Genomic DNA, 56,313 nt, shown 5'->3' with positions numbered 1-56,313 from the left:
ACGCGCCCGCCGAAATCCGGGACATGGCCGACGAAGTCGCCGACGATGTGCTCGACGACGGCGCGGCCAAGGTCCTGGAACGCTGGTTTCCGCGCTGAGCGGCTACACCGCGCCGGTCTTCGCGACCACCTCGAGGTAGTGCGGATTGGTCATGATGCCGAGGATGTTGCCGAACGGGTCGATCACCGACGCCGTGACGAATCCCTCGCCGTCACCGTGGGCGGTGATGGGCTGATATTCGGTCGCGCCCATGGCCAGCAGGCGCGCGAAGGTGGCGTCGAGATCATCGACGTGCCAGTACACGATGCCACCCGCGCCCGGTGCGTTGCGGGCCGACGGCGGCGCGTAGGCGCGGTTGACGATGCCGAGTTCGTCGAGGTGGTCCCCGATACGGAATTCGATGTACCCGCCCGGCACGCGGTAGTAGGGCTCGATACCGAGCAGGTCGCCGTACCAGTTCTCGGCCGCCGCCAGGTCGTCGGCGTAATAGGTCGTGGTGGCCATGCCGCGCAACATGTGGTTCTCCCTTTGTCGAATGCGGTGCCGGGTCGTTCCGGCCGCGTCTCCGGATTCGCAGTCGAAGTGCTCACCTTATGAGCACTTTTACGGGCGGGCGGGCGAACACAGCGAGCGCCTGGTCGATCCGTGGGGCCTGGTCGACAAGGACGGCATCTGGTATCTCGTCGCGGGCACCGAGCGCGGCGAACGCACCTTCCGGGTCGACCGCATCACCGAGGCCACCGACACCGACGAGACCGCGCACCGCCCGGCCGATTTCGATCTCTCCTCGGCGTGGGACCAGGTGGTCGACGCGATGGAACAACGCAGATCCATGACCGCCGCAACGGTTCTCATAGCTCCCGAGCTTCTCCCCGTCCTGCGCGACCAGCAGGGCAGACACTGCGAAGTCGAAGGTCCCGTCCCCGACGGCCGCACCCGAGTCCGCGTCACTGCCCCCACGCCGCGCATGATCGCCCAGCAACTGGCGGGCTGGGGCGCCGAAATCGAGGTCGTGGCGCCGCGCTCCGTCCGCGACGAACTCACCCGTATAGGCGCCGAACTCGTCGACCGGTACGCCCGCGACCCGGCTCGGCTTCGCGAGCGCGGCCACCGTCCGGCCGATGCCGTACCCGTCGCTGATCCCGGTGCTCTCGAGCGACGAGAACCGTGACCGCGCCGCGGTGTTCATTCTCGGCGCGGTCACGGCGAGCGTGCGTCAGCCTGCGGGCAACAGACCGCTGAGGGCGCGCACGACCTCGGTGGTGACCACCGCGTGTCCGCTGGTGGTGAAGTGGATGAGGTCCTCGCTCATGAGATCCGGGCGCAGCCGCAGCGGATGGTTCCAGAATTCCACCAGCAGAACGCCGTAGCGTGCGGAGAGTTCGCCGACGATGCCGTTGAGAATGGCCATGCGATCGCGCAGCGAGCGCATGGGCGCCATGCGCTCGGTCTCCCACACATCGGCGATGGTGAAGGCGAATATCTGTGCGCCGCAGGCGTGTACGGCGGCGAACAGGGTGTCGAGCCGTTCGGCGAGCGAGTCGAGTCCGTCGGGCAGGAACAGGTCGTTGCCGCCGCAGCCGATGTGCACCAGGTCGGGGCGGAACTCGAGTACGGCCTCGAGTTGCCGGTCGATCACCTGCTCGACGGTCGCGCCTACGCGGCCGGTGTTCAGGTAGGCCAGATCGGGGCGCACCGAGGTGAGGATTTCCGCGAGTCGGTCCGACCAGCCCACGGCGCGATAGCCGGGACTCGGGTCGCCGACGCCGAGGGCGAGGGAATCGCCGATGACCGCGAATCGCCGCCAGGGGGCGCCCTCGAGGAGTTCTCGCGCCGTGTCATCGGCGATCAGCATCGGATCGTCGGCCTCGGTGCGAATTGCGATGTCGGACATGGTCACTCCTGACCGGACGCGGGCGGCCCGGCGGGCACGGCGACGACGATCGCGGCCAGTACCGCGACGACGCCGCAGAGGGCGAATACGGTGTGGAACGCGGTGAGCGGTGCGGCCGGATGCGCGGCGAACACGGCCGCGAACGCCGCGACGCCCAGTGCGCCACCGACCTGACGCGCGGTCAGGTTCATGCCGACACCCGCGGCGAACTGCGCGGGCGGGACCGCGTCGGCCGCCGCCGCGCCGAGGACGGTCACCACGATGCCCGCGCCGCCGCCGCCGAGCAGCCCGCACGGCACCCATACGGTCCACAGGGCCGGATCGGCTCCGAGCGCGTCGGTGCTCATCCACAGCACCGAGGCCGCGAACATCGCCGCGCCGAGCACCCCGACCAGACGCCTGCGCACCGGGTCGGTGACCCGCCCCGCCGCGATGGCGGTGATCATCGAGGCGACCGCGCCCACGGTGAGCGCGGCGGCCGAACCGAGCACCGAATAGCCCCAGACGGCGTCGAGGAACAGCGGTCCCGACAGCAGCCACGCGAACATGGCCGCGCCGAACACGAAGGAGGCCGCGTTCGCCAGCGCGTACGGCCTGCTCCGCCAGAGCGTCACGGCGATGGCGGGGTCGCGGTGGCGGGCCGATCGCGCCAGGGCGGCGGCCACAAGGACCGCGCCGCCGATGAGTGCCGTCAGCGTGATCGGCGCGTCCCAGCCCCAGCGCTGACCTTCGGTCACGCCCGCGACCAGTCCGCCCAGGCCGAGCGCCACCGCGACCGTGCCGAGCGGATCGGGCAGCGCGCCGCGCGATCCGTGCGCCGCACCGGTCGGCAGCCGCAGACCGGGCAGGATGAGCGCGAGCGCGATGGGCACATTGATGACGAAGACCGAGCGCCAGCCGAATGCCTCGACCAGCGCGCCGCCGATGGCGGGACCGACCACGGCGGCGAATCCGCCCGCGGCCGACCAGGCACCGAAGGCCGCGGCGATCCGTTCGCGCGGCGTTGTCCCGAGGACGAGTCCGAGGGCGGCGGGCACCATGAGGGCCGCGGTCGCGCCTTGCAGGATGCGGCCCGCGATGAGCCAGCCCGCGGTGGGAGCCAGCGCGCACAGCAGCGAAGTCGACGCGAATCCGGCCAGGGCGGAAAGGAATACGCGGCGGCGGCCGAGGGTGTCGGCGAGTCTGCCCGCGGGGGTGAGAAAGGCCGCGAAGGCGACGGCATAGCCGCTGACGACCCAGGTGAGCGTCGCGGGCGGGGTGCCGGGATAGTCGCGGGCCATCGAGGGGAAGGCGATATTGACCACCGACAGGTCGAGGAAGGCGATGAAGGCGGCGCCGCAGGCGATGAGCAGGGTTTTGCGCGCCGCGGCCGCCGTCGGCGGTGCGGGCGCGCGGGTGGACAGTTCGGTCATGGGAGTTGCCCTTCGTGAAAAACAAGTACGACCGTTCGTTCAATAACGTACGACCGGTCGTTCGTATTATCAAGAAGTCGGTGGCAGAATGTGGCCATGAGTGAGACGACTACCCCGGCGGAATCACCCATCCCCGATCAGCGGTTGGTCAAGGGCGCGCGGGCGCGGGCTTCCATCGCGCGGCACGCCGCCGACGTGGCCTCGGTGGAGGGTCTCAACGGCGTCAGTATCGGACGGCTCGCCGCCGATCTCGGCCTCAGCAAGAGCGGTATCGCCACCCTCTTCGGCAGCAAGCAGGCACTGCAACTGGCCGCGATCCGTGCCGCACGCGAGGTCTTCGTGGAAAAGGTGATCGCCCCGAGCCTCGCCGTCCCCCGCGGTCGCGCCCGGCTGCGCGCCCTGGTCGACCGCTGGTTCGCCCACGTCACCGCGCCGACGTTCCCCGGCGGCTGCTTCCGCGTCGCCACCTTGGCCGAATTCGCCAGTCGACCCGGCCCCGTCCGCGACGCCATAGCCGCCGACCACGACGACTGGCTGCGCTTCCTCGCCGAGGAGATCCGCAAGGCCCAAGACCTCGGCGAACTACCCCCGGGCGACCCCGCGGTCACGGCCTTCGAACTCGAAGCCGTGGTCAGCGCCGCGAACACGGCCCATCAACTCGACTCGGCCGCCAAGGTCGCCACCGCCCGCGCCATTGCCTACCGACTGCTCGGCGGTGACGAGGAATAGGCTGCGGCGAGGAGCGGGCTGCGGCGAGAGGTGGGCTGCGGCGAGGAGCGGGCTGCGGCGAGGAGCGGGCTGCGGCGAGGAGCGGGCTGCGGCGAGAGGTGGGCTGCGATAAAAGGCGTAAGGCGGGGCGGTGGATCAGGCCGTGCGGGTGACGATGTCGGTGCGGGCGGCGTCGTAACGGTCCAAGACGATGTCGGTGAGGGCCGGATGCGGACCGATGACCTCGGCGTGGGGCAGTGCGGGTGCGACCGTGTGGAGCCGGTCGGTGAGCAGGCCGGGGGCGAGGAACCAGGTGCCGACCACGACACGGTCGATTCCCCGTGCGCGGAGCCGGTCGTGCGCCCGGTCGACAGTGGGTTCGGCCGTGGCGAAACAGATTTCGGTATTCCACCCGGTGAGTTCGGCCAACCGATCGGCGACCGCGGCGGTGCGGGCGTTGGCCTCGGAGCGCGACGAGCCGACCGCGGCGACGATCACGCCCAGCCGGTCGGCGGATGCGCGAAGATGGCGCGCCGACGTGTGTTCATCGGGCACGCGGGCCGCGACCCTGTCGCGCAGCGCGGCGATGAGGCGCGGATCGGGACCGAGGATTTCGGCCTGGGTCAGGCGCAGCCGGGGGTGGCGGGCACGGGCCGCGTCCAGCAGACCCGGCAGATCGATACGGGCGTGGAATGCGCTGCCCAGCAGCAGCGGCACGACGACGGCGTGCCGGTGACCGCGCGCCGCTACGACATCGACGACCCGCTCGACCGAGGGCGCGCACAGATCGAGGAAGGCCAGGTGGACGTCGAGATCGGGCCGGGCGGCGGCGATCTCGGCCACGACCGCCGTCATCGTCGCCGCCGATCTCGGGTCGCGGCTGCCGTGCGCCACCGCGATCAGGGCGGCGCGCCCCGTCGCGGGGGTCGACAGCGGCGCGCGGCCGATCCGAGTCGGCATCCGATCAGGCTCCGGTGCCGACCTCGACCGCGCTGAGCGCGTCGCCGACCAGACCCGCGGCCAGGGTGTTACCGCCCGCCGGATCGATGAGCAGGAAGCTGCCGGTGTGCCGGTTGACCCGGTAGTCGTCGGCCGCGACCGGTTCGGCGACCCGCACCGAGATGCGCCCGATATCGTTGAGTTCCAACGATTGCGGATTCGGCTCGGCCGCCAGGCGCTGTTCGTCGAAACGCTCGAGCAGCGCGCCGACAATGGCCTGGGTGGTCTTGGTGCCGTGTTTGAGCAGCAGCCGGGCGCCCGGCCGCAGCGGCTTGTCGCCGAGCCAGCACACGGTGGCGTCGAAGGATTCGAGGGTTTCGGGCGCGTCGGCGACCGAGGCGATGAGATCGCCGCGCGAGATGTCGACATCGTCGGCCAGTATCAGCGTGACACTGCGACCGGTCTGGGCGACCGCGAGCTCCCCGTCGGGGGTGTCGATACGTTCGATCGTGGTGCGGATACCCGAGGGCAGCACGACGACCTCGTCACCGGGCGCGACCGAACCCGCGGCGATCTGCCCGGCGTATCCGCGATAGTCCGGGTATTCGGCGGTCCGCGGCCGGATCACGTACTGCACCGGGAAACGCAGGCCGAGGGTGTGGGCGCCGGTGCTGTCTGCGTCGACCGGCACCGATTCCAGATGTTCGATCAGCGAGGGACCGTCGTAGTATGGGGTGTCGCTCGACCGCGAGGCGACATTGTCGCCGTGCAGCGCCGATACCGGAATCTCCAGCACGTCACCGGCCGACCAGCCGAGAGCGGTGGTGAGCGTGCCGAATTCGGCGGAGATGGCCGCGAACACCTCGGCCGGGTCGTCGACCAGATCGATCTTGTTCACCGCGAGCACCAGTTTGGGCACGCCGAGCAGCGCCAGCACCGCGGCGTGGCGGCGGGTCTGCTCGACGACGCCCTTGCGCGCGTCGACGAGCAGGATCACCAGCTGCGCGGTGGACGCGCCGGAGACGGTGTTGCGGGTGTACTGCACGTGCCCGGGGGTGTCCGCGAGCACGAAGGTCCGCTTGGGCGTTGCGAAGTAGCGGTAGGCGACATCGATGGTGATGCCCTGCTCGCGCTCGGCGCGCAGCCCGTCGACGAGCAACGACAGATCCGGGGTGGCCAGACCCTTGTCGACCGACGCGCGGGTCACGGCGTCGATCTGGTCGGCCAGCACGGACTTCGTGTCGTAGAGCAGCCGTCCGACCAGGGTGGACTTGCCGTCGTCGACAGAACCGGCGGTGGCCAGCCTCAATAGGTCGGACATATCAGAAATAACCCTCTCTCTTACGGTCTTCCATCGCGGCCTCCGACACCCGGTCGTCGCCGCGGGTTGCGCCGCGTTCGGTCAGCCGCGACGCGGCCACCTCGGCCAGAATCGCCTCGTTGTCGCGCGCCTCGGACAGGATCGCGCCGGTCGAGGACCCGTCGCCGACGGTGCGATAACGCACCGAACGGGTCTCGAGCGTCTCGCCCTCGGTCGGGCCGCCCCAGACGCCCGGCGTCATCCACATGCCGTCGCGCTGATAGACCGCGCGCTCGTGTGCGTAGTAGATGGTGGCCAGATCGATGTCCTCGCGCGCGATATAGCGCCAGATATCGAGTTCGGTCCAGTTGCTCAGCGGGAACACCCGCACGTGCTCGCCCGGAGCGTGCCTGCCGTTGTACAGGTTCCACAGCTCGGGACGCTGCCGCTTGGGGTCCCACTGTCCGAAGGCGTTGCGCAGCGAGAAGATTCGCTCCTTGGCGCGGGAACGCTCCTCGTCGCGGCGGCCGCCGCCGAAGACGGCGTCGAACCGGTTCTCCGAGATCGCGTCCAGCAGCGGAACAGTCTGCAACGGATTGCGGATACCGTCGGGACGCTCGGTGAGCCGCCCGTCGGCCAGGTAGTCCTCGACCTTGGCGACGTAGAGCCGCAGACCGTACTCGGCGACGACCTTGTCGCGGAACTCGAGCACCTCGGGCAGGTTGTGCCCGGTGTCGACGTGCAGCAGCGCGAAGGGCAGCGGCGCGGGCCAGAATGCCTTGAGCGCCAAGTGCAGCAGCACCGTGGAGTCCTTGCCGCCGGAGAACAGGATCACCGGACGTTCGAACTCCCCGGCCACCTCGCGGAAGACGTGGATGGATTCGGATTCGAGCGCGGCGAGGGTATCGAACTCCGAGATACCCAGCGCGCGTTCACTGATGGATTTGGTCATGATTGGTGTAACCCGCATTCGGTCTTGGCGAGGCCGGCCCAACGGCCGCTTCGCGGATCGGAACCCGGCTCCGGCTTCCGCGTGCACGGAGCGCAGCCGATGGACGGATATCCCTCCTCCACCAGAGGATTGACGAGAATGCCGTGCTGTTGGATGTAGCTGTGCATCTCGTCGTCGGACCAGGGGGCGATCGGATTGACCTTCACCAGTCCGAAGCCTTCGTCATAGGAGATCAGCGGGGCGGTGGCCCTGGTCGGGGCCTCCACCCGGCGGATACCGGTCACCCAGGCGTTGTAGCCGGCGAGCGACCGCTTCAGCGGGACCACCTTGCGCAGGCGGCAGCACTCGCCCGCGTCACGGGCGAACAGATCCTTGCCGAGCAGGCGATCCTGTTCGGCCACGGAATGTTCCGGCGCGACATCGACGACCTTCACCCCGTAGACGGCCTCCACCGCGTCGCGGGTGCCGATGGTCTCGGCGAAGTGGTAGCCGGTGTCGAGGAACAGCACCTCCACCCCGGACCGGACCTGTGCCGCCAGATGCACCAGCACCCCGTCCTGCATATTCGAGGCGACGATGTACGCGGTGCCGAAGGTCCGCTCGGTCCACTCCAGCAACTCGACGGCGGAGGCGTGCGGTCCGAGTTCGGCGGCGCCGCGTTCGGCGATGTCGCGCAGCTCGTCCTCGGACAGCTTTTCCGCGAGTTTCGTTGTCACAATTGATCTCCCGTCACGCGAGCGTATTCACCGAAGGTCGGCCTCGTCGGCGCGGACGGCCCACTGCGCGAACCGTTCGCCCTCTTCGCGGTGCTTGATGAAGTTGCGCACCACGCGTTCGATGTAGTCACCCATCTCACCGGTGGTCACCTTGTGCTGGCGCAGTTTTCGGCCGAAGGCGCTGTCGAATCCGAGGCTGCCTCCCAGGTGAACCTGGAAACCCTCCACCTGATTCCCGGAGCCGTCGTCGACGAGCTGCCCCTTGAATCCGATATCGGCGATCTGCGAGCGGGCGCACGAGTTGGGGCAGCCGTTGATGTTGATGGTGATCGGCACGTCGAGCATGGCGTTGAGATCCTCGAGGCGCTGTTCGAGTTCGGGCACCAGAGCCTGGGAGCGCTTGCGGGTCTCGGCGAAGGACAGCTTGCAGAATTCGATTCCGCTGCACGCCATGAGATTTCGCCGCCACAGTGAGGGGCGCGCTTGCAGTCCCAGCGGGGCGAGTTCGTCGATGAGCGCGTCGACCTTGTCGTCGGGCACGTCGAGCACGATCAGCTTCTGGTACGGGGTGAACCGGATGCGGTCGGAGCCGATGCGTTCCACCGCGTCGGCGACTTTCGTGAGCACCGTGCCCGACACGCGGCCCGCGATGGGGGAGAAGCCGACGGCGTTGCGGCCGTTCTTGAGCTTCTGCACACCGACGTGGTCGATGGGCTTGGTCGGCTGTTCGGGCGCGGGGCCGTCGATCAGCTTGCGCTTCAGGTACTTCTCCTCGAGTACCTCGCGGAACTTCTCGATGCCCCAGTCCTTGATCAGGAACTTCAGGCGGGCCTTCGTGCGCAGGCGGCGGTAGCCGTAGTCGCGGAAGACCGAGACCACGGCCTCCCAGACCTCGGGCACCTCCTCCAGCGGAACCCAGACCCCGACGCGCTGGGCCAGCATGGGATTGGTCGAGAGTCCGCCGCCGACCCACAGGTCGAGACCGGGACCGTGTTCGGGATGTTCGACGCCGATGAAGGCGACGTCGTTGATCTCGTGCACCACGTCCTGCTGACCGGAGATGGCGGTCTTGAACTTGCGCGGCAGGTTGGAGTATTCCTTCTTGCCGATGTAGCGCCGCACGATCTCCTCGATCGCGGGCGTGGGGTCGATGACCTCGGTGAGCGATTCACCGGCCAGCGGAGATCCGAGCACGACGCGCGGGCAGTCGCCGCATGCCTCGGTGGTACGGAGACCGACCGACTCGATGCGCCGCCAGATCTCCGGGACGTTCTCGACCTCGATCCAGTGGTACTGGACGTTCTCGCGGTCGGACAGGTCGGCGGTGTCGCGGGCGAATTCGGTGGAGATGCCGCCGAGGGTGCGCAACTGTTCGACGCTGAGCGCGCCGCCGTCGCAGCGAATGCGCATCATGAAGTAGCGGGCCTCGAGCAGATCGATGTTCTCGTCGCCGGTCCAACTGCCGTCGTAGCCCTGTTCACGCTGGGTGTAGAGACCCCACCAGCGGAACCGGCCGCGCAGATCGCCCTTGTCGATGCTGTCGAAGCCCTGCTTGGCGTAGATGTTCTCGATACGCGTCCGCACATTGAGCGGGTTGTCGTCCTTTTTGGACTGCTCGTTCGGATTGAGCGGTTCACGGTAGCCCAGCGCCCACTGGCCCTCGGCCTTGCGCCGCACCGGCTTACCGGTGCGTGCGCGCGGCCCCGCGGGCGCCTCGGCCCGGGGACGGTCGGGCCGCACGCGCCGCTCGGAGGCGGGGCGTTCGGGACGAGGCCGCGGGCCCGACGCGGATTCGGGCGTGGATTGATCGCTGGGACCGGCGTCGGTACTCGACGTCATGGGGGTCGCTCCTGCTGGGTGGGTGGTACATCTGCGCTGTGGCGCGAGGGGCTGAACTCGCGCCCGCGGTGTCAGCGGACCGATGCGGTATCGGGAGAATTCCGGGCTAACCGGGAAAGCGCGCCGCTGAGCTACCGGTGGGAACCGGGCAGACAGCAGGCACTGCAGACGCGCTTGTAGTCGACGTGGCGACGCGCCACCAGTCGTACTCCAGAACCGCGCATGGGGCCCATTGTGCCATGTACGAACCCCGGTTCCGACCGCCCTGCCAGTATTTTCCGCGGAACTGGGGGAAATCCCCTGGACCGCCGGGCTCATTTGTGACGGCTGTCATACTTCGCCGCGGCCGTACGCACTTGCGGGGCGCCCGCACTGTCGGACGAGCGCGCGGGCGCGGTCCGGCGGCAGACGCGTCGAGGCGGCGGTGAGCGCACTCGGCCGTGCCGTCACACTGGAATGGTGAGTTCATCCGCGGCAACCCCGATAGCCGCCGATTCCGAGCAGCCAGTGCTGCGGGATTTCGGCGGCGGCGCCTTCGGGATCTACGTGCACGTCCCGTTCTGCGCGACGCGGTGCGGATACTGCGATTTCAACACCTATACCGCGGGAGAACTCGGGACCTCCGCCTCGCCCGCATCCTGGCTGGCCGCGGTTCGGGGGGAACTGGCCGCCGCTGCGGCCAGGTTCGACCTGTTGCCGACCCCGACACCCGAGGTCGCCACCGTCTTCGTCGGCGGCGGCACACCCTCGCTGCTCGGCGGCGACGGTCTGGCGGAGGTCCTCGAGGCGATCCGCGCCGAATTCACCCTCGCCAGCGACGCGGAGATCACCACCGAATCCAATCCGGAATCCACCGACCCGGCCTTCTTCGCGCGTCTGCGCGCGGCAGGCTACACCAGGATCTCCCTCGGCATGCAGTCCGCGGCGAGTCACGTGCTGAAGACGCTCGACCGCACCCACACCCCCGGACGCGCCGTCGCCGCCGCGCGGGAGTCCCGGGCGGCCGGGTTCGACCACGTCAACCTCGACATCATCTACGGCACCCCCGGCGAAAGCGATGCCGATCTCGACGCCAGCCTCGACGCGGTCCTGGCCGCGGGCGTCGACCATGTCTCCGCCTACTCCCTCATCGTGGAGGACGGCACCGCCTTGGCCCGTCGCGTCCGCCGCGGCGAGTTGCCCGCACCCGACGAGGACGTCCTCGCCGCCCGCTACGAGCGTATCGACGTCCGCCTGCGCGCCGCAGGCCTCACCTGGTACGAGGTATCCAATTGGGCCGCAGGCGATTCCGCTCGTTGCTCGCACAATCTGGGCTACTGGGACGGCGGCGATTGGCTCGGCGCGGGCCCCGGCGCCCACAGCCACGTCGGTGGTGTCCGATGGTGGAACGTCAAGCACCCCGCCCGCTACGCCCACCGCGTCGCCGAGGGCGGTCTACCCGCCGCGGGCTGGGAGTCGCTCACCCCCGAGGAGCGCTACACCGAACGAGTCATGCTCGCCCTACGCCTGCGTACCGGCCTCCCACTCGCCGACCTGGCCCCCGATGCCGCCCCGGCCGTCACCCGTGCCGAACGTGACGGATTGGTCCGGCGCACCGGCACGCACCTGATCCTCACCGACGCGGGCCGACTGCTGGCCGACGGCGTTGTCCGCGACCTCCTCGCCTGACACGACTGTCGCGCCGGACCCGCACGCGTCCGTATCATCTGCATCGCAAGCTTGCTCGCCCGATCACGGGCGGCGCGATAAGGGGGCGGCGCATCACCGATGTCGTTGTCGCACAGCAGCGAAGGAACATCATGACCGAGGACGATGCCGCGCTCGCGGCGCGAATGGCCCGGATCAACGAGGCGATAGCGGGCGTGCGGGGCCGCGCGCGAGCCGCCGACGGTTCGGTATACGTGGAAACCGACGCGCGCGGTTCGATCACCGACCTGCGCCTGTCGGACTACGCGCTCGAACACGATCCGCGACGCCTGGCCGGTCTCATCGCCGACAGCCACCGCGCCGCCCACGCCGACGCCGAAGCCGAGGCCGAACGGGTACACGCCGAACTGTCCGCCGCCCGGACGCCCACCGCGCCCGTCACCTCCGTCGACGACGAACTGGCGGCGTTCACACCCGCTTACCGTCGACGTCGCGATCGCCGTGACGACGGCGACGAGTACGTCCTGTAGGCCGCGCGATGTTCGAGATGGACCCGGCGCGGGTCAGGGAGTTGGCCGGACAGGTGCGTGGACGGGGGGAGGTCATTCGGGGGAAGGTCCCGATGGCGGTTCCGGAGCGGGATCTGGCGCGAACAGGGGCACCGCAATCGGCCGCGCTGACGCGCACGCAGGAAACATTGGTCGCGCTCGATGGAGTACTCGGTTACCACGCGAGCCGATTCACCGGTATCGCCGATGGTTTGGAGCGGGCAGCCACCGAATTCGAGAATCAGGATCAGGCGCGAGCGGCCCGATTCCACGGGGAGCAGCCGCGATGAGCGAGTCGACGATGTTGCTGATATCGCAGGTGTTGGCGTGGGATCTCACACCCGCCACGCAGACGGCTGTCACCTTGACGCAAGTGGCGGCCGATATCGAGTCCGAGGTGGTCGCGGCCGAGGGGGCCGTGCGTGACTCGTACTCGTATTTCGTTGGGGCGACCGGTGACGCGCTGCGGCAGCGGGCCGAGGACGATCGTAAGGACGCACAGGTCACTGCTGATCTCTACGAGTCGATTGCCGGGCAGTTGCGGGCCGCCGTGGCGGTGTTCGAAGGGATGATTCTGCGAATACGCGCGACGATCCAGGCCATCGAGGACTCCGAATGGGATTTGTTCTACACCGACGACGGTTCGGTGTCGTCGCGTAAATCCAACTGGGAGTGGGCGAAAGAACGGTGGTGGGCTCCGCTGCGTGCTATTGCGGAGAAAGAGTTGGACGAACTTGAGTTCACTGCCACGCTCCGGGCTTCGCTGAACAGGATTCAGGAATTCGATACACGCACCGAGGGGAGGATTCAGGACTTGCTCGAGCAGTTGCCGAATTCGGTGCGTCAGGCGTTGCTCGTCGCGCCCACCGACCCGGTATTGGCGAAGATACTGCTCGATTACCAGACCGAGGCATCCACGGCGGACATGCAGATGTGGCCGAGCGGAGCGGCCCTCGACGCACTGCGCACGTTCGATCCGACCATCGAGTCCCGTGCCATGACAGCCGAAGAAGCCGTCCAGTTGGAGCGGCTGTTCGCGATGCAGGGGCCGACCAAGGTGCTCGAATTCTTCGCCATCAAGAGTGAAGCCGAGGCGGTGGCGAAGACCCAATACCCCGACATCTTCGAGGTCCAGCAGGACGGACACGGCGACGCGTTCCGGCACACCTACTGGAATGCCCGGATGACGCAGGCATTCGGCGCGGAGTGGACCGCGGACTACACGACCGCTCACGAGAAGACCGGTGGCAATCCGCCCGCACGGGAGGCGATGGATCTATACAACAACGAGCGTGGGCGTGAAATCGGTGGCCGGAATCCGAACGCGGACGCGGCTGAACTCGCGGCGCAGGTCACCGCTCAGATCAACGCGGGTAAAATGATAGTTCTGGCCGATACCGGATCTGGGAGCCCGCAGGTCTCATGGAGCAATAGCGTCGATATCGGAGCGACCAAGGTCCAGCCGGGCGTCACTGTCCCGGCTCCGAAGAAGTGAAGGCCATGCGAACCGAGATATTGGTTTGTGCCGCGTTGCTGCTGTCGGTTCTGAGTGGCTGCTCCGCTGAATCCGAAATGCCCCAGTGTGCAGGCGAGATGGTGGATATCCACAGCCACGGGGATGTGATCGGGTCGGTGACGCGGTTCAACGACGAGTTGGAGCGCGTGGTTGGGACACAGAGCCGAGCGACTCTGCTCGATATCACACGGGCTGCCGGATTCTCCGATGAGTGGGACCGGATGGTGGATGTGTATCCCGGTATCGATCCGGTCGATCTGAATCGGGCGGCCGCGGTCGATCTCGCTGCGCAGTGCTGGCGCGGACTTCCCGGTAAGTGGTCCTACGACGACAATGCGGGCATTCCGCGCGGTGACTACGTGTTCTTTCGGGCGGGGCGGCCCGTGCAGGCCGTGTTCTGGTCGGCGGATCGCAAGTTGATCGACATCGATGCGGGGGTCGGGCTGACGCCGGAGTCGTTGCTGGTCACCGATCCCCGGAAGCGGGTGCTCAGACCCGCACCGTAGCGCCGTGTCGGACGAACTCGGCGCGAGGACGGAGGACCGCCCGAAGCAGCCGATCGTCGCGCCGATTCGCGTGCGGGAGACCGCGCACGACCTGGCGGTATTCGTGGCGGCCGTGACATTTGTGTGGGTATCGGGGGAGAGTCTGTGCGTTCCTCACTATCGCCGGGGGCCTGACACGTATAGGCTCCGAACAACCCCAAGGAGTCTGCTCTATGCCCCCGGCACGAAACATCACCCTGGTCCACGAGCATAACGAGTTCGCCGAGGCGCGGGCCGCGGAGAAGGCCGAGAACGCCCGTCAGAGCGCGATCGCCGCCCGAACCGTCGCCAGTCACGCCGAGAACGCCGCCGACTGCCAGTCGCTGTTGGCCATGCTCGGCCTCGATGCCCTCGCGGGCAAGCAGGTCGGTAGCTCGTCACACTGAGCAGGGTGGCGTTCGGTCGCGCCGAAGTGGCCGACACCCTCGAATCACAGCGCGTTCCGACCGGCCGGACACTCTAGGCTCGAGCCCGTGTCCGATCGTCGGTCACGCATCGGCTCGTGCGCGCATGCCGTCGCGGCCGCGCCCTCGCACGGGCGGAGGCGGCCCGCCGAAGCACTGCTCGCCCGCATCCACCGAGGAGATTCGACATGTCGACCGGTTTCACGAAATTCGGTTCCGCGCTGGCGGCGCTGGCCCTGTCGCTGACCGCGGCCGTGGTCGCCGCGCCCGCCCAGGCCGCCGCGGCGCGGCCCACCGTCGTCCTCGTGCACGGCGCCTTCGCGGACACCACCAGCTGGGACGGTGTGGCCGCGAGGTTGCGCGCCGACGGATATTCCGTGGTCGTCCCGGAGAATCCGCTGCGCGGACCGGCCTATGACGCCGCGGCCGTGCGACAAGCCCTCGACACCATCTCCGGCCCGATCGTGCTGGTCGGTCATTCCTACGGCGGGTTCGTCATCAGCCAGATCCACGATCCCGATGTCGAATCCCTGGTCTATATCGCGGCTTTCGCGCCCGATCGGGGTGAGGTCGCGCAACTGCTGCTCGACCCGCTGCGTTTCCCGGGCAGCAGGCTGCTCCCGCCGGTGCTCCAGTTGGCGCTGGTCGACGACGCGAGCGGAACCGGTATCGCGGGTAAGAACGTCGACGGATACGTCGCACCGGATCGCTTCCACGATGTGTTCGCGCAAGACGTCTCGGCCGAGACCGCCGCCGATATGGTCACCCACCAGCATTCGATCGCACTCGCCGCCAACCTCGAGCCCTCGGTGCGTCCCGCCTGGGCCGACACCCCGAGCTGGTATCTGGTCTCGGCGGGCGACCAGGTGATCCCGCCGTCCGCGCAGCGGTTCATGGCCGGGCGCATGGGCGCGCGCACCGGCGAGGTCGATGCCTCGCACGCCTCCCTGGTCTCGCGCCCCGCCGAGGTCACCGCCGTCGTCGAGGCCGCGGCGGGCAGGTGATCGCCATGGGCCGGGGCGGGTTCAACGCGAGGCGGGGATTGGTGTATGGGCAACTAGACTGGATACTCATACGGGACCGGGAATCGACGGTTGATCGCGTCTTCCCGGGTGTGCGGGCGCAGGATCCCGCACGCCGATGAGTGAGGAGGTAGGCCCGATGTCGAGCACCGAGGATCGGCGCTTCGAGGTCCTACGTGCCATCGTCGCCGATTACGTCGCGACGAAGGAGCCGATCGGGTCGAAAACCCTTGTCGAACGCCACAATCTCGGTGTGTCCAGCGCCACAGTCCGCAACGACATGGCCGTGCTGGAAGCCGAGGGGTACATCGCGCAGCCGCACACGAGTTCCGGGCGTATCCCCACCGACAAGGGCTATCGGCAGTTCGTGGACCGGATTTCCGAGGTGAAGCCGCTCTCGCCCGCCGAGCGCCGCGCCATCATGGAGTTCCTGGAATCCGGTGTCGATCTCGATGACGTGCTGCGCCGCGGGGTGCGCCTGCTCGCCCAGTTGACCCGGCAGGTCGCGGTGGTGCAGTACCCGACGGCATCGGCCTCCACCGTGCGCCATATCGAGGTGGTCGCGCTGAATCCGGCCCGGCTGCTGCTGGTGGTGATCACCGACACCGGCCGCGTCGATCAGCGCCTGGTCGATCTCGGCGCGGTCATCGACGACGAGGATCTGGCGGCGCTGCGCGGCATGCTCGGCGGTGCGATGGACGGTAAACGCCTCGCCGCCGCGTCGGCCTCGGTCGCCGAACTGCCCGAACACGCCCCGCCGAAATTGCGCGACGTGTTGATCCGGGTGTCGACCGTGCTGGTGGAGACCCTGGTGGAACATCCCGAGGAGCGCTTGGTGCTCGGCGGCACCGCCAACCTCACCCGCAATGCCGCCGACTTCGGTCTGCCGGGATCGCTGCGGCAGGTACTCGAGGCGCTCGAGGAGCAGGTGGTGGTGCTGAAGCTGTTGGCCGCCGCGCAGCAGCCGGGCGCCATCACGGTTCGCATCGGCGAAGAGACCCAGGTCGAGCAGATGCGCGGCACGTCGGTGGTTTCCACCGGGTACGGCGTCTCCGGCGCGGTGCTCGGCGGCATGGGTGTGCTCGGTCCCACACGGATGGACTATCCGGGCACCATCGCCTCGGTGGCGGCGGTGGCTCGCTACATCGGTGAGGTACTGGCCGAGCGGTGAGGTTCGGCTCCGCTGCTACTCTCGAACCTCCGGCCGGATAAAGTTGAGTGCATGCGACTAATGTCGTCGGCGGCGGCGCTGCCGACCGACGCATGCGGTCGGAGAAGCGCAGACAAGGATGAGCCCGCGCCCGGCCTGCCGGTCGGGCGGTGGAGAGCGACCAAGGACTAGAGACTCACGTGGCACGGGATTACTACGCACTGCTCGGCGTCGCAAAGAACGCGACCGACCAGGAGATCAAGCGCGCCTACCGGAAGCTGGCGCGTGAACTGCATCCCGACGTCAACCCCGACGAGGTGGCACAGGCCAAGTTCAAAGAGGTGTCGACGGCCTACGAAGTGCTATCGGATCCGGAGAAGCGTCGCATCGTCGACATGGGCGGCGACCCGCTGGAGTCGGGCGGCGCGGGCGGCGCGGGCTTCACGAGTCAGGGTTTCGGCGGACTCGGCGACGTCTTCGAGGCGTTCTTCGGCGGGATGAACGGCGCGGGCGGCCAGCGCAAGGCCCGCGGTCGGGTGCAGCCCGGCGCGGATTCGCTGTTGCGGACCCGGCTCAGCCTGGCCGAATGCGCGGTCGGGGTCACCAAACACCTCACCGTCGACACCGCCATTCTCTGCGATATCTGCCACGGCGCGGGCACCAACGGCAACTCCAAGCCGGTGCGCTGCGAAACCTGTGGCGGCGCGGGTGAAGTCCAGTCGGTGCAGCGGTCCTTTCTCGGTCAGGTGCTGACCTCGCGGCCGTGTCCGACCTGCCGCGGCGCGGGCGAGACCATTCCCGATCCGTGCCACAAGTGCGGCGGGGACGGTCGGGTGCGCGCGCGCCGCGAGATCGCCGCGCCGATTCCGGCCGGTGTCGCCAACGGCATGCGGGTCCGGCTGGCCGCCCAAGGTGAGGTCGGTCCGGGCGGCGGTCACGCGGGCGACCTGTATGTGGAGGTCGTGGAGCAGCCGCACGACGTGTTCGTCCGCGACGGCGACGATCTGCACTGCACGATCCGGGTGCCGATGGTGGACGCCGCGCTCGGCACCACGGTCGTGATCGACACCATCCTCGACGGACCGACCGAACTCACCATCGCGCCGGGCACCCAGCCCAACGAGGTGTCGGTGCTGCGCGGCCACGGGATGCCGCGGCTGCGGTCGGGTGCGCGCGGCGATCTGCTCGCCCACCTCGACATCGTGGTGCCGACCAAACTCGACGGCAAGCAGACCGATCTGCTGCGCAAGTACAAGGGCATGCGCGAACGTGATCACGCGGAGGTCATGACGGCGCAGTCCGAGCACAACAGCGGTCTGTTCGCGCGATTGCGCGCCTCGTTCAGCGGACGCTGATCCCTTGGCCGCCACCGTCTTCTATCTCGACGACATTCCCGAGCCGGGGGCGGTCGCGGTGCTCGACGGCCCGGAGGGACGTCATGCCGCCACGGTCCGCCGCATTCGGGTCGGCGAGCCGATCACCCTCTCGGACGGCCGCGGTGTGCTCGCGGCCTCGGAAGTGGTCGCGACCGAGCGCGACCGGCTGGCTCTGCGCATTCTGGATCGCGCTGTCGCGCCGCGCGTTTCGCCGCCGGTGACGGTGGTGCAGGCGCTGCCCAAATCCGACCGCTCGGAATTGGCGGTGGAATTGATGACCGAGGCGGGCGCCGACGCCATCGTGCCGTGGCAGGCCGCGCGCTGCGTGGCGAACTGGGCGGGCAAGGCGGCCAAGGGCGTCGAGAAGTGGCGCGCCGCCGCGCGGTCGGCGGCGCGGCAGTCGCGGCGGGCCTACATTCCCGCGGTGGCCGATCCGCATGGCACCGCGGAGGTGACCGATCTGGTCCGCAAGGCGGTCGCGGGCGGCGCGGTCGTGGCCGCCTTGCACGAATCCGGCGCGGGCCGTTTCACCGAGCTGCCCTTCGCGACGAGCTCCGAGGTGGTCCTCGTCGTCGGCCCCGAGGGCGGACTCGACGAGGCCGAACTCACGGCATTGACCGAGGCGGGCGCGCACGCGGTGCTGCTCGGCCCGACGGTGCTGCGCACCTCCACCGCGGCGGCGGTGGCGCTTGGTGCGCTCGGCGCTCTCACCGCGCGCTGGTAGCCCGTCCGTTGCCGCGTCCGGCGGACCGTGACATGGCGTACGGCACGGCCCTGACCCACGCGGCCGATTCCGCGGCGCGGGCCCGACGCAGCAGTTGGGCGAAGTACTGCCGGGGAATCGGCGAGATGGACCCGCAGGTCCGGCACTCCAGCGCTTCGCCGGAACGCGGTCGCGCGAGGATGTGGCCGCCGACCGCGACGGTGGTGACCAGCTGGCGCAGACCGTGCTCAGCGGCGCGGTGACAGCGGTGGCACGGCAGTTCCAGGACGGCGCGGAACCGGACGGCGCGTCGGATCTCCCACGATGCGAACACGACGGACCTCACGATCGAATGTCGAGCTCGACCCTACCGGCCCGCGGCGACCGCGACCCGGCAATCGGGCGGTCAGGAGCCGAATCCGCACGCCGGCGGCTCGAACGGTGTTCCCGCGGTCCCCGATTATTCACTGTGCCGTGTCGGTGGGGCGCGTTAAACTTTGGGCAATGCATCAGTCGAGACCGGAAAGCAGGCTATAGCCACTTTTGAGAACACAAGGCGAGATCGGCGACCCGACCACTCCCGCGGCAGGCACAGCTGCCGGTGACAATGGTTCCGCGCAGACGGGTTCGGGCCCCGCGGCGCGCACCGTGCGATCAAGTATCGAACTCGCTCCCGAATCCGTGTTCCCGTTCCTCGGTTCTGCCGACCAGAATCTGCGTGAACTCGAGCAGTTGCTCGACGCGGACATCCATGTCCGGGGCAATTCGGTCACCCTCACCGGCAAGGCGTCCGATGTCGCCTTGGCCGAGCGGGTCATCGAGCAGCTCGTCGCGCTGACCGGTCGCAATCGGGTGGTGACCCCGGAGGCGGTGCGGCACACGGTGTCCATGCTGACCGAGGGCTCGTCGGAGTCGCCCGCGGAGGTGCTGAGCCTGGACATCCTGTCCCGGCGTGGCAAGACCATCCGACCCAAGACACTGAACCAGAAGCGCTACGTCGACGCCATCGATGCCAACACCATCGTCTTCGGCATCGGCCCGGCCGGTACCGGCAAGACCTACCTGGCGATGGCCAAGGCGGTGCAGGCGCTGCAATCCAAGCAGGCCAACCGGATCATCCTGACCCGTCCCGCGGTGGAGGCGGGTGAGCGGCTCGGCTTCCTGCCCGGCACGCTCAACGAGAAGATCGATCCGTATCTGCGCCCGCTCTACGACGCGCTGCACGACATGATGGATCCCGAGGCGATTCCCAAGCTCATGGCCGCGGGTGTCATCGAGGTCGCGCCGCTGGCGTATATGCGCGGGCGGACGCTGAACGATTCGTTCATCATTCTGGACGAGGCGCAGAACACCACGGCCGAGCAGATGAAGATGTTCCTCACCCGCCTCGGCTTCGGTTCGAAGATCGTGGTGACCGGCGATGTCACGCAGGTCGACCTGCCCACCGGGGCCCGGTCCGGTCTGCGGGCGGCCACCGAGATCCTCACCGATATCGATGACATCCACTTCGCCCAGCTGACCAGCAGCGACGTGGTCCGGCACCGGCTGGTCTCGGATATTGTCGACGCCTACGACAAGTTCGAGGCCGACACCCGGCCCGCGGTCGGGCAGCACTATCCGGGCAATCGAGCCCAGCGTCGGGCCGCGAACCGGTCCGATCGGCGGTGAGCCCGGCGCGCGGCACGACGCCGCGCGCCGTGCCGGCCCCGGGTCGATGCCGCGTCGTCGTGAGCCGATAGGAACATCGTCGGCCGAACCGAATACCCTGTTCAGGTGAGCATCGAGATCGCCAACGAGTCGGGGATCGACGTACCCGAAGAAGACCTGGTCAGTGTCGCGCGTTTCGTGATCGCACGGATGGACGTGCATCCGGCGGCCGAGCTGTCGATGGTGCTCGTCGATCTCGACACCATGGCGGATCTGCACATGCGCTGGATGGATCTGCCCGGTCCGACAGATGTCATGTCCTTCCCGATGGACGAACTCGAGCCCGGCGGGCGGCCCGACAGTCCCGAGCCCGGACCGTCCATGCTGGGCGACATCGTGCTCTGCCCGGAGTTCGCCGCGGCCCAGGCACGCAAGGCCGGACACGGGCTCGAGCACGAACTCGCGCTGCTCACCGTGCACGGCGTCCTGCACCTGCTCGGCTACGACCATGCCGAGCCGGAGGAGGAGAAGGAGATGTTCGAGTTGCAGGCCCGGCTGCTCGAGGAGTGGTACGAGAGCCTGCGTCAGGCCAGGTTGCGGGCCGAACTCGCCGAACGCGACGCCCGTCTGCTCGGTAAGGCGGGATTCACGGCGCCGGGTGACGCACTGGGCCCCGCGTGAGTCCAGCGGTCCTGATCCTCATCGCCTGTCTGTTGGTCCCGGTCGGCGGGCTGTTCGCGGGTATCGACTCCGCGCTCAACACCATCTCCCCGGCGCGTGTCGAGGATATGGCGCGGGCCGAACGCCCCGGCGCGGCGCGGCTGCGGCGCATCATCGAAGACCGGGCCCGCTACGTGAACCTCATGGTGCTGCTGCGCGTGTTGTGCGAGATCGGCGCGACCGTGCTGCTCGCGGCGGCGTTGATCACCATTTGGGACGAGCACTGGGCGCTGCTGATCACGGCCGCGGTGATGGTGCTGGTGGACTACGTGGTGATCGGCGTCGGGCCGCGCACCCTCGGCCGCCAGCACGCCTATTCCATCGCCCTCGTCGCGGCGCTGCCGCTGCAGTTCATCGGCATGGTGCTCGGGCCGATCAGTCGCCTGCTGATCCTCATCGGAAACGCGATCACCCCGGGTAAGGGTTTCCGCAACGGACCGTTCGCCTCGGAGATCGAATTGCGCGAGGTGGTCGAGATGGCGGGTGAACGCGGTGTGGTCGCCGACGAGGAACGGCGGATGATCCAGTCGGTCTTCGAACTCGGTGACACCCCGGCTCGCGCCGTCATGGTGCCGCGCACCGAGATGGTGTGGATCGAGGCGGACAAGAACGCCGCGCAGGCGATGTCGCTGGCGGTGCGCAGCGGACATTCGCGCATTCCGGTGATCGGGGAGAACGTCGATGACATCCTCGGCGTGGTGTACCTGAAAGACCTTGTGCCGTACGCGGATCGTAGCCGCAAGGTGCGGGTGCGCCAGGTCATGCGCCCGGCGGTGTTCATGCCCGACTCCAAACCGCTGGACGAGATGCTCGACGAGATGCAGCGCCGCCGCAACCACATGGCGCTGCTGGTCGACGAATACGGCGGAATCGCGGGTCTGGTCACCATCGAGGACATCCTCGAGGAGATCGTGGGCGAGATCAACGACGAGTACGACACCGGGGAGACACCGCCGATCGTGGATCTCGGCGACGGCAGGTACCGGGTCTCGGCCCGGCTGTCGGTGGAGGACCTGGGCGAACTCTACGGTCTGGAGATCGAGGACGAGGACGTCGACACCGTGGGTGGGCTGCTGGCGCACGGGCTCGGGCGCGTGCCGCTGCCGGGGTCCAAGGTCACCGCGCACGGTCTGGTTCTGCGGGGCGAGGGCGGTGCGGACGCGCGCGGCCGGATGCGGGTGAACACCGTCGTGGTGCGGCGGGAGTCGGAGAAGGCGCGTGCCGCCAGAGCGCAGAAGGCCAACGGATCGGATCCGGGCGGTCCGGACGATCGTCAGGAGGACGGAGATACCGATGACTGAATTGGATGCCGAGGACGCCAAACTGGTGACGCTGGCCCGCGGTGCGCTCGGCCGCACCGGCGGTGCGAGCGGCGCGGCGGTCCGCGATACCGACGGGCGCACCTACGCCGCGGGCGATGTCGAATTGAAGGCGCTGCGGCTGACCGCGCTGCAATGCGCGGTCGCGGCCGCGATCTCCAGCGGTGCCGAGGGATTCGAGGCGGCGGTCGTCGTCGGCGGCCGATTCTCCGACCGCGGGGTGACGGCGGTGCGCGAGGTCTCGCCCGCGGCCCGGATCGTGTTCACCGATCGCGAAGGGGCCGTATTCGATATCGTCGATGACGCGGCGGCCACCGAGGTGCAGGGTGGTTGACGGAACCGACGCGGGCGGCGCGACCGAGTTCCGTTCGGGATTCGTCTGTTTCGTCGGCAGGCCGAACACGGGCAAGTCGACCCTGACCAATGCTCTGGTCGGTGCCAAGATCGCGATCACCTCCTCGCGTCCGCAGACGACGCGCCACACCATCCGCGGCATCGTGCACCGTGAGCACACCCAGCTGATCCTGGTCGACACTCCCGGTCTGCACCGTCCGCGCACTCTGCTCGGGCAGCGACTCAACGACCTGGTGCGCGACACCTACGCCGAGGTCGACGTGATCGCACTGTGCATTCCGGCCGACGAGAAGATCGGACCGGGCGATCGCTGGATCGTTCAGCAGGTGCGCCAGATGGCCCCGAAGACCACCGTGCTCGGCGTCGTCACCAAGATCGACAAGGTCGGGCGCGAGGATGTCGCCGCCCAGTTGCTCGCGGTATCCCAACTGCTCGGTCCCGACGCCGACGTGGTGCCGGTGTCGGCGGTGCGTGGCGAACAGGTCGAGGTGCTCATCGATGTCATCGCCTCGAAGATGCCGGAGGGCCCGGCCTTCTACCCGGACGGCGAGTTGACCGACGAGCCCGAGGAAACCCTCATGGCCGAGTTGATCCGCGAGGCGGCGCTCGAGGGGGTTCGCGACGAGCTTCCCCACTCGCTTGCCGTCGTCATCGAGGAGATGCTGCCGCGGGAGGGGAACGCGGACCTGCTCGACGTGCACGCCCTGCTGTATGTCGAGCGGCCCAGTCAGAAGGCGATCATCATCGGCAAGGGCGGTGCGCGCCTCAAGGAGGTCGGCACCGCCGCGCGCAAGCAGATCGAACATATCCTCGGCGTCCGCATCTACCTGCATCTGCACGTCAAGGTGGCCAAGGACTGGCAGCGCGATCCCAAACAGCTCGGCCGACTCGGCTTCTGAGCCTCACCACCACGGTTCGGGGCGATGGCGCTCCCAGCGCAGTTCCGATTCCGCCTGCGCGGCCACCGAGACGAGCAGGGGTTCGGAATTGGCGGTTCCCATGAGCTGCGCGCCGATGGGCAGGCCGGTGTCGGTGAACCCGGCGGGAATGTTCACACTCGGCCAGCCGAGGACATTCCACGGCCAGGTGTAGGGACAGGCGGCGGTGATGAGTTCGTTGGTCGCGCCGATGCCGATGCCGTCGATGGCCTCGGCGAGCGGTGCAGGCGCCGCCGTCGTCGGGGCGAGCACGAGGTCGTAATCGCGGAAGAAGCGGCCGATGCGCCGGTGCAGCAGCGATTCCAGTCTGCGGGCCGTGAAAAGCGGTGGCCCGGAAAGGATTCGGCCGATGCGCATATTGGCCTCGGTGCGTGGGTCGACCACCGCGCCGGGCATGGCGGCGGCCGCGCGCGTGATGCCCGCCATCGATCGGGGCAGGAACGAGGCACCGACCATGAGGCCGTAGTGCAGGTCGGCGATGGTCACCGAATGCCCTAGTCGGCGCAGGGTCGCGGCCAGTCGGCGCACCGCGGCCTCGATCTGCGGATCGAGCGCGGTTCTGATGGCGGTGAATGGAATTCGCAGCGACAGCGCGATGCGGAGCCTGCCCGGATCGCGCCCGACGGCGTCGGAGACCGACAGGCGCGGCGGTGTGTGCAGGTCGCCCGGATGCGCGCCCGCGGCCACGTCGAGCAGCAGCGCCGCGTCGGCGACGGTGCGCGCCAGCGGGCCGATGACGGTGAGGCCGTAGAACGATTCGGGATGCGGCCAGGTGGAGATGCGGCCGCGCTGGGGTTTGATGCCGACCAGATTCGTCCACGACGCCGGGATGCGGATCGAGCCCGCACCGTCGGAACCCAATGCGGCGGGCAGCAATCCGGCCGAGACCGCGGCCGCGGAGCCGCCCGAGGACCCGCCCGGCGTGCGGTCGCGGGCCCACGGATTGCGGGTGTGGCCGAAGGCGTCGCCGCTGGTGAAGGGGTACTGCCCGAGTTCGCAGGTATTGGTCTTGCCGACGATCACCGCACCGGCCTCGCGCAGCCGCCGCACCGCCTCGGCGTCGGCGGTCGCGGGCGGGAAGTCGCCGCCGCAGCCGAAAGCTGTTGGCTCCCCGGCGATATCGGTGTCGTCCTTGACCGCGATGGGCACACCGAGCAGCGGCAGCCGCTCGCCGTCGGCGAGTCTGCGGTCGGCCTCGGCGGCCTCGGCCAGCGCCTGCTCGCGCCGCACGATCCGAAAGGCATTGAGCGTCGGCTGACTCGCCTCGATGCGATCGAGCGCGGAGGTGACGAGTTCGGTAGAGGTGTGCGCACCGGCGGCGAGCGCGGCCGCGCAGTCGCGCAGACCCGATTCGGCCGGGGAGCCGGGGGGCGCGGGCGGTTCGACGGGATCGGGCACCGCCGTGAGCCGTCCGCGTTTCGGCGCCGTCATATCGAGCTCCCTCTCATCGGCCTGTGTGAACGGTAGCGCTCGTCCGGGTCACCCGTCCATGTCTCGATCGAGCCGCGGCTGTCCCGCTGTCCGGCACGCGAGCCGCGCGGTCTCCCCACCTGCGGCGACTCGGGCCTGTCCTGGACATACCGATAAGTCCGCCGCTCACGACACGGTGGCCCCGGTCGCCACGCCTACCCGGGCGCGGCCGAGCCCGCCCCTCGCGCCTCGACGGCCGCCCTGATCTCCTCGTTCACCAGATCGAAGTTGATCTGGGCGCCCGCCGCCGCGCCTGCCGCCGCCGACGCCCCGACCTGTGCGCTCGGGTCGGTGACATTGCCCGCGGCCCAGATTCCGGCGACCTCGGTGCGCCCCAGTGCGTCGGTGGGCAGGTGCACGCCCGCGCCGGAGGGGTGGTCGACGGTGGTGAGGCCGACCGAGCCGAGGAAGTCCGCCCGCGCCACCATGCGGGTCGACACCACCACCGCATCGCGGTCCAGCACGGTGCCGTCGCCGAGCCGGACGCCGACGAGCCGGTCGCCCTCGGTCTCGAGCCCCTCCGCCTTGCTCTCGATGACCCGGATACCGCGCGCGGCCAGCTGTTCGGCCTGTTCCGGAGTCGGCGCGACGGTGTGGGTGACATAGACGACGTCGGGGCTCAGCTGCCGGAACAGCAATGCCTGGTGGACGGACATGGGTCCGCTGCCGAGCACGCCGATGGCCTTGTCGCGGACCTCCCAACCGTGACAGTACGGACAGTGCACCACGCCGCGGCCCCACTGTTCGCGCACACCCGGGATATCGGGCAGTTCGTCGACGAGTCCGCTGGTGACCAGCACCCGGCGCGCGTGCACCCGCGTGCCGTCGGCCAGGCTCACCCGGAATCCGCTGTCGTCGCGGTGCAGGTCGGTCACGGCGCCCTCGACGATGTGACCCCCGTATTCGCGCACCTCGGCCCGCCCCCGCGCGAGCAGTTCGGCGGGCGGGACGCCGTCGTGCCCGAGTAGGCCGTGCACCCCGCCGGCGGGCGCGTTGCGCGGCTGTCCCGCGTCGATCACCGCCACCGAACGCCGCGATCGGGCCAGCATCAGCGCGCCGTTCAACCCCGCCGCGCCGCCGCCGACGACCACCACGTCATAACTCTGTTCCAACTGCTCGGTCATCTGACCACCTCCTGGGGACAACCATGCGGGAGCCCGTCGAGAAATGGCAAACTCTTTTGCCGTTGTGGCAAAATGATGGATATGGACACCGACCTGGACCAAGCACTGGACGCGGTCGGCGCGCGCCTGCGCGCGCTGCGCAAACAGCGCGACATCACGCTCGCCGAACTATCGGCGCGCACCGGCATCTCGGTCAGCACCCTCTCGCGTCTGGAGTCGGGGGAGCGCAAACCCACCCTGGAACTGCTGTTCCCGCTCGCCCGTGCGCACGGGGTCACCCTCGACGAACTCGTGGACGCGCCGCCGACCGGCGATCCACGCGTGCACATGCGGCCGCTGACCCGTGGCGATATGACGATGGTCCCGCTCACCCGGCGCGCGGGCGGAATACAGGCGTACAAGATCGTGCTGCCCGCCGGTACCTCGCGCCGGGCCCCGGCCCGCAGACCCACGAGGGCTACGAATGGCTCTACGTCCTCAACGGTCGATTGCGCGTGGTGCTCGGGGAGCACGATCTGGTGTTGCTGCCCGGCCAAGCGGCCGAATTCGACACCCGCCAACCACACTGGTTCGGCGCGGCCGACCAGGAACCGGTCGAATTCCTGAGTCTGTTCGGCAAACAGGGCGAACGCGCCCATCTGCGCGCCCGCCCCAAGGATCGGGCGGGCTGACCCTGCCCGTGCCGCACCGCCCGCTGTCGCGCCCGCGTGGGAGGATGGGGCCGTGCGTTTGTATCGGGACGAGGCCGTGGTCGTGCGCCAGCACAAGCTGGGCGAGGCCGACCGCATCGTCACCCTGCTGACGCGCCGATACGGCCTGGTGCGCGCGGTGGCCAAGGGGGTGCGGCGCACCAAATCGCGTTTCGGGGCCCGGCTCGAACCCTTCGCCTACGTCGACGTGCAGTTGCATCCCGGTCGCAGCCTCGACGTGATCACCCAGGTGCACACGATGGAGGCGTTCGCCGCCGACATCATCGATGACTACGGCCGCTACACGACCGCCTGCGCGGTGCTCGAGACCGCCGAGAGGCTGGCGGGCGAGGAGCGCGCCCCCGCCCCGAAACTGCACGCGCTCACCGCGAGCGCCCTGCGCGCGATCGCCGCCAAACAGCGTCCGCACGAACTGATCCTGGACGCGTACCTGTTGCGCGCCATGGGTTTCGCGGGCTGGGCCCCGGCTCTGGACGAATGCGCCAAATGCGCGACCCCGGGTCCGCACCGTGCCTTCCACGTGGCCGCGGGCGGCGCGGTGTGCGTGCACTGCCGCCCGCCCGGCGCCGCCACCCCGGCTCCGGGCGTGCTCGACCTGCTCGTCGCACTGCTCGAGGGCAGGTGGGATTACGTCGCCACGGTGCCCGAGGCGGTGCGCAGACAGGCCGGCGGGCTGGTGGCCGCGCATCTGCAATGGCATCTGGAGCGGCAACTGCGCACCCTGCCGCTGGTCGAGCGCTCCGGCGCGTCCGCGGCGCGCTAGCGCGAACGGGCCGGGTGGCGTGCTCGTCGACCATGGCGCATCAGGCAGGATGGAGCCCGTGATCCTGCGCCGTGACTCCACTACGACAACGCCGAACGAGAGCGGCTCCGACGCCGGGCGAACGATCCGTCCGCCGTCACCGCATCCGTCGGGCGCGCGCCCGCCTGCCATTCCGCTGGAGTTCGTGCCGAATCACGTCGCGCTGGTCATGGACGGCAACGGCCGCTGGGCGCAGGAGCGCGGTCTGCCGCGCACCGCGGGCCACGAACGCGGCGAGGCCGTGCTCATGGACACCGTCGAGGGCTGTATCGAGGTCGGGGTGAAGTGGCTGTCGGCCTACGCCTTCTCCACCGAGAACTGGCGGCGCAGTCCCGACGAGGTGCGCTTCCTCATGGGCTTCAACCGTGACGTGATCCGCCGCCGCCGCGACGAGATGCACGAGATGGGCGTGCGGGTGCGCTGGGCCGGGCGGCGTCCGCGGCTGTGGCGCAGTGTGATCAAGGAACTCGAGATCGCCGAGGAACTGACCAAGGACAACACGGTCATGACCCTCACCATGTGCGTCAACTACGGTGGTCGCGCCGAGATCGCCGACGCGGCACGGGAGATCGCGCGCCGGGTGGCGGCGGGGGAGATCGATCCCGAACGGGTGAACGAGGCCACGGTCGCGGCGTATCTGGACGAGCCCGATATGCCGGATGTGGATCTGTTCCTGCGGCCGTCCGGGGAATTCCGCAGTTCCAATTTCCTCATCTGGCAGTCGGCGTATGCCGAATACGTGTTCCAGGAGACGCTGTTTCCCGATTTCGATCGACGCAACCTGTGGGAAGCCTGTCTCCAGTACGCTGCGCGTGACCGCCGCTTCGGCGGCACGAAGTGAACGGCGGCACGGATATGGACGCAGCGGTCACCCCGGAGCAGGAGCTCCAGGCGCGCGCGGGCGCGTGTCTGTCCCTCTACGACGTGGACGTGCGCGTCGATTCCGATGGGTCGATCGGCTTCGAGTACGAGGGTGCGCTGTGCTCGCTGCGCGCGGTGAATCTGGCGCCCGGTCTGGACGTGCTCACCCTCACTTGTGTCCTGGCCTGGGATCGTCCGTTGAAGGCGCAACTGCACAAGCGAGTCGCCGAACGCAACAATGCCCTGCAATTCGGATCGCTCACCGTGATCGGCCACGGCAAACTCGCCGACGTGATCATGCGCTACACCTTCCCGGCCGCGGGGCTGGACGATCAGGCGCTGGCCACCATGTTGCTGCTGGTGCTCTCCGGTGCGGGCCGTGCCCGCACCGGGCTGCTCGCCCCGTCCTGAGTGGCTCTCACGTCGTCGGCGCGAGCTGTTCGCCGTAGGGGAGCAGGGTGCGCACGCCGAGTGCCAGGGTTTCCGGTGTGGTGTCACCGATGATGAGGTGTTGGAGAATGAATCCTGGCAGCAGGCCGATGAGCGCGACCGATACCGCGTGGGTGTCGGCGCCCTCGGGCAGCCAGCCCGCCGCGAGCATCCGTTCGGCGTATTCGTGCCAGACCTCGCGCAGCGAGAGAATGGCCTCGCGGACGTAACCGGTGGCCGCCGGATTCACCAGCGCAAGCGCCCATGCCTGCGGCGCCAGCCGAACGGGCCCGTCCGCACCGCTGCGCGCCACGATGGTGGTGGCGAGCAGGGAGATGAGTTCGGCCGGGGTGGGCAGGGTCTCGCCGCGCACCGCCTCGACCATGACCGTGCGCACCTCGACCATCGTCCTGGTCGCCAATGCGGCGATGATGTCGTCCTTGCTCTTGAAATAGCGGTACACCGCGCCCGCGGACATGCCGGATTCGGCGAAGACGTCCTGCATCGAGGTTTCGTGGAAACCTTTGCGCGCGAAGCACAGTCGCGCCGCGTCCAGGATCTGACGTCGGCGGCGTTCCAGATGTTCTTCGCTGACTCGGGGCATGACCAAAAATAAAACGAATATCCGTTCTTGACAAGTTCGAACGCTCCGTGCGACCGTGAGGGCAACGAAAAAGAACGAACATTCGATTTTCGGGAGAGGTCATGAACTCCACCCAGCGGTCGTTCGCCGTCGGCATCGGCGCCGCCCTGCTCCAGGCCATCATGCTCATCGCGTTCGCCTGGCCCGCTGCCAATATCGCTCCGCGCGATCTGCCGCTCGCCGTCGCCGGGCCGCAGGCGAGCGCGGTCGAGGCCCGGCTGAACGGAATGCTGCCCGGCGCCTTCGAGATCAGTACCGTCGCCGACGAGAACGCCGCCCGCGGCGCCGTCATCGACCGGAAGGTGTACGGCGCGGTGCTCACCGGACAGGGCGCGCCGCGGGTGCTGGTCGCCTCGGGCGCGAGTCCCGCGGTGGCCCAGCAGCTCACCGGCATGGCGCAAGTACTGTCCGGTACGCCCGCGGCGGCGGTCGAGGACGTGGTGGCCGCCGATTCCGACGATCCGCGCGGCATGGCGTTCGGCGCGATGGTGCTACCGCTGGTGATGTCGGGTATCGCCGCGGGTGTGCTGCTGAGTCTGGTGGTTCCGACGGTCGCGGGCCGCGGGATCGGACTCGTGACCTTCGGTGTGGTCGGCGGACTGCTCAGCATGGCCGTCGTCCAGGGGTGGATGTCGGTGGTGCCCGGCTCGTATCTCGTGCTGGCGGCGGTCGCGGGCCTGGTGTCGGTCGCGGTGGCGGGTGCTGTCGCCGGTCTGGCCGCTGTCCTCGGCCGTCCCGGAATCGGTATCGCGGCGCTGACGATGCTGCTCGTCGGCAATCCGTTCTCGGCCGCGACCTCCGCGCCCGAACTGCTGCCGCGGCCGTGGGGCGCGATCGGCCAGTATCTGCCGCCGGGCGCGGCGGCCTCGCTCATGCGCTCGGTCGCGTTCTTCGATGGCGTGGGCGCGGCGAAACCGCTCACGGTGCTGACCGGCTGGGTCGCGGTGGCCGCGGTGCTGCTGACCTTCGGCGTACTGCGCGAGCGCTCGGCCGGGACCACCGCGAGTCCGGCTCGCGCGACCGCCGAACCGGTTCCCGCCGCCTGATCCGGTGAACGGCAACGGCCGGTCCATCCCCGCGCGGTGGACCGGCCGTCGTCGTCAGTTCACTGAACGGTGAAGGAGAAGGTCGGCGCGTTGCCCGCGCCATTGGTGCTGTCGTAGCTCACCACGTACGTGCCCTTCGTCGGGGAGGGCACCACGAAGACCACGAAATTGTCGGCCTTGTCGATGGTTTCGTTCTTGTGCAGCAATTCGTTGATGGTGCCGCGGAAATCGGCGACCAACGTCTGTCCGTCCGGGGTGCGCACGGAGAAGTACTGGTAATAAATATTCGTCCCGCCGTCGGGAACGCCCGAGCCACCCACGAACGCGACGTGCAGTTTCAGCTCGTCCTTACCGCGTTCGTTCTTGGTGTAGCTGGGATTCAGCGATCCGGCGGTGATTCGGACGGTGGTCTGATCCTGGGTGAGCGTTCCGTTGATCGGCAGCGACCGCGGCTGGACGCTCTCGACCCGGGCGGCGGCGGCCAGCGGAATCCTGGTCTGGTTGTCGGAGGTCTCGCCGTAGACCACGGTCATGGTGTCGAGGAGATGGTCGGCGTCCTTGAGCGACTGCACCGAGGTGGTGACCTTGCCGGTGGCCGAACTCTTGCCCGGGACGGTCGGGCTGTCGAATCCCGCACCGCCGTCGACCTCTTTGCCCACTTCCAAATGGGAGTTGTTGCTGGGCATGAGGCTCGCGCCGGTGGTGTTCTTGTAGGTGATGTCGATCAGGATCTTGCCGCCGCCGTATTCGTCGGGCACCACGGTGGCCTTGTCGACGGTGATGTCGAAGCCCTCGTACCAGCCGGTTTTGCCGACGGTGCGGATCACGGAGCGACCCGTGCCCTCCCCGCCCGACGCGCCGCCGGGCGCGTTGCCCTGCGGCGCCGCGACCACGGAGGTCGTCGAGGGCACGCCGGTATCGTCGTCCTGGCAAGCGGATATGAGCAGTAACGAGGCGCTCGCCAGTGCGATGGCCGCGACACGGGCGGCCCGATATCCCCGTGCGCTGCGCAGTGTTGTACGCACGCTTCCTCCCTGGTGTGGAATCTCCATTGTGGATCGATTCCCCAGTGAATTCGCGCTGTTGGGCCCGTTGTTAACCGATGATCGTCAGTCGTTGCGCGTCGCGTGTGTCGCGGTACACGCGCGGCAGCTGCCGAAGATCTCCATGGTGTGGCTCACCTCGGTGAAACCGTGTTCGCCCGCAATGGTTTCCGCCCACGCCTCGACGGTGGGCCCCTCGACCTCGACGGTGCGCCCGCAGTGACGGCACACCAGGTGATGGTGATGGCCGTTGGAGCACTGCCTGTACACCGACTCGCCGGAATCAGTGCGGAGCACGTCGACCATCCCGGCGTCGGCCAGCGACTGGAGGGTGCGGTAGACCGTGGTCAGGCCGATTCCCTCACCGCGGCGGCGCAATTCGTCGTGTAGTTCCTGCGCGGAGCGGAACTCCTCGATGTCGTCGAGCAGCGCCGCGATGGCGCTGCGCTGTCTGGTACTGCGGACTCCAACGGACCTGTGCGAATCCAGCGTCTTGTCAGGCACGGATCACCCTTCCTCGGCGTGCGCGACGGCGTCTACGACGATATGCGCCAAATGGTCGTCGACGAGTTCGTAGAGCACCTCGCGGCCGGATCGCTCGCCGTGCACGACGCCCGCGGACTTCAGGATGCGCAGATGCTGGCTCACCAGTGGCTGGGTCACGCCGAGGGCGTCGACCAGCTCGTGCACGCAGCGCGGCGACTCGCGCAGTTGCAGCACGATGGCGATGCGCACCGGGGCGGCGAGGGCGCGTAGCAGCTCACCGGCGTCCTCGAGCACCGCGCGCGTCGGCACCGGCGCGGGGCCGGGGGAGCGGTACGGGTTGTGCGAATGGGCGGTGGCGGCTTCGGCTGTCATCGAACCAACTCCTTAATGGAAAGCGAATCCATTTTGATATGCATGGGTGCGCATGTCAAATAGGCGTCCGCGTCCCGCGCGGCGCGCAGTGGGCCGCGGTGGAAAACCGCTCGACGGGTGCCGATACTCTGGAGGCATTCGTGTCTCCGTATGGAGACGGATTCCGACTCGCAGTGGATGGAGAATTCTCGCGTGGCACCCAAGTCGAAGGTGGACACCGTTGCCAACCTCGCCAAGCGCCGGGGTCTGGTGTACCCGTGCGGTGAGATCTACGGAGGCACCAAATCGGCGTGGGACTACGGTCCGCTCGGTGTCGAACTCAAGGAGAACATCAAGAAGCAGTGGTGGCGCTCGATGGTCACCAGCCGCGAGGACGTGGTCGGCCTCGATTCCTCGGTGATCCTGCCGCGTCAGGTGTGGGAGGCATCGGGTCACGTCGCGACCTTCACCGATCCGCTGGTCGAATCGCTGCACACGCACAAGCGCTACCGCGCCGACCACCTGCTCGAGGCGTACGAGGAGAAGCACGGCCACCCGCCCGCCAACGGCCTGGCCGATATCAACGATCCCGAGACCGGTCAGCCCGGCAAGTGGACCGAGCCCAAGAACTTCTCGGGCCTGCTCAAGACCTTCCTCGGCCCGGTGGACGACGAGGAGGGCCTGCACTACCTGCGTCCTGAGACCGCCCAGGGCATCTTCGTGAACTTCGCCAACGTGATGACCACCGCGCGCAAGAAGCCACCGTTCGGCATCGCCCAGATCGGCAAGAGTTTCCGCAACGAGATCACCCCCGGCAACTTCATCTTCCGCACCCGTGAATTCGAGCAGATGGAGATGGAATACTTCGTCAAGCCGGGCGAGGACGCCGAATGGCACAAGTACTGGATCGAGACCAGGTTCGCCTGGTACACCGACCTCGGCATCGACCCGGACAACCTACGCCTCTACGAGCACCCCGAGGAGAAGTTGTCGCACTACTCGGCGGGCACCACCGATATCGAGTACCGCTTCCGCTTCCAGGGCGGCGAATGGGGTGAGCTCGAGGGCGTCGCCAATCGCACCGACTACGACCTGAAGACGCATTCGCAGCATTCCGGCACCGAACTCAGCTTCTTCGACCAGACCACCAACGAGCGCTATATCCCCTACGTCATCGAACCGGCCGCCGGGCTGACCCGTTCGCTCATGGCCTTCCTGGTCGACTCCTACGCCGAGGACGAGGCCCCGAACACCAAGGGCGGGGTCGACATTCGCACGGTGCTTCGCCTCGACCGCAGGCTCGCGCCGGTGAAGGCGGCCGTGCTGCCGCTCTCGCGCAATGCCGACCTGACGCCCAAGGCCAAGGATCTGGCCGCGGTGCTGCGCCGGAGCTGGAATGTCGAATTCGACGACGCGGGCAATATCGGCCGTCGCTACCGCCGCCAGGACGAGATCGGCACACCGTTCTGCATCACGGTCGACTTCGACACCCTCGAGGATCAGGCCGTGACCATTCGCGAGCGCGACACCATGGCACAGGAGCGAATCGCGCTGGACCGGGTCGAGAGCTACCTGGCCCAGCATCTGATCGGCGCCTGAGCGCGGGCTGTTCAGAGCGGCACGTCCCAGAACGCGTATTCGTGCCGCATTCCCTCCAGGAAGTGCCGTCGCGCGCGTGCCGTATCGCTCGCCGCCTCGTCGAGCATCTGGGCGCAGCGGCGAGTGAGCGCGGCGAATCCGGGATCGGCGTAGGTGTCGATCCAACGCCGGTACCGGTGATCGGCGGGCGGGTTCTCGGCCAGGATCGCGCCCAGCGTCGAATATCCCCACATGCACGGATACAGCGCGGCCAGGCCGTCGGCGTAATCGGCGGCCGAGTCCAGCAGGAACGCGGTGTACTCCGCGCACGGACGACCCTTGGCCGCGCCGGTGAGGTCCGCGCCGAATTCGGCGGCCAGTTCACGGTGCAGTGCGAGTTCGTCGTGGAAGGTCGTGTGCGCCAGGTCGACGAGGTCGCCCAGGTGTGCGGCGGGCGCCTGCCAGGCGAGACGGCTGAAGACTCGGACGTAGTCGAGCAGGAACAGGTAGTCCTGTTCCAGCCAGGACCGGAAGACCGGCTCGGGCAGCTCGCCCGAGGCGATGCCCGCTACCGTCGGATGGGCCAGCTGCCGGTCCACCAGTGGGCGTCCGAGTTGTTCCAGATGTGCCGCGAGACTCATGCGTGCAGTCTGGCCCACCCACCGAATTGCGCCGCATCCGGTGGGGGCGCACGCTGTGCGGGTGGTGTGGTGGGACAACGGTGATGTGGTGCGGATTCTCATGCCCTCGGAACAGCGTTTCGTGCGGCACGCGACCTATACGGGTCGCTCGGTGCGGGTGTGCGGTGGCCTCGATACGGCGGCACTCGACGCGGCCTTCGCGGCGCTGACACGCGCCTATCCGGTACTGGTCTGCCGAATAGGCGAGGACGCCGACGGAAACGGTCATCTGCTGCGCCCGTCGGGCGAGCCGGTGCGAACGTGGGTGGCGCCGGGCGATCCCGGCTCGGTGCGGATTCCGGGCGCGGCGATCGATCCCCGGGACCGACTGGCCTATCTGGACGTGACGCCCGCCGTCGCCGGAATCGCCCGGGTGACGCTGTTCGTCCACCACGCCGTCGCCGATGCCGGGCACTGCGTGGAGTTGTTCACCCGATTGTGGTCGTACTACACCGATTACGTCGAAACCGGCGATGTATCGGTGGTGCCGCACGACTATCCGCGGTCGCTGGAGTGGTATGCCGCCGAATGCGGGGTCGCGCGCGGGCCGCTGTCCGGTCTGGAACGGGTGCACCGACCACTCGAAGCCAACGAGCGGATCGTGCCGCCCGATCCGCCGCACCCTGTGCCGCCCGCACTGGCCCATCCGGCGCGAACCGTGCTCGACGTCGAAACCACCTCGCGCGTAGTCGATCTGGGACGCACCTCGGGGATCGGGGTCAACGGTTTGGTGACCGCGGCGTTGCTGCGCGCGTGGGCCGCCGAGCGCGCGCCGGGCGAGCCGCTGCGGGTGAACTGCGTCTACCCGGTCGACCTGCGCGCCCGGTCGACACCGCCCGTTGCGGCCGCGGCGGGCACGAATATGGCCGGCCTGACCGGCTTCTCGGCGCGCATCGACCCGGCGACCGGATTCGCCGAACTCGGCGCGCGCGTCGCCGAGCACCTGCGCGACGATCTCGCCTCGGGACTCATCGCGCAGTCGGTGCTGCACTTCCCGGACTACTTCGGACCGCGGCGCGTCTACTCGCTGGCGGGCCATATCGCGATAACCAATACCGGCCGGGTGCCGATCTTCCGCTCCCCGGACGGACTGGAACTGTCCGACTACGAGATCGTCTACCTCTCCGCCCATCCCCGCCCCTCGGCGGGCGCCTCGGCCGCGGTGACCTTCCTCGTCTACACCAGCGCGGATCGCCTCACCGTCGGCGTACTCGGCGGCGGTGAGGCGGGGGCGCGGCTACCGGACGCGGTGGCGAAACAACTACACACGCTGGCCGCCGAGTCCGTCGGCGATCGGCGAACAACCAAGGGGAATTGACGAATTCGATCCATCGCGCCGGATATCGGCCGTGTCCGATGGGCTCGTTGCCGATAACGTCGGTGCACGACGGACAACGATCGAGACGAAGGCGGGATGGATCGGTGCGAACGTACGGGAACCGGCTCGACGGCGCCGCGGCGATCGGCGCCGCGGCGGTGGGGGCGGCCGAGGCGGTGGCCGCCGTCGGCGGCGGCTCGCTGATCGACACCATCGCGAGGGGGATGATCGATACCGCGCCGATCTCGGTCGTCGAGACCACCGTCGCGCTGACCGGACGGCACGACAAGACCGTCAGCCGCGCCGCCGCCGGTGCCGGCGCGGTGGCGCTCGCGGCGGCACTCGGGACGCTGCCGTCGCGGGTGCGCGGTCCGGTCATCGGGGCGGCCGGTATCGCGGCGGCGGCGCTGGCGCTGCGGCCCTCGCATCGCGCACCCGCCACGGCCGCGGGTGCGCTCGTCGCCGCCGCTGTCGTGGCCGCGGGCGCCCGAGCGCGCCCGCGGGCCCTGCTCGGCACCCTGACCTGGGCCGCCGCCGCCACGGGTCTGCTGGCGGCGGCCCGGACCGCGCAACGCGGCCACGACCGCCGACACGCCGAAGCCATTCGCAGGCTCGGTCCGGTCGGCGCGCTCGGTCTCGCCCCCGAGGACGGATTCGAGGGCCAACCCGGACTGTCCGCGCTCATCACCTCCGAACACCGGTTCTACGTCGCCGACGTGAATCCGCGCCCGCCGCGCATCGATCCGGGGCGGTGGCGGCTGTCGGTCACCGGCATGGTCGCCCATCCGCTGCGCTTGACGCTGGCCGAGTTGATCGCCGACGCCGTCGAATTCGACGCCGTCATGGTGTGCGTGCACAATCGCGCGGGCGAGGGCAGGGTCGGCAATGCCCGCTGGTTCGGTGTCCCGCTCGCCGCGCTGCTGCGCCACGCCATCCCGGAAAACGGTGCGACCCGCCTGGTCACCCGCGCCGTCGACGGCTACACCATCTCGCTGCCGGTGGCCCCGCTGCGCTCCGGTGAGCTGGCGGGCTACCTCGTCGTCGGCATGAACGGCAAACCGCTCGACCCCGCACACGGCTTCCCGGCCCGTGTCTTCGTACCGGGTCTCTACGGCCAGTACACCGGCGTCAAGTGGCTGACCGAACTCCAACTCACCGACGACAGCCACACCGACTACTGGTGGCGTCGGGGCTGGACGTCCGACCCGCTGTGGGTGCGCCCGCACGCCCGCATCGACTCCGCAAGGCCCGGCCGCGACGCCACCGTCCTCACCGGGGTCGCCTGGGCCCCGCCGCACGGCGTGGCCGCGGTGGAAGTCTCGGTGGGACAGGGGGATTGGCGACCGGCCGAACTCGCCGCCGAACTCGCCCCGGCCGCGTGGCGGCGCTGGCGCGTCACCATGACACTGCCGCCCGGCGCACACGAGGTCCGGGTGCGCGCCGTCGCCGGGACGGGGCAGATCCAGGACGGTGACCGCAGGCCGCCCTATCCGGCGGGTCCGTCGGGCTACCACACGGTCACCGTAACGGTGTCAGGGTCAATTCAGAATCGGCCGCCGCGGCTGACCCGCCGCGAACCGCTCGACCCCCCGTAACCGCCCGCGCGATAACCGCTCGATCCGGGGCGTCCCTGATTCGCCGCACCCCGCAGCAGTCCGTCGATCAGGATGCCGCCGAGGACCGCACCGGCCCGCACCGATCCCGACTGCGGTCGGCTCGCCTCGAAGGCGCGCACCCCCGCCTGCGCCTCCTGGAGCGCGCGCCCGGCGAGGTCGGCCGCCGACCGCGCGTGTGCCAGCGCCTGCGCCGGGTCGCCGTCGTGAAGCTGTTGGGCCGCATCGAGATTGCGCTGCGCCTCGGACAGGCGGGTGCGCGCGTCGGCCTCTACGCCGCCGCGGCGGGTGGTGATGAAGTCGGTGGCCGCGCCGACCCGTGACCGGGCGTCGGTGAGCGCCTGATCGAGTCGGCGGCGCAGATCCTCGGCGGCCAGTCTGCGGTCGGTGGCCGCGGCGATGGCGCGATCCAGCTCGCCGTCGGCGGCGACCGCGTCGTGATAGGAACCCAGCGGATTGGTCGCGGCGGCTGCCGTGGCCGCGTCCAGCGCACTCTGGGCCGCCGCCCGCGCCGCGCCGAGTTCCGCGCCGCCGTATTCGGACAGTTCGGACGCGGCGGCGATGTCCTTGCGCAACTCCTCGAGCACCCTGGGCAGCCCGTCCCCGGCCTGCTGGATGTCGGTGGCCGCGTGGTCCACCGCGTCCAGCAGCGTACGGGCCTGCCCCACCGCGGCCTCGGCCGCCCGGATCGCCGCCACCGCGCCGCCCTGCCGCCCGACCGGCAGCGACACCGCCGCCCGGCCCGCGTCGATATTCTGCTCCGCGAACGAGATACGCTGCTTGGCCATCTCCACGTTGTCGTGCACGGGTGCCAGCACACTGGCCGGATACGTCGAGTTCAGCCGCGCCGATTCGGCCTCCGAGCCCGGCAGCCGCCCGGTGAGTTCGACCAGATCCCGCGTGAGCGCGTCCAATCGGTTCGGCGCGTCGATGAGCAGATTGCGCATCTCGTCGAATTCGGCCACCCGCGCGTCGAGTTCCCGATCGGCGTGACCGGCCACCCCGATCAATTCCACCAGCAGGGCGCGCTGTTCGTCCGGAGTCTCCGCGATATCGTCGTCGAGCCGCTGGCGGATACGGAAAGCCTCGGTGGCGGCGGATTTCGCCGCGTCCAGCGCCGCGGTGAAGGGCGCGGTCGCGGTCACGCCGAACTCACCGGTCGCCAGGTCCAACTCCTCGGCACTTGTCCTGATGGCATTGTCGATCTCGACCAGCATCTCGCGCGAGCGCGACTGCAATGCCTCCAGCGGCAGCGCCGCGAGCGCGGTGCTGTTGTCCGGGTCGAGATTTCGCGCCGCCGCCAATTCCGCGCGCGCCCGGTCACGGCGGCGCTTGCGCGTGAACAGCACGAGTCCGCCGACCGCGACGATCACCACCACGCCGAGGATCACCAGTGTCCGTATATCCGCACCGCCGCCGCGCATGGCCGAATTCAGCCCGTCCGCCGTCGCGATCGCGGCATCGGCCCACCGCGTCTCGCGCAGGGCGGGCTCGACCCGTCCGGCGAGCAGATCGTCCAGCTCGCCGTCGCTGACACCCGCGGGCAGGTCACCGTAGAAGGCATACTCGGTCGCGTTCGTCCCCACCGCGAGCAGCAGATCCCGCGGCCCGAACAGCGACTGATCCGCGGTGCGCGCCGCCCAGGTCTGCGGATCGAGGCCGCCGAAATCGTGGACGTAGACGATCCACAGCCGCGTCCGCTGATCGGCATAGAGTTGATCCACCGCCGAACGCACCCGGTCGACCTGCCCCGCTTGCAGCGCGGTCGCCTTGTCCACGACATAGGTGTCCAGGCGCGTCGGCGCCTCCGCCGCCGCGGGCGGTCCGCCGACGAGTAGGGCGGCCGAGAGCACGACGAGGATCACTCGCGCGCATCGGCGGGCATGGTGCGACGGCGTCAGCGGCATGCCATGAATCTAATCCCGGATCAGGCTCGGTCCGTGGTTAGCATCGAAGTGTGATCACGATCGAGCGCCCCTACACCGGCCACGTGTCCCCCGGATCGAATCCGCAGCAGCGCGACATCCCCGGAGCCCGCATCGTCAAGATGTCGGTGGGCCGGATGGACAACAACTGCTATCTCGTTCAGGACGCCGCCACCGGCGCGGCCCTGCTCATCGACGCCGCCAACGAAGCCGACCGCATCGCCGAACTCGTCGCCCAGGAGTTCCCCGGCAAGATCCGCCTGATCGTCACCACCCACCAGCATGCCGACCACTGGTTCGCGCTGAAGGAAACCCAGGCCGACACCGGCGCCCCCACCGCCGCCCACGAACTCGACGCACCCCCGTTGCCCGTCGTCCCCGACCGCCTCCTCGCCGAAGGCGATACCGTCGAGATCGGCGACCTCACCTTCCACATCATCCACCTCACCGGCCACACCCCCGGTTCGGTGGCCCTCGCCCTCACCGACGAATCCGGCCGCACCCACCTGTTCACCGGTGATTCCCTGTTCCCCGGGGGTCTCGGGCGGACAACGAATCCGCAGGACTTCAACGCCCTGTTCGCCGGCGTGACCAGCAAAATCTTCGACCGATACGGCGACGACACCATCGTGTACCCGGGCCATGGTGACGACACCACCCTGGGCGCCGAGCGCCCGCAGCTGGGGGAGTGGCAGAGCCGCGGATGGTGACGGTGGCTGCCCCGGGTTGCGGCGGAAACCCCGATCATCGTCGACCGGCTGCGCGGTCTGTCCGTCCGGGTGTGGCATGCTTGGTGATGGGCACGGGTTGTTGCAGTGATCGCCCGGCTCGCAACAGGAAGTAAATAAAAGTATGTCGCAAGGCAGTGTGAAGTGGTTCAACGGCGAAAAGGGCTTCGGATTCATCGCCCAGGACGCGGGCGGCCCCGATGTGTTCGTCCACTACTCGCAGATTTCCGGCTCCGGCTTCAAGTCCCTCGATGAGGGCCAGCGTGTCGAGTTCGAGATCGGCCAAGGCCAGAAGGGCCCGCAGGCCCAAGACGTCCGCGCCATCTAGGAGCCGACGAGAACGGAAACCCGCGCGATCCGCGCGGGTTTCTTGCTGTCTGTGCTCAGTGACGATCCGTCGGGTCGAGCACTACCGCGTTCGAGGAACGCGCGGGTGGTGAAGTCCGCGGCTATCGGTCGACGATGCGGACCGTCACGGCTATGCCCTCGGCGGTCGCCTCGCGACTGAGGTCCTTCTCGAGTCCGCGAGGATTGCCCAACTGACCCTCGTGATCGATGACGATGCACACCAGGTGGCTGATATCCGGGTGTTTGGCGTATTTGTCGCGGTCGACGATCAATTCCTCACCCACCTTGCGGGCATTGAGCGTCGGCCTGCTCTTCTTGACCTCGACCGCCGTGCCGAAATCGGGGAGGGTGAAATCTATGCGGGCCGAACCGCCCGCGTAGTCGGGCACCCAGTTCTCCTCGCGGACATCGTCGAAGAACAGTACGAGCAGCGACCGCAGCAGGTCCTGGACATCGTATTCGTCCTTCACCCTGAGAGTTTCGCGCTTGTCGTGGCGGCGACACAGGCTGCGCTCGACGTAGAGCATGCGGTTGGCGATCTCGAGGACGATCTTCACCGCGTCGATCTGCGCGCCCGCGAATTCCACGGCGCCCGCGGAGTTCTCGGTGACCAGACTGCCGGAGGCGAATTCCCGGAACAGTTGCCCGATCGCCCGGGACTTCTCCGAGGAGGAGCGCTGAATGGCGGCGTAATCACCGCTCTCCGATTTCTCGGCCTCTTCCTTGCCGGGAATCCAGTAGCGGGGGAGGATCTTGTTCAGCGCGGCGAGGTTGGTGAGCTTCGGATGCGGGACATATCCGTCGCCGTAGGTCTCCGACAGCATCTGGTCAAGATCGAACAGCCGATCCGGCGACGGGCTGTAGGGCGGTTCGCCACCGGTCAGCCAGCGGTAGCGGTGCACGAGGGCGTCGAAACCGTAATCGGCCTTGTCCATGTTCCAGTGCACCAATTTGGCGTCCTGGTAGTCGTCGAGGAAATCGAAGAATCCACGCAGCAGCGCGGTTTCGCGTTCCTCGACGCTCTCGCCCTTCATATCGGCGAGACTGAATGCGCGGGTGCTGCCGTCGGAGAGGATCGTCACGCTGATACAGGTCACCGGGACCGGACTGTCCTTGGCCTTGTACAGATTCCCGGACGCGTAGTGGACGGCCATGATCGATTCGGCGCGGTCCAATGCCTGTCTGAGCATCTGAATGCGGATCTCCGACGCCATGCTCACGTGCGCACCCCATAGGTTCGGATCGTGCGTTCCGGCCACAACAGCACGGTCAGCGGTGCGTCGGGCAGTGAGCCGTGCCCGGTGTCGAGGGCCGCGAGCCGGGCGCCGACATAGGCCCTGCCGCCGCGCTGGACGTAGTGCCCGCAGACGATCGGCTTGCCGATGACGTCCGCGCCGTGCTCGGCGAACAGCGCGGGATGCGACCCCAGCGCCACGTCGCCACGGGTGCGAGAGGTGGGGTCGGCTGGATTGGGTCCGCAGTGCGAGGCGAAGATGTCGTCGCGTTCGAAATAGTCCGAAAGTCCTTCGAGGAAGGCCACGTGGCTTTCCGGAATCGCGCGTTCGAAGTCGCCGCGGATATCGTCGCCCGCGACCGAGGTGTATGACGCCACGGTGGAGAGCCCGCCGAGCGCGATGAAGGTCGACAGGTCGCCGCCGCGCAGGAAGTCGAGGACGGCCTGATCGTGATTGCCGCGCAGCATAGTCAGATGATCGGGGAAATTTCGCTGCGCGTCGAGCAATTTCTGCACCACCGCACGAGAATTCGGCCCCCGGTTGACGTAGTCCCCCAGGAAGACCAGATGCCGTTTACCGCAGAATTCCTCGAGCACCGGGTCCACGGCCACGTCCATGCCGTGCACGTCGCCCACGAAGGCGACCGGCGACGACCTCACCGGGGCGGCAGGGCGGTAGCGGTGTAGTTCATCGAACCCACGTCGGTCATTGCCTGTGCGATGAGCATGGACGCCTGCGGATCGGTGCGGGCGAGGTCGACGGCGAGCCCCGCCAACGTCTTGCCGTGCGGGCGGACCTCGAACAGTGCGATCACCTGTGCCCGGATCGCCAGCGCGTCCGCGTAGGACAGTTCCTCCGCGCGCCGCAGCCGCACCACCCGCAGCAGTTCGCCGCCGTAGCGCGCGGCGGCCACGTCGACGTCGAAATCCGGGGCGCCCGCCTCGATGGTCGTCATGTAGAGGTAGGAGCGGAGCAGGTAGATGCCGAGGCGACCCAACGATCGGAAGTGTTCGCGAAATTGATCCCGGTCCACGACCAGCGCCCCCGCCGCGGCGGTGAGTTCGTCCACGAGGCGCTGGTACCCGGCGGGGGGACGATAGGCATCGAGCGCCCTCGTCAGCACACCGTGCGGGTCGGTCAGGCGAATGCCCTCGGTGCGCAGGTGCAGGATGAACAAGCTGCCCTTGGCGGCCATCTGGTGCAGGTGGTTGGGCGTGTACGCGGTGACCGAGACCCGGCCCGCCTTGTACGAACCGGGATTCTGCGGAACCACTTGCAGGACATCGACATCGGAGTCGGGGTCGGCCGATCCCCGCGCCTGACTCCCGTAGAGCATCAACGCCAGCGCGACGCCGCGGATCGCGGACTCGACCTCCGACAGCAGCGAGGACTCGAGCCCAACGCCGGTCGCGAGTCCATCGAGGGTGGACAGAGGTCGCGCCGTCATGGAGGAAAGGTTACCTCTCCGAGGCGCCGTGAGCCGGTCTGTGTGACGATCCCATCTTCGCCCGCGGCGTGCCGTATCGAGACAGCCACACCGCAGCATCGTGCCGATTCGGCTACCCCGCCCACGGACAAATCGCCGATATATCGACATCTGCTCACGCGGGTCGGTGCCGGCGCCCGCGTCGGCCGAGTGTCCGTTCGGACCTGCCCGTTTCCGCCCGCGCGGCCGGGGGCCGCACTGCTCGAGCGGTGGGCGAACCCGCAGCTGTTCCGCGCCGGCACGGGATCGTCCGCGACGGCGCGTGGCCCCCTTGCCCCGTGGACGGGCCGATCCGGCGAACGGACAGAATCGCGGCGTGGCGACTCGCCACACGTCAGGCGCCGGGCCCACTGTGACCGAGGACGCAATTCGGTCTCGTCCCGAATGTCGCCCCGGCGAGTCGCCGACCCTTGCGGCGACCGACTCATCGGATCGTCCTCCCCACCTGGCAGACTTGGAGCGTGAGTTCGCCGACCCAGCAGTTCGCGCCCGCGCATGCCCCGGATGCCGGGCTGCCGCGCGGATTCGGCGCGGGCCTGCGGCGCTGGGCGTCGCGCCTGGTCATCGGGACCATCGTGGCGGGCGCGGTTCTCGTCGGCGGCACGGCATTCCGGGTGTGGCAGGTGGCGCGCATCGATGACTACACCAAGGCCGACGCGATCGTGGTGCTCGGCGCCGCGCAATACTCCGGCACACCCTCCTCGGTCTTCGAGGCCCGACTCGACCAGGCGTACAAGCTGTTCCGACTCGGAGTCGCGCCCAAGGTGATCACCGTCGGCGGCAAACAGGAGGGCGATATCTACACCGAGGCCGCCTCCGGCAAGAACTACCTCCAGTCCCTCGGTGTCCCCGCCGATCACATCCTCGCCGTCGAAACCGGATCGGACACGCTGCGCAGTATCGAGGCCGTCGCCACCGCGATGGCCGCGCGTGACATGTCCTCCGCTGTCCTGGTCAGCGATCCGTGGCATTCCCTTCGCACCCGAACCATGGCCCGCGATGCCGGCCTGAAGGCGTGGACCGCGCCCACCCGCACCGGTCCGGCCGTGTACACCCGGGAATCGCAGGCGCACGGCATCGCCCGCGAGACCGGCGCGCTGCTGTGGTACCAACTCACCCATTTCTCCGCCGATTTCGAATACACCGCGGGCCAGTGATATCCGATGACTGACGGCTATACCGAACACGACCGCGCGCGCATGGTGGTCGAAGGCGCGAAGACCGCCGGACTCGGCCCGCCGCGCGGCGAATTCGAAACCGGTCACCGCACCGAGTTCGCGCGCGACCGCGCCCGGGTCCTGCACTCCGCGGCCCTCCGCAGACTCGCCGACAAGACCCAGGTCATGGGTCCGCGCGACGGCGACACCCCACGCACCCGGCTGACCCACTCGATCGAGGTCGCCCAGATCGGCCGCAGCATCGCCGACGGCCTGGGCTGCGACCCGGATCTGGTCGATCTGGCCGGACTGGCCCACGACATCGGCCACCCGCCCTACGGACACAACGGCGAGAAGGCACTCGACGCGTTCGCCGACGCCTACGGCGGCTTCGAGGGCAATGCGCAGAATCTGCGCATCCTCACCCGCCTCGAACCCAAGGTCCTCACCGCCGACGGCGCGAGCGCGGGCCTCAACCTCACCAGGGCCGCCCTGGACGCGGCCATCAAGTACCCGTGGGGCCGCCCCGGCCCGCGCACCAAATTCGGCGCCTACGACATCGACCTCGATCGCCTGGCCTGGATTCGGGAGGGCGCCCCCGACCGCGCCCAGAGCCTGGAGTGCCAGATCATGGACTGGTCCGACGACGTTGCCTATTCGGTGCACGACGTCGAGGACGGCGTGATCGCGGGCCGCATCGAACTGCGCGCACTGGCCGACCCGGCCGAACAGGCGGCCCTGGCGCGCATGGGGCACCAGCAACACCCCGCGCTGTCGCCGGAGGAACTCGCCGCCGCCGCCCAGCGCCTGTCCGAGCTGCCGGTGGTCGCCGCGGCCGTCGGCTACGACGGTTCCTTCGCCCACGCGGTCGCTCTCAAACGCCTCACCAGCGAACTCGTCGGCCGCTTCGCCACCGCCGCTATCGGGGCGACCCGCGACGTCGCCGGTCCTGCCCCGCTCGCCCGCTATTCCGCCGACCTCGCCGTCCCGCCCATCGTGAAGGCCGAGGTCGCCGTGCTCAAGACGGTCGCGCTGCGCTACGTCATGTCCGACGAGAAGCACAAGCGCCGCCAAGCCGTGCAGCGCGAACGCATCCGCGAGGTCGCCGAGCGTCTCCTGCGTGACGCACCCGCCCATCTCGACCCCGTTCTGCTGCCGTGGTGGCGGGAAGCGCCCGACGAGACGGCCAGGGTCCGGGTGATCGTCGACCAGATCGCCTCCTACACCGAGAGCCGCCTCGAGCGCATCGCCGCGGAGCTGTCCATATAGCGGGCGCGCGGGCGTCCGGATCGAAGCGGCATCGGACCCGACGCTAGACTCTGCGGGTGGCCGGACGACTCCCAGATCGCGATATAGCAGCAATACGCGAACGGGTCCGGATCGAGGATGTGGTGGGGGAGTACGTCGCCCTGAAGCGGGCGGGCGCGGATTCCATGAAGGGCCTGTGCCCGTTCCACGACGAGAAGTCCCCGTCGTTCCACGTGCGGCCCAACCACGGCCTGTTCCACTGCTTCGGCTGTGGGGAGGGCGGCGACGTCTACAAATTCCTTCAGAAGATCGACCACATCGGTTTCGTCGAGGCCGTCGAGCAGATGGCCGACCGCGTCGGCTACCGGATCAACTACGAGGGCGGCGGCACCTCCGTGCAGCGCGACCGCGGAACCCGCGCCCGGCTGGTAGCCGCCAATACCGCGGCGCACGAGTTCTACATGGCCCGCCTGCGCGAGCCCGACGCCGAAGCCGCCCGCACCTATCTCACCGACCGCAACTTCGATGGCAACGCCGCCCGGCAATTCGGCTGCGGCTATGCCCCCGAGGGCTGGGACACCCTCACCAAACACCTGCTGCGCCAAGGATTCGAATTCAAGGAACTCGAGGCCGCCGGACTCTCGAAACAGGGCAAACGCGGCCCGATCGACCGCTTCCACCGCCGTCTGCTGTGGCCGATCCGCAACCTCGGCGGCGAGGTCATCGGGTTCGGCGCCCGCAAACTCTTCGACGACGACACCATGCCGGGCAAATACATCAACACCCCGGAAACGGTGCTGTACAAGAAATCCCAGGTGCTTTTCGGTCTCGATCTGGCCAAGCGTGAGATCGCAAAGGGACATCAGGCCGTCGTGGTCGAGGGCTACACCGATGTCATGGCCATGCACCTGGCCGGAGTGAAAACCGCCGTCGCCTCCTGCGGCACCGCCTTCGGTGACGAGCACATGGCCATCCTGCGCCGCCTGCTCATGGACGACAATTTCTGGCGCGGCGAGATCATCTACACCTTCGACGGCGACGCCGCGGGTCAGGCGGCCGCGCTGAAGGCGTTCGCGGGCGACCAGAAATTGGCGGGCCAGACCTATATCGCCGTGGCCCCCGACGGCCAGGACCCGTGCGAACTACGGCAGCGATCCGGCGACGGCGCGATCCGTGATCTGGTGGCCCGGCGAACCCCGCTCTACGAGTTCGTGATTCGCGGTCTGCTCGCAGAATACAACCTCGACCAGGTCGAGGGTCAGGTGGAGGCGCTGCGCCGCGCCGTACCCGTCGTCGCCCAGATCAAGGACAACGCGACCCGCAAGGCGTACGCGACCCGCCTGGCCGGCTGGGTCGGTTGGGACGACATCCAGACCGTCGTCCGCCGCGTCGGCGAGGAAGCCAAACGCGGTCGCGCGGGCGCAACCGCGTCGCGCCGCTCCGAACCGGTCGCCGTCGCCGAACACGTTGCGGCCCGGCCGAATCCGAACGATCCTGTCCTGCGCCCGCAACGTCAGGTGCTGTGCGCCGCCCTCCAGTATCCCGCCATCGCGGGCACCGTCTTCGACTCTCTCGACACCGAGGCGTTCACCCACCCCGCCTACGTCGCCATCCGCACCATGATCGCGGACGCGGGCGGCGCCTCGTGCGGCCTCGGCGGCGCGGAATGGGTCAACGCGGTATCCGACCGCAGCGACGACCTCACCGCGCGCGCTCTGGTCTCCGAACTGGCCACCGAACCCCTGCCGGTCAAGTCCGCCGACGACATCCCCCGCTTCGTCACCGGCGTATTGGCCCGCGCACAGGAGGCGTGGGTAGGGCGGCAGGTGGCCGAGCTGAAATCCAAACTCCAGCGCGTCTCCTCGACCGAGGAAACCGACACCTACATGTCATTGTTCGGCGACCTCGTCGCCCTCGAGCAGTACCGCAAGAGCCTGCTCACCCAGGCGATGGGCAACTCCGACGATTTCGTCTCCGGCTGAGCCCCGCCAAGGGCGAACAACCACCCCCGGCGGGAATCGCTCAGCGGCGCAACTGATCATGCGGCACGAGCACCGTGGTGCGCTCGTCCAAAGGCTCCATCGGTTCCAGTTGCGGCCGCGTGCTGAGCTTGTCCGACAACCTCTGTCGGCCCACCATCACCAATTTGCGCGTGACCGGACTCGCCGTCACCGCGCGGGTGGCCGCGCTGATCTGCTCGTACCGAGCCCGCCCGGCCTTCGTGCCGAGCACATACCCGGCCGCCAGGCCGATGATCAACCGCAGCATCTCGTAGAGCTCCTCCCATTGCCGGTGCGCGGCTACCATCCTGCCCGACACCCCTGACACCTGTCGATCCGGCTACGGAGCGCCGAGTTCCCCACCCCACCGGCGCGTCGCACACACCCCCGAAACCCCACCTTCATCACCCGCATCACCGCAGCTAGCGACACGATTTGGGAACCCGACCATGCGTACGCTAAAGTTTCTTCTCGGCCCGCCCGGTACGGAAAGGCCGAATAAGGATAGTCCCCTATAGCTCAATTGGCAGAGCAGCCGACTGTTAATCGGCAGGTTTCTGGTTCGAGTCCAGATGGGGGAGCGCTGACCAGGGCGAACATATCAGTTCGACCCTGGTCATTATTCGTTTCGGGGTTTGAACGACACGTTTTGTCCCGCGCGGCGCCGCGGCGAAGTCAAGTGCCTGGGTCGGGTGATCGATGTGGTGCCGTTCGGTGGCGGAGTCATTGGCGTGGCCGAGTTGCTGTACTGACCCCTGGCGGCCTTACTGGTATGCGACGGTCTTGGGGTCGACCGAGGGGCTTGGCGTGCTTGAAGTCTGTGTGGGTTCCGGATGCCGTCGTCGCGGTTGGGGTGATCGGGACCGGTTCGTCGTCGAATGCCTCGGGTTGGACCGTTGGACGTGTGGGAGGGTGCGAACGGGATAGGAAGCTGTCCGTACGCCGGAATCCGTTTTGGTCCACGCCTCGTGGAGGAGTTCCCTCGCCTGCGATGCGAATGATGGTGCCGGAGAATGTGATGCGTGGGCTCCTGTGGTCGAGCTCGGCGTCGGAACCCGATCACGGTACGCCTGTCGATACCTCCGACGTAGGTCTGCAATCGCTCGAACGAGTAGCTGCCAGAGGCCGTCGCGCATCCAGGCGTGGTCTGCCGGAACGTCGAGGCGATATCGCTGTCCCTGGGCCAAGGTCTTCTTCAGTTCGTAGTAATACGCCCGCACACAGCCCCGATCGTCGGTGTCCGTCGAGCACGTCCATGTCTACGGGCAGTGTCGCTACACGTGTCGGACGAAATGCATTCCGTCGGAATGTGATCGGTGGCGAGTGGGGCCCCGCGCCATCGCCGCGCGGTTCGGCGGTGACCTCGGACCGGCTCGGGGTCGAGGGCAACTCACTGCTATCCCACGATCGACGCGACAGGATCGGGCTATGTGCGGAGTCAGCGAAGCAGGCCGTTGGCGATTACGTCGGCGGCGGTTTCGAGGAGTTCGCGTAGTTCGGATTCGTTGCGATGGAGTTGGTCGGGGCGCCAGTTGAGGCTGATTATGCCGTTCCAGGCGGCCAGGAGGACAACGGCGACCTTGGCGGGGTCGACGGGGCGGGCGATGCCCGCCTCGACACCCAGGCGGATGGCTTCGACCATGCGGTCGTTCTGTTCCTTGATCTGTTCGGCCATGCGCTCGATGAGGTCGCGGCCCGCGGCGTACTGGCCGGGGTCGACGGGGAAGGCGAGCATGCGGAAGTACTGCGGATATTGCAGATAGAACTGGAGGTACTGTTCGGCGACCGCGTAGATCTGCTCCGCCGGCGTGCGGTCGGGGGTGAAGGCGAGATCCATGAACTGGCGGTCGACTTGGAGTGCGCGCTCGACGATCGCGGCGTATAGACCGGCCTTCGAGCCGAAGTTGTTGTAGATCGAGCCGACGGCGACACCCGCTCGTTCGGCGATCTCCTCCACGGTCACGTCCTCGGCCGAACGATCGCTGAAGATCTCTTCCGCCGCGCGCATCAGCGCATCGATCGTGCGCTGCTTCCTGGGATCCACACCCACCCCCTTGTTGTATTCATTGCAATAGATTCGGTGAGTTGCTAGCCTACGCTTCGAGGTTCTTGCAATCATTGCATGAACTTCGATAGTGGAAGTGGACGGTCGGCCCGGCGTCGCGCGGCGCACACGGTCGTGACGACTCCGATGTGAACGGCTGTTCGATGCATCGGCGCATTGGCATCTCGGTTGCGGATGGCAGGTGGCGAAGCTGCCGAGCGATGTGGTGTGCGGATTTCCGGGGCAGGTCGTCGGCCGCGGTCGAGCGGCACTGCCTGCGTTCCGGTCGAGAAGCCTGGCCTACCTGTCGTCTTGTCGGGAGTTCCTCATGAAGACATATTGCAAAATCGTAGTCGATGTCGACGGGTCCGAAGTCTCGGAGATCGCGGTGCGCAGGGCGGCCGATATCGCGGTCGGCACCGGCGCCGAACTCGTTCTGGTCTGCGCCTATGACAAGTCACCCATTCGCGACGTGGAGGCCATCGCCGACATACTCAAGGAAGACGGATATCTCGTCCGCGGCATGGCGCCGGTCGATGGTCTGCTGCGCACCGCACGCGAATGCGCCCTGGCCCGCGGTGCGGGTGTCGTGGTGCGGCGCGCGGTTCCGGGGTGGCCGGAGAAGGTGCTGGTGGATGTGGCCGCGGAAACGGCAGCCGATCTGTTGGTGGTCGGTGATCGAGGGGCAGGTACCGCGATCGGGCGGAGATTGGGCCGCCTGCCCGACGAGGTCGCCCGCAAATCGCGTATCGATGTGCTCGTGGTGTATGCGACCGGTGCCGAAATTCGGCCGTATGGGAGGTCCGACATGCCGAGTGGCCGGTGGCAGTCACACAATGCCGACTCCCTGCTGCGGGCAGTGCTTCCGCCGCGGGTGCAGTCGATCTTCGGAAAAGCGACTGATACGACGATGGCTGCCGAGGGCGGGAATTCCGAGTAGCGGTGCATGCCGTGATCGGTGACGGGCGGGGTTGCGTCGCGACGCAACCCCGCCCGTCACCACGCAACTCCGAGCCCCCCGATGAGTTGTCGGCGTTGTCGGCATTGTCGGCGCAGGCCGAGGAACCCGGACGGTGACCTGAAACCCGCTGGGCTCGAATATGAGTCGATGACAGCGATGCTATCCGCCGGAGCGGATGATCTCCTCGATATTGCGTTCGGCGAGGGCGCTGATCGTGAACGACGGATTGGCGGCTCCCGCGTTACCGGGCACAGCCGCACCGTCCATGACATACAGCCCGCGGTAACCGTGCACTCGGCTGTAGGCATCGGATACCTGACCGATGACCGCGCCGCCGAGCGGATGAGAGCACGCCTGGCCGTAGCCGAACTGGGGCGGCAGGATCGAGATACCGCCCGCTGCGGCGACTTTGGCGCTGACCGCCGCCGCCGCCGCCATCGCGACATCGCCGCCGTTACGCGGCCAATCGAGGATCACGGAGTCGGAATTGGGCTGATACACGAACCGTCCGCGGGTCGGGTCGAGCACCAGTCCCACGACGACGAGCTGACCGGTATCGAAGGTGACGCCCGGAATGGAGAAGTTTTCCAGGGTCGTCGGAATGCCGGACTCATCGAGGATGCGGCTGGCCAGCGGGGCGCCGTTGGTGCCGATATTCGGGGAGTCGAGCAACCAAGGGGCCATAACCGCGTCGCCGTTGGAACCCCAACCCTCGCCGACGAATTCGTTGAGGTTCGGCAGTCTGCCGGTATCGCGTGCGTGGACCAGCAATTGCGAGGTGCCGATCGAGCCTGCGGCCAGGAACAGTCGGTCGCAGGTGAGGGTCCGGGTGCGTAGCACTTCGCCGGTGGGTGCGAGTTTGGTGATGGTCACGCTGAAACGGCCGTCGGGTTCCGCCGCGATCGCATCCACCCGGTGGCCCGGATAGATGTGGGCGTTTCCGGTGTCTTCGGCATCACGCAGATAATTCTGGGTGACGTCGAATTTGGCGCCGTTCGAATTGCCCATCGTGCTGTATCCGATGGTCGCGGACGGCCGTGACCGCCCCTGCAACTCGTCGCGCACAATGCCCCAGTCGAAGATCGAACCGACCGGCAGCGGTTTGTAGCCCGCCCGGCTGACCTTGATATCCCAGGCCCGCGTGTGGGCGAACGCGGGGGAGTTGTAGATGTCCTCGGGCATGTTGCTGATACGCAGCATCTGCCGGACCCGCGGATAGTAGACATCGTTCATTTCCGCGTAGTCGACGATACCGCCGAACAGCGAGTCGAAGAATCGCTGCTCGGGTTGGACCGTGATGCCGGTGTAGACGATCGAACCGCCGCCCACGGCCGCGGCGCGCAGAATCCGCATATTCGGGAAGTTGTCGATGCACAGGACACCGCCGAAATCATCGACGCCCAAAGGGACCGGCACGCCCGCCACACTCGTGAATATGTCGGAGAAACTGTCGCGGTGCCAGACCCCGCGACCGTCGGGCGCGCCTTCGCTGCAGAAGATGTCGCGCCACGGGTCACGCGGCCACCGGGAGCCCCGTTCCAGCACCGTGACCTCGACACCGGCCTCCGCCAGCCGCAGCGCCGAGATCGCGCCGCCGAATCCGGAGCCGATCACGATCGCGGGCGTGTGATCGGGCGGATCCGGCAGGGGGGCGAAGATCTCGGGAACGAGACTACGGTACAGGCCGGTTCGCGGACTTTCCTCGGCGTTGGCGACGGCGGACCGACCCACTGCGAGACCGCCCGGCACCAGTGCCGCGGTCGCCGCTAAAGTGCCACTCTTGAGGAAGGCACGCCTGTCCATATGAACTCCCATTTCATCAGTTGCTTCAACATTCGGGGTGGTCAGGTGCGACGCTCCGCCACGAATGCCGCTTCGACTTCGCGTCGCAAATTCGTCTCGACATGCCGCACCGCCTGGCCGACGAGCATGTCGTTCACTTTTCGAAGTGCGCGACCGGCGAGTCCGCCCAGCATCGGGTAACCGATTCCGACTCGGAACAGGGTCTTGTCCTCGTCATGCCGTTCGAATTCGAATCGCGCGGAGACATCGGGTCCTCGCACCGATTTCAGGGCGATCAACTGCCCGTCCTGCCAGTCGATCGTCGCCAGCCTGAACGTGATCGCCGTGACTCCGCCGGTGAACGAGGTATCGAAAAGTGCGCCCTCGCCGTATGTTTTGTCGCCGTACGGCTCGATGCTCGACACGCCGTACATCCACTTCGGGATGTTGCGGTAGTCGGCGACGTAGGAGAACGCGAAATCACGGGGCACGGCGAGTTGACCCTCCCGTTCGACGCTGCCTGTCGTCGCCATCACTTCGCCGATTCGGGTGCGTACGCGCCGTCGGCGGCGAGTCGAGCGTCCTCCGACAGCAGGACGGCGGCCTCCCGCTCACGGACGGCGTCCTGATCGTCGCCGAGGCGACGGTCCGCGGGGCGGGTGTAGAGCGGGTCACCGCCGTACATGGCTTCGACGAAGCGCTGCCGCCCGGCGAGTTGGCGTTGTTCCGCGCGCCGCTGGTAGTCCGCGCGGTGATCCGGGTCGATCGCCTGGATGAACGCCTCCGGGTGCACGATGGCCAGCAAACCCGATACGTGACCGAAGCCGAGCGAGGTCAGCAGACCGGCCTTGAGCGGCAACCGATCACCGAATCGCAGCGGTTCGCGCGCCCAGACGAGATGCCGGTATTCGAGCATCTGATCATCGACGCAGTCCAGGCTCCGATTCGGCGGTACGACACCGCTGGTGAGCGCTTGGCACAGGCCGATGAGCTGAAAGGCCGCGGCACCGCCCTTCGCGTGTCCGGTCAAACTCTTCTGCGAGATCACGAACAGAGGTGCGCCGGCAGAGCGGCCGATGGCCTCGGCCAGTCGCTCGTGCAACTCGGATTCATTCGGGTCGTTCGCCGCCGTCGATGTGTCGTGCTTGGACACCACCGCGATATCGTCCGCGGTCACCCCGAGCCCATGCAGGGCCGCGGTGAGCCGGGCATCGGGACCGCCGCGTCCCGCGCCGAGTGCGCCGAGTCCGGGCGCCGGGATCGAGGTCTGCACCCCATCGGCATAGGACTGTGCCCAGGCGACCATGCCGAGGACCGGAAGGCCCATGGCCAGAGCCACATCACCGCGCGCCAGCAGGATCGTGCCGCCACCTTGGGATTCCACGAATCCGGCACGACGCCTGTCATTGGCGCGGGAGAAGCGTTTGTCCTCGATGCCCCTGTCCGACATGGCCGCCGAATCCGCGGTGGCCGACATGTCGCCGAATCCGACGATGCCCTCGATACTGAGATCGTCGAATCCGCCCGCGACCACGAGTTCTGCCTTGCCGAGCCGGATCTGGTCGACACCCTGCTCCACCGACACCGCCGCCGTTGCGCATGCGGCCACCGGGTGGACCATCGCGCCGTAGCTGCCGACATAGGACTGGACCACGTGCGCGGCAACGACATTCGGCAGGGCTTCCTGCAAGATGTCGTTGGCGTGGGATTCGCCCAATATGGTGTCGATGTAGAGCGAGCGCATCGAGGTCATGCCGCCCATACCGGTGCCTTGGGTATTGGCCACCAGGCTGGGATGTACCCAGCGCATGAGTTCGGCGGGGCTGAAGCCGGAGGAGATGAAGGCGTCGACGGTCGCGACGATGTTCCACAGCGCCACCCGGTCGACCGAGAGTGCCATATCCGCCGGGATCCCCCATCTGGTTGGGTCGAAGCCCGTGGGTATCTGTCCACCGACAGTGCGGGTGAGTTTCATGGTGCGTGGCACCCGGATCTCGGTGCCCGCCTTACGGGTCACCTGCCATTCCCCCGTATCGGCGGCCGGCGTGAGCACCGTGCGCTCCGGATCGGCGGCCGCGAAGGCACGGGCCTCCTGTTCGCTCGACACGACGAAGGTGAGGTCCTTGTCCAGATACACCGACACCAGCAGCGGTGAGGAATTGTCGATCATGGCGCCGTCGTCGGCGTAGCGGCGGATGCCGCAGCGCTGGTCGACCTGCTCGCGGTACCGGTCGGCGAGCTCTGATTCGGCGACGAACTCACCAGTGGCCGCGTCGTACCAGCCGGGTTCGGGATCGTTCTCCCACGCGACAAGTCCGGTGGTCCAAGCCAGTTCGAGCACGCCGGCGGCAGAGAGCTCGTCCTCGACCTCCATTTCGAAACGGGTGCGCGACGAACCGAGCGGGCCGAGTTCGCCCGCGCCGACGATGACAACCATCTCGGTGAGATCGGTGGTGACGGCGGTCCATTCGGGAACCGGCAGCACGGAAGGCATGGTCGGCGGTGCGGGTAGCGCCGCGATGGTCCGAGATCTGGCCTCGCCTGTGTTCAAAGGACTTTCGGACACCTCCACCCGTGCCTGCTCGGCAAGTGTGGACAGGTCGAGTCTCGCCTCGGCCAGCCCGCCGGTGAGGTCGATAGTGAGCGGGGAGCGCCGGGCATAGTGTCGTGCCCGCTTGCCGGCGCATTTGAGCAGTTCCTCGGCGATCTCGGCGGTTGACCAGGTGCGCACACCCGCTTGCTCCACCACCGCGACCAGCGGGTCGTTGTGCCCCATCAAACCGGTGCCGCGGACCCAGCCGATCAATGCGTGCACCAGGGTGACATGATCGGCCCAGCTGCGCTCGGATTTCCATTTCGCGACGATCACGTCGAGCGCGGCCTTGGATTCGCCGTACGCGCCGTCGCCACCGAATGTGCCGCGATTCGGCGAACCGGGCAGGATCACGTGCAGGGCGGTGTCGATATCGGAATCCGCGCCGAGGGTGGACAGTCGGCCGATCAGCCGCTCGACCGACCACAGCAGTACCCGCATCTCCAGTTCGGCGCGCGCACCGGAGTCTGTGAGCTCCCCACCGACCCGCGGTGCCGCGAACGGGAACAGCAGGGTCGGGCGGACCGCGGACCGCAGCAGGGTTTTCGCGCCACCGACGATGTCGACGTGGTCGGAGCCGATCCATTCGATCAGTCCGTCCACGTCCTGGTAGGAGGCGAGATTGGCGGGGACGACCCACAGTGCCGCACCCGGTCGGGCGTTATTGCGATAGAGCTCCCGGTAGAACGCGAGCCGGTTCGCTTCGAGTCGGGATGTGGTGGCGAAGACCGTCGCGCCGCCACCGAGGAGGCCGCCGATCACCGAGGCTGCGATCGAGCCCGGACCCGCACCGGTCACGACGGCGACGTCCTGCGCCCACGGGCCCGCGTTCTCGGTGTCGCCAGCGGCTTCGGCGATCTGATCGTAGAGGTCGGCGAGTTCGTCGCGACCTTCGTCGTGGGCGCGCGATTGCCACCATCGCGACTGGGCCGCGACGGCTTCGCCCGCCCCCACGAAGCTTTGGATGCTCACCGATTCCAGGAGTTGACCTTCGATCCAGATG

The 56,313-nt window shown here is 68.3% G+C and carries 57 protein-coding genes, 1 tRNA gene and 1 pseudogene (1 of these 59 only partly in view); 33 read left to right on the top strand and 26 right to left on the bottom strand.

Going from position 1 to position 56,313, the window contains the following annotated elements; genetic code table 11:
* On the top strand, positions 1-98 hold the 3' end of the coding sequence (locus tag APZ21_RS12675; protein ID WP_054813624.1) for an HAD family hydrolase. The gene continues 703 nt to the left of window position 1, outside the view; only the last 98 of its 801 coding nucleotides appear in the window; the start codon falls outside the window, past its left edge; it ends in the stop codon at positions 96-98.
* A 4-nt stretch (positions 99-102) separates the two neighbouring features.
* Here the strand turns inward: APZ21_RS12675 and APZ21_RS12670 are convergent, their stop codons facing one another.
* On the bottom strand, positions 103-516 hold the full coding sequence (locus APZ21_RS12670; protein WP_054813480.1) for a VOC family protein: 414 nt from the start codon (positions 514-516) through the stop codon (positions 103-105).
* Between APZ21_RS12670 and APZ21_RS12665 the strand changes: the two genes are divergently transcribed.
* Positions 503-1,171 carry a helix-turn-helix transcriptional regulator gene (locus APZ21_RS12665; RefSeq protein ID WP_082393048.1) on the top strand — a complete coding sequence of 223 codons (669 nt, stop codon included), beginning with the start codon at positions 503-505 and terminating at the stop codon, positions 1,169-1,171. The two genes, APZ21_RS12670 and APZ21_RS12665, sit on opposite strands and share 14 nt — an antisense overlap.
* A gap of 45 nt (positions 1,172-1,216) precedes the next feature.
* Here APZ21_RS12665 and APZ21_RS12660 read toward each other — a convergent pair whose 3' ends face one another.
* Together APZ21_RS12660 and APZ21_RS12655 are read right to left on the bottom strand one after the other, a co-directional pair.
* Positions 1,217-1,894 carry an SGNH/GDSL hydrolase family protein gene (locus APZ21_RS12660; protein WP_239476599.1) on the bottom strand — a complete coding sequence of 226 codons (678 nt, stop codon included), beginning with the start codon at positions 1,892-1,894 and terminating at the stop codon, positions 1,217-1,219.
* 2 nt (positions 1,895-1,896) lie between these two features.
* Complete coding sequence (locus tag APZ21_RS12655) at positions 1,897-3,306, bottom strand: MFS transporter (RefSeq protein WP_054813479.1); 1,410 nt, start codon at positions 3,304-3,306, stop codon at positions 1,897-1,899.
* 96 nt (positions 3,307-3,402) lie between these two features.
* Between APZ21_RS12655 and APZ21_RS12650 the strand changes: the two genes are divergently transcribed.
* Complete coding sequence (locus APZ21_RS12650) at positions 3,403-4,035, top strand: TetR/AcrR family transcriptional regulator (RefSeq protein ID WP_054813478.1); 633 nt, start codon at positions 3,403-3,405, stop codon at positions 4,033-4,035.
* 135 nt (positions 4,036-4,170) lie between these two features.
* Here the strand turns inward: APZ21_RS12650 and APZ21_RS12645 are convergent, their stop codons facing one another.
* The 6 genes from APZ21_RS12645 to APZ21_RS36315 all read right to left on the bottom strand — a co-directional run bounded on the left by APZ21_RS12645 (position 4,171) and on the right by APZ21_RS36315 (position 9,984).
* Positions 4,171-4,974, bottom strand: a complete 804-nt coding sequence (locus APZ21_RS12645) for a sirohydrochlorin chelatase (protein WP_054813477.1) — start codon at positions 4,972-4,974, stop codon at positions 4,171-4,173.
* Positions 4,975-4,978: 4 nt separating this feature from the next.
* Positions 4,979-6,274 (bottom strand): sulfate adenylyltransferase subunit 1, encoded by a 1,296-nt coding sequence (locus APZ21_RS12640; RefSeq protein WP_054813476.1) that lies wholly within the window; start codon positions 6,272-6,274, stop codon positions 4,979-4,981.
* 1 nt (position 6,275) lies between these two features.
* Positions 6,276-7,205 carry a sulfate adenylyltransferase subunit CysD gene (gene cysD, locus APZ21_RS12635; protein ID WP_054813475.1) on the bottom strand — a complete coding sequence of 310 codons (930 nt, stop codon included), beginning with the start codon at positions 7,203-7,205 and terminating at the stop codon, positions 6,276-6,278.
* Positions 7,202-7,921, bottom strand: coding sequence for a phosphoadenylyl-sulfate reductase (locus APZ21_RS12630; protein WP_054813474.1), 720 nt, complete (start codon positions 7,919-7,921; stop codon positions 7,202-7,204). The genes cysD and APZ21_RS12630 overlap by 4 nt, the downstream gene beginning before the upstream one ends.
* Before the next feature lie 27 nt (positions 7,922-7,948).
* Complete coding sequence (locus APZ21_RS12625) at positions 7,949-9,760, bottom strand: nitrite/sulfite reductase (RefSeq protein ID WP_239476598.1); 1,812 nt, start codon at positions 9,758-9,760, stop codon at positions 7,949-7,951.
* Between the two features lie 131 nt (positions 9,761-9,891).
* Positions 9,892-9,984, bottom strand: a complete 93-nt coding sequence (locus APZ21_RS36315) for an Ms4527A family Cys-rich leader peptide (RefSeq protein ID WP_357302009.1) — start codon at positions 9,982-9,984, stop codon at positions 9,892-9,894.
* Positions 9,985-10,216: 232 nt separating this feature from the next.
* On the opposite strand from APZ21_RS36315, the gene hemW reads away from it, so the two are divergent.
* From hemW to APZ21_RS12575, 10 genes are all read left to right on the top strand, one after another.
* Positions 10,217-11,428 (top strand): radical SAM family heme chaperone HemW, encoded by a 1,212-nt coding sequence (gene hemW, locus APZ21_RS12620; RefSeq protein ID WP_082393047.1) that lies wholly within the window; start codon positions 10,217-10,219, stop codon positions 11,426-11,428.
* A 131-nt stretch (positions 11,429-11,559) separates the two neighbouring features.
* Positions 11,560-11,937, top strand: a complete 378-nt coding sequence (locus tag APZ21_RS12615) for a YbaB/EbfC family nucleoid-associated protein (protein ID WP_054813472.1) — start codon at positions 11,560-11,562, stop codon at positions 11,935-11,937.
* A gap of 8 nt (positions 11,938-11,945) precedes the next feature.
* On the top strand, positions 11,946-12,245 hold the full coding sequence (locus APZ21_RS12610; RefSeq protein WP_063125155.1) for a type VII secretion target: 300 nt from the start codon (positions 11,946-11,948) through the stop codon (positions 12,243-12,245).
* Entirely contained in the window at positions 12,242-13,450 is a 1,209-nt protein-coding gene (locus tag APZ21_RS12605; RefSeq protein WP_156371039.1) for a DUF6973 domain-containing protein, read from the top strand. The genes APZ21_RS12610 and APZ21_RS12605 overlap by 4 nt, the downstream gene beginning before the upstream one ends.
* A 77-nt stretch (positions 13,451-13,527) precedes the next feature.
* Positions 13,528-13,977, top strand: a complete 450-nt coding sequence (locus tag APZ21_RS12600; protein ID WP_156371038.1) for a hypothetical protein — start codon at positions 13,528-13,530, stop codon at positions 13,975-13,977.
* A 212-nt stretch (positions 13,978-14,189) separates the two neighbouring features.
* Positions 14,190-14,402 carry a hypothetical protein gene (locus tag APZ21_RS12595; protein WP_054813468.1) on the top strand — a complete coding sequence of 71 codons (213 nt, stop codon included), beginning with the start codon at positions 14,190-14,192 and terminating at the stop codon, positions 14,400-14,402.
* A 206-nt stretch (positions 14,403-14,608) separates the two neighbouring features.
* Positions 14,609-15,424 carry an alpha/beta fold hydrolase gene (locus APZ21_RS12590; protein ID WP_054813467.1) on the top strand — a complete coding sequence of 272 codons (816 nt, stop codon included), beginning with the start codon at positions 14,609-14,611 and terminating at the stop codon, positions 15,422-15,424.
* A 157-nt stretch (positions 15,425-15,581) separates the two neighbouring features.
* Positions 15,582-16,613 (top strand): heat-inducible transcriptional repressor HrcA, encoded by a 1,032-nt coding sequence (gene hrcA / locus APZ21_RS12585; protein ID WP_054813466.1) that lies wholly within the window; start codon positions 15,582-15,584, stop codon positions 16,611-16,613.
* Positions 16,614-16,792: 179 nt separating this feature from the next.
* Complete coding sequence (gene dnaJ, locus APZ21_RS12580) at positions 16,793-17,947, top strand: molecular chaperone DnaJ (RefSeq protein WP_054813465.1); 1,155 nt, start codon at positions 16,793-16,795, stop codon at positions 17,945-17,947.
* A gap of 4 nt (positions 17,948-17,951) precedes the next feature.
* Complete coding sequence (locus APZ21_RS12575; RefSeq protein ID WP_054813464.1) at positions 17,952-18,692, top strand: 16S rRNA (uracil(1498)-N(3))-methyltransferase; 741 nt, start codon at positions 17,952-17,954, stop codon at positions 18,690-18,692.
* Here APZ21_RS12575 and APZ21_RS12570 read toward each other — a convergent pair.
* The gene (locus APZ21_RS12570; protein ID WP_054813463.1) at positions 18,676-19,005 is read right to left on the bottom strand and encodes a hypothetical protein; all 330 of its coding nucleotides are present in this window, start codon (positions 19,003-19,005) and stop codon (positions 18,676-18,678) included. The two genes, APZ21_RS12575 and APZ21_RS12570, sit on opposite strands and share 17 nt — an antisense overlap.
* Before the next feature lie 314 nt (positions 19,006-19,319).
* Here APZ21_RS12570 and APZ21_RS12565 point away from each other — a divergent pair, with 314 nt between their 5' ends.
* The 5 genes from APZ21_RS12565 to era all read left to right on the top strand — a co-directional run bounded on the left by APZ21_RS12565 (position 19,320) and on the right by era (position 23,610).
* Positions 19,320-20,339: a PhoH family protein gene (locus APZ21_RS12565; protein WP_054813621.1), complete on the top strand. Its 1,020-nt coding sequence runs from the start codon at positions 19,320-19,322 to the stop codon at positions 20,337-20,339.
* A 105-nt stretch (positions 20,340-20,444) separates the two neighbouring features.
* Positions 20,445-20,999, top strand: a complete 555-nt coding sequence (ybeY, locus tag APZ21_RS12560; RefSeq protein WP_054813462.1) for an rRNA maturation RNase YbeY — start codon at positions 20,445-20,447, stop codon at positions 20,997-20,999.
* Entirely contained in the window at positions 20,996-22,339 is a 1,344-nt protein-coding gene (locus tag APZ21_RS12555; protein WP_054813461.1) for a hemolysin family protein, read from the top strand. Before ybeY ends, APZ21_RS12555 begins: the two co-directional genes overlap by 4 nt.
* Positions 22,332-22,691 carry a cytidine/deoxycytidylate deaminase family protein gene (locus APZ21_RS12550; protein WP_054813460.1) on the top strand — a complete coding sequence of 120 codons (360 nt, stop codon included), beginning with the start codon at positions 22,332-22,334 and terminating at the stop codon, positions 22,689-22,691. The genes APZ21_RS12555 and APZ21_RS12550 overlap by 8 nt, the downstream gene beginning before the upstream one ends.
* A complete protein-coding gene (era, locus tag APZ21_RS12545) occupies positions 22,684-23,610 on the top strand; it encodes a GTPase Era (protein ID WP_239476597.1) in 927 nt (308 codons plus the stop codon). Before APZ21_RS12550 ends, era begins: the two co-directional genes overlap by 8 nt.
* Before the next feature lie 3 nt (positions 23,611-23,613).
* Here era and APZ21_RS12540 read toward each other — a convergent pair whose 3' ends face one another.
* On the bottom strand, positions 23,614-25,080 hold the full coding sequence (locus APZ21_RS12540; RefSeq protein ID WP_082393046.1) for an amidase: 1,467 nt from the start codon (positions 25,078-25,080) through the stop codon (positions 23,614-23,616).
* Positions 25,081-25,274: 194 nt separating this feature from the next.
* Positions 25,275-26,243 carry an NAD(P)/FAD-dependent oxidoreductase gene (locus APZ21_RS12535; RefSeq protein ID WP_054813458.1) on the bottom strand — a complete coding sequence of 323 codons (969 nt, stop codon included), beginning with the start codon at positions 26,241-26,243 and terminating at the stop codon, positions 25,275-25,277.
* A 72-nt stretch (positions 26,244-26,315) separates the two neighbouring features.
* Between APZ21_RS12535 and APZ21_RS12530 the strand changes: the two are divergent.
* The 4 genes and pseudogenes from APZ21_RS12530 (at position 26,316) to APZ21_RS12515 (ending at position 29,027) form a co-directional block, all read left to right on the top strand.
* Positions 26,316-26,914, top strand: a pseudogene (locus APZ21_RS12530) (helix-turn-helix domain-containing protein).
* Positions 26,915-26,966: 52 nt separating this feature from the next.
* Positions 26,967-27,716: a DNA repair protein RecO gene (gene recO, locus APZ21_RS12525; protein ID WP_054813457.1), complete on the top strand. Its 750-nt coding sequence runs from the start codon at positions 26,967-26,969 to the stop codon at positions 27,714-27,716.
* A gap of 49 nt (positions 27,717-27,765) precedes the next feature.
* The gene (locus APZ21_RS12520; RefSeq protein WP_239476596.1) at positions 27,766-28,596 is read left to right on the top strand and encodes an isoprenyl transferase; all 831 of its coding nucleotides are present in this window, start codon (positions 27,766-27,768) and stop codon (positions 28,594-28,596) included.
* Between the two features lie 14 nt (positions 28,597-28,610).
* A complete protein-coding gene (locus tag APZ21_RS12515; protein WP_156371037.1) occupies positions 28,611-29,027 on the top strand; it encodes a YbjN domain-containing protein in 417 nt (138 codons plus the stop codon).
* Between the two features lie 7 nt (positions 29,028-29,034).
* On the opposite strand, the gene APZ21_RS12510 is transcribed toward APZ21_RS12515, so the two are convergent.
* Positions 29,035-29,649: a TetR/AcrR family transcriptional regulator gene (locus APZ21_RS12510; protein WP_054813456.1), complete on the bottom strand. Its 615-nt coding sequence runs from the start codon at positions 29,647-29,649 to the stop codon at positions 29,035-29,037.
* Positions 29,650-29,750: 101 nt separating this feature from the next.
* On the opposite strand from APZ21_RS12510, the gene APZ21_RS12505 reads away from it, so the two are divergent.
* The gene (locus tag APZ21_RS12505) at positions 29,751-30,734 is read left to right on the top strand and encodes a hypothetical protein (protein ID WP_054813455.1); all 984 of its coding nucleotides are present in this window, start codon (positions 29,751-29,753) and stop codon (positions 30,732-30,734) included.
* 59 nt (positions 30,735-30,793) lie between these two features.
* On the opposite strand, the gene APZ21_RS12500 is transcribed toward APZ21_RS12505, so the two are convergent.
* From APZ21_RS12500 to APZ21_RS12490, 3 genes are all read right to left on the bottom strand, one after another.
* On the bottom strand, positions 30,794-31,759 hold the full coding sequence (locus APZ21_RS12500; RefSeq protein ID WP_054813454.1) for a hypothetical protein: 966 nt from the start codon (positions 31,757-31,759) through the stop codon (positions 30,794-30,796).
* Between the two features lie 84 nt (positions 31,760-31,843).
* Positions 31,844-32,281, bottom strand: coding sequence for a Fur family transcriptional regulator (locus APZ21_RS12495; RefSeq protein WP_054813453.1), 438 nt, complete (start codon positions 32,279-32,281; stop codon positions 31,844-31,846).
* Between the two features lie 3 nt (positions 32,282-32,284).
* Positions 32,285-32,635: an ArsR/SmtB family transcription factor gene (locus APZ21_RS12490; RefSeq protein ID WP_054813452.1), complete on the bottom strand. Its 351-nt coding sequence runs from the start codon at positions 32,633-32,635 to the stop codon at positions 32,285-32,287.
* A 177-nt stretch (positions 32,636-32,812) separates the two neighbouring features.
* Here APZ21_RS12490 and APZ21_RS12485 point away from each other — a divergent pair, with 177 nt between their 5' ends.
* The gene (locus tag APZ21_RS12485) at positions 32,813-34,213 is read left to right on the top strand and encodes a glycine--tRNA ligase (protein ID WP_174553618.1); all 1,401 of its coding nucleotides are present in this window, start codon (positions 32,813-32,815) and stop codon (positions 34,211-34,213) included.
* Between the two features lie 11 nt (positions 34,214-34,224).
* On the opposite strand, the gene APZ21_RS12480 is transcribed toward APZ21_RS12485, so the two are convergent.
* Positions 34,225-34,833, bottom strand: a complete 609-nt coding sequence (locus APZ21_RS12480) for a TenA family protein (protein WP_054813451.1) — start codon at positions 34,831-34,833, stop codon at positions 34,225-34,227.
* On the opposite strand from APZ21_RS12480, the gene APZ21_RS12475 reads away from it, so the two are divergent.
* The gene (locus APZ21_RS12475) at positions 34,832-36,190 is read left to right on the top strand and encodes a phthiocerol/phthiodiolone dimycocerosyl transferase family protein (protein WP_082393045.1); all 1,359 of its coding nucleotides are present in this window, start codon (positions 34,832-34,834) and stop codon (positions 36,188-36,190) included. The genes APZ21_RS12480 and APZ21_RS12475 overlap by 2 nt on opposite strands.
* 104 nt (positions 36,191-36,294) lie before the next feature.
* Entirely contained in the window at positions 36,295-37,785 is a 1,491-nt protein-coding gene (locus APZ21_RS12470) for a molybdopterin-dependent oxidoreductase (RefSeq protein WP_054813450.1), read from the top strand.
* On the opposite strand, the gene APZ21_RS12465 is transcribed toward APZ21_RS12470, so the two are convergent.
* Positions 37,734-39,710, bottom strand: coding sequence for a TPM domain-containing protein (locus APZ21_RS12465; protein WP_054813449.1), 1,977 nt, complete (start codon positions 39,708-39,710; stop codon positions 37,734-37,736). The genes APZ21_RS12470 and APZ21_RS12465 overlap by 52 nt on opposite strands.
* Before the next feature lie 50 nt (positions 39,711-39,760).
* Between APZ21_RS12465 and APZ21_RS12460 the strand changes: the two genes are divergently transcribed.
* Both APZ21_RS12460 and APZ21_RS12455 read left to right on the top strand, forming a co-directional pair.
* Complete coding sequence (locus APZ21_RS12460) at positions 39,761-40,438, top strand: MBL fold metallo-hydrolase (RefSeq protein ID WP_054813448.1); 678 nt, start codon at positions 39,761-39,763, stop codon at positions 40,436-40,438.
* Positions 40,439-40,580: 142 nt separating this feature from the next.
* The gene (locus APZ21_RS12455; RefSeq protein WP_039828343.1) at positions 40,581-40,784 is read left to right on the top strand and encodes a cold-shock protein; all 204 of its coding nucleotides are present in this window, start codon (positions 40,581-40,583) and stop codon (positions 40,782-40,784) included.
* A gap of 121 nt (positions 40,785-40,905) precedes the next feature.
* On the opposite strand, the gene APZ21_RS35090 is transcribed toward APZ21_RS12455, so the two are convergent.
* Genes APZ21_RS35090 through APZ21_RS12440 form a run of 3 tightly spaced genes read right to left on the bottom strand, consistent with a single transcriptional unit; the run spans position 40,906 to position 43,486 of the window.
* Positions 40,906-42,018, bottom strand: a complete 1,113-nt coding sequence (locus APZ21_RS35090) for a PD-(D/E)XK nuclease domain-containing protein (protein WP_054813447.1) — start codon at positions 42,016-42,018, stop codon at positions 40,906-40,908.
* Positions 42,019-42,020: 2 nt separating this feature from the next.
* Positions 42,021-42,698: a metallophosphoesterase gene (locus APZ21_RS12445; RefSeq protein ID WP_054813446.1), complete on the bottom strand. Its 678-nt coding sequence runs from the start codon at positions 42,696-42,698 to the stop codon at positions 42,021-42,023.
* Entirely contained in the window at positions 42,695-43,486 is a 792-nt protein-coding gene (locus APZ21_RS12440) for a nucleotidyltransferase domain-containing protein (protein ID WP_054813445.1), read from the bottom strand. Before APZ21_RS12440 ends, APZ21_RS12445 begins: the two co-directional genes overlap by 4 nt.
* A 500-nt stretch (positions 43,487-43,986) precedes the next feature.
* Between APZ21_RS12440 and APZ21_RS12435 the strand changes: the two genes are divergently transcribed.
* Genes APZ21_RS12435 through dnaG form a run of 3 tightly spaced genes read left to right on the top strand, consistent with a single transcriptional unit; the run spans position 43,987 to position 47,912 of the window.
* Positions 43,987-44,682, top strand: a complete 696-nt coding sequence (locus tag APZ21_RS12435; RefSeq protein WP_054813444.1) for a YdcF family protein — start codon at positions 43,987-43,989, stop codon at positions 44,680-44,682.
* Positions 44,683-44,688: 6 nt separating this feature from the next.
* Positions 44,689-45,951: a deoxyguanosinetriphosphate triphosphohydrolase gene (locus APZ21_RS12430; protein ID WP_054813443.1), complete on the top strand. Its 1,263-nt coding sequence runs from the start codon at positions 44,689-44,691 to the stop codon at positions 45,949-45,951.
* Positions 45,952-46,007: 56 nt separating this feature from the next.
* Complete coding sequence (dnaG, locus tag APZ21_RS12425; RefSeq protein WP_054813442.1) at positions 46,008-47,912, top strand: DNA primase; 1,905 nt, start codon at positions 46,008-46,010, stop codon at positions 47,910-47,912.
* Between the two features lie 40 nt (positions 47,913-47,952).
* Here the strand turns inward: dnaG and APZ21_RS12420 are convergent, their stop codons facing one another.
* A complete protein-coding gene (locus tag APZ21_RS12420; RefSeq protein WP_054813615.1) occupies positions 47,953-48,198 on the bottom strand; it encodes a hypothetical protein in 246 nt (81 codons plus the stop codon).
* A 240-nt stretch (positions 48,199-48,438) separates the two neighbouring features.
* Between APZ21_RS12420 and APZ21_RS12415 the strand changes: the two genes are divergently transcribed.
* Positions 48,439-48,511: transfer RNA gene (locus APZ21_RS12415), tRNA-Asn, on the top strand.
* Positions 48,512-49,368: 857 nt separating this feature from the next.
* Here APZ21_RS12415 and APZ21_RS12410 read toward each other — a convergent pair.
* On the bottom strand, positions 49,369-49,974 hold the full coding sequence (locus APZ21_RS12410) for a TetR/AcrR family transcriptional regulator (RefSeq protein ID WP_054813614.1): 606 nt from the start codon (positions 49,972-49,974) through the stop codon (positions 49,369-49,371).
* 202 nt (positions 49,975-50,176) lie between these two features.
* Here APZ21_RS12410 and APZ21_RS12405 point away from each other — a divergent pair, with 202 nt between their 5' ends.
* On the top strand, positions 50,177-50,914 hold the full coding sequence (locus APZ21_RS12405; RefSeq protein WP_239476595.1) for a universal stress protein: 738 nt from the start codon (positions 50,177-50,179) through the stop codon (positions 50,912-50,914).
* Positions 50,915-51,094: 180 nt separating this feature from the next.
* Here APZ21_RS12405 and APZ21_RS12400 read toward each other — a convergent pair whose 3' ends face one another.
* The 3 genes from APZ21_RS12400 to APZ21_RS12390 all read right to left on the bottom strand — a co-directional run.
* Positions 51,095-52,738 carry a GMC oxidoreductase gene (locus tag APZ21_RS12400; RefSeq protein ID WP_054813441.1) on the bottom strand — a complete coding sequence of 548 codons (1,644 nt, stop codon included), beginning with the start codon at positions 52,736-52,738 and terminating at the stop codon, positions 51,095-51,097.
* Positions 52,739-52,779: 41 nt separating this feature from the next.
* The gene (locus APZ21_RS12395; protein ID WP_054813440.1) at positions 52,780-53,250 is read right to left on the bottom strand and encodes an SRPBCC family protein; all 471 of its coding nucleotides are present in this window, start codon (positions 53,248-53,250) and stop codon (positions 52,780-52,782) included.
* A partial coding sequence (locus APZ21_RS12390; RefSeq protein ID WP_275426201.1) for a beta-ketoacyl synthase N-terminal-like domain-containing protein occupies positions 53,250-56,313 on the bottom strand: 3,064 nt, incomplete at its 5' end. The genes APZ21_RS12395 and APZ21_RS12390, both read right to left, overlap by 1 nt.

The sequence above is a fragment of the Nocardia arizonensis genome, assembly GCF_001310275.1.
Taxonomy (GTDB): Bacteria; Actinomycetota; Actinomycetes; order Mycobacteriales; family Mycobacteriaceae; genus Nocardia; species Nocardia arizonensis.
Note: the sequence above shows the minus strand (reverse complement) of the source record. Positions and strands in the feature narration are given on the sequence as shown.

Bases quoted from the DNA above. Each gene is read 5' to 3' on its own strand.
- APZ21_RS12490 (WP_054813452.1), bottom strand. From the start codon at position 32,635: ATGACAGCCGAAGCCGCCACCGCCCATTCGCACAACCCGTACCGCTCC.
- APZ21_RS12625 (WP_239476598.1), bottom strand. From the start codon at position 9,760: ATGACGTCGAGTACCGACGCCGGTCCCAGCGATCAATCCACGCCCGAA.
- APZ21_RS12535 (WP_054813458.1), bottom strand. From the start codon at position 26,243: ATGACCGAGCAGTTGGAACAGAGTTATGACGTGGTGGTCGTCGGCGGC.
- APZ21_RS12540 (WP_082393046.1), bottom strand. From the start codon at position 25,080: ATGACGGCGCCGAAACGCGGACGGCTCACGGCGGTGCCCGATCCCGTC.
- APZ21_RS12505 (WP_054813455.1), top strand. From the start codon at position 29,751: ATGAACTCCACCCAGCGGTCGTTCGCCGTCGGCATCGGCGCCGCCCTG.
- APZ21_RS12430 (WP_054813443.1), top strand. From the start codon at position 44,689: ATGACTGACGGCTATACCGAACACGACCGCGCGCGCATGGTGGTCGAA.
- APZ21_RS12640 (WP_054813476.1), bottom strand. From the start codon at position 6,274: ATGTCCGACCTATTGAGGCTGGCCACCGCCGGTTCTGTCGACGACGGC.
- APZ21_RS12520 (WP_239476596.1), top strand. From the start codon at position 27,766: ATGGAGCCCGTGATCCTGCGCCGTGACTCCACTACGACAACGCCGAAC.
- APZ21_RS12515 (WP_156371037.1), top strand. From the start codon at position 28,611: ATGGACGCAGCGGTCACCCCGGAGCAGGAGCTCCAGGCGCGCGCGGGC.
- APZ21_RS12645 (WP_054813477.1), bottom strand. From the start codon at position 4,974: ATGCCGACTCGGATCGGCCGCGCGCCGCTGTCGACCCCCGCGACGGGG.
- APZ21_RS12400 (WP_054813441.1), bottom strand. From the start codon at position 52,738: ATGGACAGGCGTGCCTTCCTCAAGAGTGGCACTTTAGCGGCGACCGCG.
- APZ21_RS12595 (WP_054813468.1), top strand. From the start codon at position 14,190: ATGCCCCCGGCACGAAACATCACCCTGGTCCACGAGCATAACGAGTTC.
- APZ21_RS12590 (WP_054813467.1), top strand. From the start codon at position 14,609: ATGTCGACCGGTTTCACGAAATTCGGTTCCGCGCTGGCGGCGCTGGCC.
- APZ21_RS12440 (WP_054813445.1), bottom strand. From the start codon at position 43,486: ATGACGGCGCGACCTCTGTCCACCCTCGATGGACTCGCGACCGGCGTT.
- APZ21_RS12665 (WP_082393048.1), top strand. From the start codon at position 503: ATGCCGCGCAACATGTGGTTCTCCCTTTGTCGAATGCGGTGCCGGGTC.
- cysD (WP_054813475.1), bottom strand. From the start codon at position 7,205: ATGACCAAATCCATCAGTGAACGCGCGCTGGGTATCTCGGAGTTCGAT.
- APZ21_RS12650 (WP_054813478.1), top strand. From the start codon at position 3,403: ATGAGTGAGACGACTACCCCGGCGGAATCACCCATCCCCGATCAGCGG.
- APZ21_RS12485 (WP_174553618.1), top strand. From the start codon at position 32,813: ATGGAGAATTCTCGCGTGGCACCCAAGTCGAAGGTGGACACCGTTGCC.
- APZ21_RS36315 (WP_357302009.1), bottom strand. From the start codon at position 9,984: ATGCGCGGTTCTGGAGTACGACTGGTGGCGCGTCGCCACGTCGACTAC.
- APZ21_RS12660 (WP_239476599.1), bottom strand. From the start codon at position 1,894: ATGTCCGACATCGCAATTCGCACCGAGGCCGACGATCCGATGCTGATC.
- hrcA (WP_054813466.1), top strand. From the start codon at position 15,582: ATGTCGAGCACCGAGGATCGGCGCTTCGAGGTCCTACGTGCCATCGTC.
- hemW (WP_082393047.1), top strand. From the start codon at position 10,217: ATGGTGAGTTCATCCGCGGCAACCCCGATAGCCGCCGATTCCGAGCAG.
- APZ21_RS12610 (WP_063125155.1), top strand. From the start codon at position 11,946: ATGTTCGAGATGGACCCGGCGCGGGTCAGGGAGTTGGCCGGACAGGTG.
- APZ21_RS35090 (WP_054813447.1), bottom strand. From the start codon at position 42,018: ATGGCGTCGGAGATCCGCATTCAGATGCTCAGACAGGCATTGGACCGC.
- APZ21_RS12605 (WP_156371039.1), top strand. From the start codon at position 12,242: ATGAGCGAGTCGACGATGTTGCTGATATCGCAGGTGTTGGCGTGGGAT.
- APZ21_RS12480 (WP_054813451.1), bottom strand. From the start codon at position 34,833: ATGAGTCTCGCGGCACATCTGGAACAACTCGGACGCCCACTGGTGGAC.
- APZ21_RS12475 (WP_082393045.1), top strand. From the start codon at position 34,832: ATGCGTGCAGTCTGGCCCACCCACCGAATTGCGCCGCATCCGGTGGGG.
- APZ21_RS12615 (WP_054813472.1), top strand. From the start codon at position 11,560: ATGACCGAGGACGATGCCGCGCTCGCGGCGCGAATGGCCCGGATCAAC.
- APZ21_RS12395 (WP_054813440.1), bottom strand. From the start codon at position 53,250: ATGGCGACGACAGGCAGCGTCGAACGGGAGGGTCAACTCGCCGTGCCC.
- APZ21_RS12655 (WP_054813479.1), bottom strand. From the start codon at position 3,306: ATGACCGAACTGTCCACCCGCGCGCCCGCACCGCCGACGGCGGCCGCG.
- APZ21_RS12465 (WP_054813449.1), bottom strand. From the start codon at position 39,710: ATGCCGCTGACGCCGTCGCACCATGCCCGCCGATGCGCGCGAGTGATC.
- APZ21_RS12420 (WP_054813615.1), bottom strand. From the start codon at position 48,198: ATGCTGCGGTTGATCATCGGCCTGGCGGCCGGGTATGTGCTCGGCACG.
- APZ21_RS12670 (WP_054813480.1), bottom strand. From the start codon at position 516: ATGTTGCGCGGCATGGCCACCACGACCTATTACGCCGACGACCTGGCG.
- APZ21_RS12510 (WP_054813456.1), bottom strand. From the start codon at position 29,649: ATGCCCCGAGTCAGCGAAGAACATCTGGAACGCCGCCGACGTCAGATC.
- APZ21_RS12455 (WP_039828343.1), top strand. From the start codon at position 40,581: ATGTCGCAAGGCAGTGTGAAGTGGTTCAACGGCGAAAAGGGCTTCGGA.
- APZ21_RS12600 (WP_156371038.1), top strand. From the start codon at position 13,528: ATGCCCCAGTGTGCAGGCGAGATGGTGGATATCCACAGCCACGGGGAT.
- APZ21_RS12550 (WP_054813460.1), top strand. From the start codon at position 22,332: ATGACTGAATTGGATGCCGAGGACGCCAAACTGGTGACGCTGGCCCGC.